Genomic DNA, 57,671 nt, shown 5'->3' on the forward strand with positions numbered 1-57,671 from the left:
CGAGGCCCGGATGCCTGCGTCCCACACGGCTGGTCGCCTGGATGTACTCGGCACTGGACTGCGGCTGTCCCATCACAGCCATCAGCCCTAGACGATCGATATCGACTCCGACCGAGATCATATTGGTGGCCAGGACGACGTCATCGGCCGAGCCATCGGCATACCTGCGTTCGAGTTGCTTGAGTCGGTCGGGGATGTCGGCGGACGGGACACGACTGGTCAGCTCGTTGAGCGAGCCCAGCTTCCGGGCGGCCGTACCCTTGCGGTTCGCGACCAGCGACAGCCGTTCTCGGACGTCGCCTTCGACTTGGAGATTGGCGCTGCCGAGCACCCGGAGGCTGTTGAAATAGCCCAAGAGCGTCCAGTAGGGATCGCGGGTGGCATCGTCACCCGCGATGTCGGCGGCGGCTTGAAGGACAGCCGTGTACGCGCGGACCAGCAGCGTCGCATGACTGGTTCCCGGCGCCATGATCCCGACGTAGGCGCGAGTGCCGAGTGCTTCGCGTGGTGCCGGCTCGGCGAAGAAGGACTGATCGGGATCGATCCCCGGCGGCGGGAATTGTGCGGCACTGCGAGCGAAGACCGCTTCGATCTGCTTTTCCGCCCGTCGGATGGTCGCCGTTGAGGCGATCACCTTGGGTCGACCATACGACGAGCCGTCATCCAAGGACTTGACCGAGCAGGCTGCGTCGATGGCCGTCTCGTACAGACCCACCATCGAGCCCAGAGGGCCCGAGATCAGGTGCAATTCGTCCTGGATGATGAGATCCGGGGGCAGCCCGACGCCGTCGCGCGCGAACAGCCTGCCCACATCCGATTTCCAGGCCATTTGCGCGAATTTGTCCACCGTGCCGAGGACCAGTTCGGGTCTGGTGTTGTAGATGTCCTCGTCGACGACATGAACCGGCAGTCCTTCGGCGAAATCGCATCCGGATCGTCCGCAGGCGATCCGCAGGTGCCGCTCCGGCCGCAGTACGACTTCGTAGAGATTGGCATCGAGCGCGGCCCCGCACCACGGACACTGGGTGAGTTGAACCGGATTTTGCTCACCGATCTCACGTCCCGAGCGCAATTGGCGGATGGCCCTCTTCGCCTCATCGAGGGTGTTCGGCGTGCCACCCGACCCCACCCACAGTCCGATCGAGAACGGTCGTCGACCAAGGTTCTCGATATCGCTCCGCCGGACGGTCTCGAGTGAGCACATCAGCATCGACGCGCGCTCGAACTGCTGAATCGTCAACAGCCGCAGGGTGTATCGCATGATGACCGCGACACCCACGGCCTCGGGGTCGTGCAGTCGGCGATGAATGATGCAGTACGCCACCAGACCGAGGTATGCCTCCGTCTTGCCGCCGCCGGTCGGGAACCACAGCAGATCCGCCAGCTCACGGTCGGGATGCTTGCGATCGCTCAGCGCTGGAAGGTTGAGCAGGATGTAGGCGATCTGGAACGGATACCACCGTTCGTTCTCGCCGGTACCGACCTGTCCGGCAGCACCACTGCGAATCCACTCTTGGCGGGCACGCTGCAACTGCATGGCGCGATTGGCCAAGCGGAAAGCTTGCATCGCGTTCGCGTTGTCGAGATGGCGGATCCCGGCGTCGATCCGGTCCGCTGCTTTGCGTGCGTCTCGGATATGGCGTTCCGCCACGGACCGAAGATCGGCCAGTACGCCGGCGGCACCGTTCTCGACGGTGGCCGCAAGGTCGTCGATCCATGCGCGATATCGACGAGTGAGTTCGCGCAGATTCGAGATCACCTCGGCTGCACCGGCTTCCGCGAGGAATGACATCCGTAGATCCACGGACTCGTCGAGTTGCCCCGGCCGGGCGCGACTCACTTCATAGGTCGGCAAAAAGGTGGTCTCCACTTCGGTGACCATGGCGTTGACTGCGGATGAGAGATCCCATGTTGCCGCGCAGCCGTGGCCGACCGCGAAGGTGTACATATTGCGGTAGAGCAGCGCCGCGCTGTCGAGATCCTCATCGTGACCGGTATTGCGATGAAAGGTGCGATTGACGATTGCCGGGCGATCGGTGCCGACCCGGAGTCCGACCTGGAACCAGGCTTTCGAGTCGCGCAGTGTCCCCCGAGGGGTGGTTTGAACATTGCGCAGCGTGATCGAAACCGTCACGATGCCGTCCCGCTCGGGGCGAACGTAGCGGTGCACCTGCAGACCCGGGACGACTTCGTCGGCGTGGATACCGGGTTTCGTGAGATCCTGTTCCAGCGTTGACAATTCGAGTGGGATCCGCTGCCACTGCCCGTCTCCTACTGCCGAACCCGCCTCGGCTACTTCGACATAGTGAGCACCGGCCGGCGTGATCGATATCGTGCGTGATTGCGAAAGGCGAACCGACAGAGTCAAACCCATCGTCGACGGGTACCGCATTCGCGACTGCGCGACGGGGGTGTCCTCGAAGGTGTCGCCGTCATACGATTCGGCTTCATCGGGCTCGGGCGGCTCCTGCAGCGGTTCACCGGACGGCCACAGCACACCGACGACGTAGCGGCTCAACGGCGGCTCGTCGAGTACCTCGGATTCCGTGGCATCGGGTCCGAACACATCCCGCGTGAGCTCTTCGATCATCTCGGCGCGGAATCGATACTTCTCACCAAGTTCTGGCCTCATTGCCTCATTCACTCTCCGACTCCCTGCTGTTCCAGTCCGGCAGCACCAACCCTGCGATACGGGGAACGAGCCACATCCCCGAACCGCCCAGGCCGGTCTGCTCTGTCATTCGTGGTTCGGCGGCCACGGTTTCGACCGAGACCACCGATAGTCCTGTCAGCTTCTTGGGCAGTGGTCGTCCACCGAGTCCGAACGCCTTCAGGAACGCGGTACCGAACGATTCACTGGACCTGCCGATCGCGGTTCCGTCGGCTGCGGCCACGAAAATGAAGGAGGGAATGACGCCCGCCGTGCGCTCTGGATCGAGATGTGCCTCGACATCCATTCCGTCGAACAGGGCCTCGCTCAGCCGACCCTGGAGGATGCCCGCGTCGGCCCGCGTTCCGAATGGCACATCGACCGCGACGTCGGCGTAGCAGAACTCCATTGTCTTGGTGCGCTTCGAGGTGCCGTTCCGGACTCGTTCCAGGATTCGACCGGGGAGCCAATACTCTTCGGTCCAGTAGGCATGGTTCTTGGCAAGGTTGCAGCTGAACACCTGGTCACGTGCCCTGCTCAAAGCGACATACCGCGCCCGAACCGCTGCCCAGAGATCGTCGCTCTTGCTCGGATAGCTCGGGTCGACCAGGAACACCCGGTCGAATTCGAGGCCCTTGGAGCGGTGGATGGTCGAGAGTATTACCTCGGCGTTGTCCTGTTCGGTCAACGCCAATGGGGTGGCGCCCGATCGGATGACAGTTCGTAGTCGAGACAGGTTCAGCGAGTTGTGATTTCGACCCGATTCCGCGGCCTTGAGCAGATACCAGGCGTCGCTGGGTGCCACACCGTGCGGCAGCTTGGACAGCGCCTCGTCGACGTCGTCCTTGGTGACGTCCATTCGACTGAATCCGTTCAGCGCCGGACCGATCCATCGTGCCGCACCGAACTCCTGTGCCGACCGGCGCACGACATGCCGGACTCCAAGCTTGTGCAGCTCGCGGGAAGCGCGAAGCACCTCTGCATTCGACACACAGAGAACCGCGGTGCGTGTGGCTCGCCCGGCCAGCAGCTCGGCCCAGTCTGCGGGATCACCCAGCGGGAGCAATGTCGAATCGAATTCTCGAATCAACTCCCACGCCTGTTCGGCGTCCTCGAGGTCGCGGATCCGGTTGCCCAGACCGATGATCTTCTTGGGATCGCTGCCCCGCGCGCGGTAATTCGTGTACAACGCCACCTGATGTGCACCGAGCTCGCTCCGGAGTGCGGTGAACACATCAGCTGACGTCGATCGGCTCTTGCTCTTCGCCAACTGGAAGTCGTAGATGGCTTGCAGCGGATCTCCCAATGCGGTGATCCCCACCTGCGTGTCCAGGGTGCGCAGTACGGCGAGGACGAAGTCTGCGCGGTCGCCGACCAGATCCTGGATCTCGTCCACCACCACATGGCGTAGGTCGTCGAGTTCGTACGGTCGTTCGGTCGTCTCGTTCAGATACTTCGTGGCCTGTCGAATGCGAGCATCGAAGTCACCTTTGGGCTCGATGTCGGCGTCCACCAGCAGTCGGTTCGCGAAGGAATCGAAAGTGCGCACGTTGGCCTGCGCCACCGCACGGGCATCCAGGCGCTTGCGGACCGCATCCACGGCAGCCCGCGAAAAGCTCAGCACCAGTATCTCCGCCGAGGCCGAAAGATCCTCGGCTGCGACAAGCTGCCCGATGCGCGCGGCCACGACCTCGGTCTTGCCCTGGCCCGCACCGGCCACCACCAGCAAGCGCGCTTCGATCGGCGATTCCACGATCGCGCGCTGAACATCGTCCAGTTCGACGATGGGAGCCTGAGGAGTCACTGGTCCTGCCATAGGGGATCGAAATGATGAAATGCGAGTTTGGTCCCGAACGCGTCGATGTTGTCCTTGACGTTGACGATGAGGACCTCCTCGGACCCGCCGTTGTGGGGCCCTCGTAACCCCCGTCCGATCATCTGTTGATATCGGTTGGGGCTGAACGTCGGCCGAGCCACGTACACCGCACCGACCTTCGGGGCATCGAAACCTTGCGACAGCACGTTGTAATTGGTCAGCACCCGGATTTCACCGGCCTTGAAACGATCGATCACCCGGCGGCGTTCGCTCGGCTGGGTGTAGCCGGCGATGGATGCCGATCGAATTCCCATGTCGCTCAGTACCGCCGCCAGCGTTTCGGCGTGCTGCACCGATGCTGTGAAGACGAGGGCCGTCATATCCGAGGGAAGGCCCTCGATCGAACTCAGAATCCGGCGGTTGCGTTGGTCGTTGGCTGCAACCGCCTCGAGGTCGATGCGGAAGTCCTCGAGATGGGTGGGCTCGGTCTCCTCCCGTCGGCGGGTCTTGCTGGGTGTCAACGTCATGCCATCCAGCTCGAGATGTCGCACCCGAGCGAGGATTCCGCGCCGCTGCAACTCGGCATGGGGGTCACTGCCCAGCACTCCGGCGGTCAGCAAGTTCGAGTCGTAGCGGTTGATGAGGCTGCGCGTCTGTTCCTCGTTGTGTCCTCGATACGGGCTGGCCGACAGCCCGATCAAGACCCGATCACGTTCTCTGGCACCGCGCTTGAGCCAGTTGAACAGTTCGGTGTAGGTCTTGGAGATCGACGTGTGCGCTTCGTCCACGAGCACGATGTCGGCATCGGCCAACCAGTCGTGCTCCCGCTTCCGGCTCAGGGACAGCAATTTCGCGTCGGTCGTGACGACAAGATGAGTGCCGTCCTCGGCCGGTGTGGTGTCGTTAGCGCCCCACAGTCTGCTGATGGTCAGCTTCGCACCCGGTCGCGCGGCCGACGACCAGGTGTAGGACCAGGTGTCGACGGCTTGCTCACAGAGTTCATCGGTCTGCGCGATCCAGAGAATGACCGGTTCGGAATCCGTCTGGGTCACGTGCTTGATGATGGCCTCAACGGCCACCCGCGTCTTACCGGATCCCGTCGGAAGGGACACGATTCCACGGTTCTTTCCGCCAGGTCGCAGCACCGCGAGCATGTTCTCGACCACCGCTTCCTGATAGTCGTGCAGCGGAGGGAGCCCGACCGGGCCGATCACCTCGAATCGCGGTGGCGGCGCAACGGTCCGGCTGCCCGCGAATTCGGGAGCCAGGCCGAGATCCTGAATCGCGGCTCGGGCTTGATACGAACCGGTCAGCTGCGGAAGGACGATCCCCTTCTCCTCGATTGCGGGCAACAGGCGTTTCAAAAGACCCGCACCCTTCGAAGCGCGAGCCATGGCCGCGATCTCCTCGTCGCGGAGCCGGCGTCCCCTGCGGGATTCAGCCAGTTTCACGGCGCCCTTGGGCAATTCGTTGCGAATCGCCTCGACGCCGGCGAGCATGACGAGCTTGCGATCCTCGTCCTTCTCCTTGCGGACTCGTTCGCGCAGTTGACTCTTGGCGCTGCGTTCGCCGATCTCCAACGTCTTCTTGAACAGCGCGGATGTGAGTTCCAGTCGCAGCGTTGCGTTCAGGCACGACAACAATGCGTCGTCGGTCAAGCTGTCAAGGAAGTAGACCGTGCGTTCGCCATCGCGCAGGATCGTGTGTCCCGCTTGCACCTCGGCGGGTGCGTTGCGCATCGTCACCTCGACCGCGATGTCGGAACAAGGGACGAGTTCGATATCGGGATCGCTACCGAGCACCGCACGCAGCCCCGGAAAACGGTCGATCAGCGGGGTGGTCTCACCGGATATGGTCGGCAGCACCGCCCGATTGACCAGACCGTGCGAATCCTGCAGTCCCCAACGGTTCAGCAGAGCGGTCATCTGCTCGCGTGTCGCCACCACGACGGCGGGATAGCCTGCGCTCTCCATCAGCCTGTAATCCGACTCGCGGAGAGTTACGTAGGTCTCGTCGGGTGCGGCCAGGGTCTGCTTCGACGAGACTTCGACGCCCAGCTCATCAGGTGCAGGTGCGCCGGCCGCAGCCGCGAAACCATACAGCCGGTGCAATTTTGCCTGATCCAAGTACTTCCACGGGTTCACCAGGATCCGGCGCCATTCACGTTCCGTGAGGTGCGACGTGAGACCGAGCGAACGTGCCTGCGATTCGCTCACCCGGGCAACCGGAAGGAGCTCGTCGGGGAAGCCGGGAACCGGAGCGAGTACTTCGCGTACCGGCCTCGGGCCGAAAGCAGTATCGAGGACACCGTGCTGGGTCAACCACCACACCGCCGGATTGGTGAACGGCATTCCGGCGCCGCCTCCGGCGCCGACGCTCCAGGGGGTGGTATGGCCGCGCAGGATCAGGTGGGTGAGGTTCCGACGTCCTTCGGGTGACAAACGGGACAGGGTGTCCAGCCCGCGATAGGTCCTACCCGGCGTGATGCGGACCCGTCCAGGTTGTACCGCCGCTCCTTGGTCCGCGGACCACTTGCAGTATTGCTCGCGAGCCGCCTGGTCCCACTCGACGAACCACTCCTCGCCGTCGGGCTTGCCGAGCTGCGGTTCGCTGTAGGCGCCGAGGGCCCGCAACAGCTGAATGTCCGCTTCGTGGAACGCCGTATCGATGGTCAGCTCCGCGTCACGCGTCCCGTCGGGCGGGACTATGACACCGGGCAGCAGAGCCTCGCGGAGCGGCACGACGCGGCGGGCCATGGATCGGACCGGAGCCGCACCCTCACCGAAGGCGGCCGTCAATGTCTCGACGGCATCGCGAGGCCGTAGTCCTCGGGTGAGCCGCCACAGTCGTTCGACCATATGCCCGGTGGGTGAACCGCTGGTCATCTGGGCGACCTGCGACTTCAAACGGCCAAGCTGGTCCATCGGGCCGATACGTAGCTCGCGGAGTGCCTCGACGACCGCCGCATCCTCGGTCACCGCGGGATGGACGAACTGCGGTCCAGGCTCACTGTCGAAGTCGGAGACGAAGATTCGACCGGCATGCGGTTGTTGCAACGAGTTGTCCGCCGCGAGCACGAAGGCGCCTAGGCGCATTTCTCTCGCATGGTCACTGGCGTGCGCGTCGACCAGGGCCGCGAGCTTGATGGCTTCTCGCGATCCGGGAACACCTGCCGCCTGTGCCAGCGCTCGCAGCCACTCGCCGACGCTGCGCCGCTTGGTTCGGCTGAGCGCAATGAGCCGCTCTACCTTCGCATTACGCTCACGAGTGCTCTCACCCGAACCGTGCAGCCAGTTGCTCGGTCGTCCTTCCACCGTTGCCCAACGTGGTTTCCACGAGTTGAAGTCCGAGAGGAACTCCGGTGCGAGGTTGATACCCGTCGGCCGCAGGAGCTTCCCGTTCATATCGGGCAGGCACGGAACCTGCGCCACTGCGATCATGATCGGGTCGTTGATCTCATCGTCCGCCCACGAGCGCGCCTCACGCCCGCGCGCAGGCAGAATGTCGAGGACGGAGCCCGGGTCCTTCTCGTTCACCAACTCCGCGAGATTCGAGCTGACGAGATCCGGCAGCGTCGAGAGCAGGATCTCCCGGTTGTATTCGCCTTCCAGGATGTCGTGCCTGTCTTCGTTGGTTTTGAAGGGCGCGTTGATGATTCCCGCCAGCGTGGTCTGCGAGTTCGTCGGGAAATAGGACCAGAACGAGCCGATCCGTGTCCTGTCCTTGTCCGGCACCGCCCAGGTCACCTCGATGGATTCGCGGCCCGTGATGCCCCCCGCCTCCGCGCGAGCGGCCTCGGAGGGTTCGTGTGCTGCACGAAATACTTGCCACCCGTTCGCCGTTTCACCGGAGCTGAGGGTTACTCGATGGCCGATACGAGTGGCGGACCAAACGTGCCGGATATTCGAGATATCGTTGCGCAGTTCTATTTCGCGGACATGCGGTGTGAAGAGAAGGAATTCGGGAGGGAAGTCCAACAGGGCGGCACCCAGCCAATCGATGCCATCCTTCAGCGGCAGCCGTACCACCGTCGATGCCCAGTCCATGAGTTCGGCGAGAATGCGGTCGGCACTAGCGGCCTCATGCGGATCGATCGGCTCTCCGATTCGCAATACGGGTGTATGCGGCACGTGTGGAGAAATCTCACGAACCAACCGCTCGCTCTTCGCTCGATCGAATCGGAATGATCCACTCCGGCTGATGATCTCGGGGCGATCCGTTATTCCAAGCACGGACTTGAACCCTAGGCCGAACCGCCCGATCTCGTTGTCGCGCTTTCTGGAAAGGTGCGATGCCATGATCGTCTCGACACCCACGAGCGTGATGGGTCGGCCATCGTTTGCGCAGTACAGATGGTCTTCCGACAACACCAGAGAAATGCGGCCGCAATCGTCGGTCAACGCGTCTGCCGCGTTCTGGACCAGCTCATGCAGCTGCTTCTTGCCATACCCGCCGGTAATGTTGGAGAGTTCGATTCCTCCATCCTGCTCGATAAGGTTGGGCTTCGCGCGATACGCGGCCAGGCATTGCTCGGTTTGCTGCCGTACAAAGTGCCCTAGTTCGCATTCGACGCCACCCCACCCTGATCTCATCTCGCCACCCCAAGAGTTCAAACCTCAGTGCATCGCACTGCTTCCGATGATCATGCCAGTTGTTGTTGCTCGATGACGAGTGCGCGCTTTCGGCAACTCGACCGATGCGAAGGATCATGGCACAGGCATCCGACAAGTCTTGACCGCCAGTTCGATACAAACACAGTGGATTTCGAACTATTGTTCGAGTTGAGAAGTCGGCTTGGTGACTTCTTAGTCGTGCGTCCATTCAAGATTGCGGGTTGTGTGAACGTCCGTGGATGCGCCGCGAACCTGCCGTGAAGTGCGTGTCTTCGACGGAGTCCCTGCTCACGGAATCGAATGGCCGGTCCCGACACCCTTCCGCCGTTGCCGTTGTCGACTACTTGTGTAGGTGACCGTAGTCGCGGCGCGTGGTCGGCGAATCGGTCGGTCAATCCGTCCCATCACGGTTTGCCCCTGGATATTTGGCACAGAATGTCACACGGCAGCGGCAGCGGTCAGCGACCGCGAAAGGGCGTGGGCATCATGGATCCATGACATCTGGTGTAGTTGTCCGGCCGGTCACGGCGGAAGACGAGAAGTTCCTGTGGGCGATGCTTTTCGAGGCGGCCCATGCGGGGGAGCAGGGGATGGTTTCGCCGGATGAGTTGAAGGGGGTGCCGGAGTTGGCTTGTTATGTCGAGGGGTGGGGACGAGCGGGGGACTTTGGGGTTGTTGGTGGGAGGGATGGGGAGCTGGAAGGGGCCGCTTGGGTGCGGTGGTTCACGCACGATAAGCCGGCTTATGGGTATGTGGATGATGAGACGCCGGAGTTGGCTATTGGGGTGGCGCCGGGGTTGCGTGGGGTTGGGGTGGGGACGGCGTTGCTCGATGAAGTGGTCAAGGAGGCGCGGTTGCATTGCCCGGGGGTGAGTTTGAGTGTGCGGCTGTCGAATCCGGCGTTGCGGCTCTATCGGCGGGCGGGGTTTGTCGAGGTGCCTGGTACGGAGATGATCGATCGGTCCGGTGGGTCCAGTATCACTATGGTGTTGCGGTTCAGTTGATTACGCGGTCGGTGCGGTGGCCTGCGGGTCAGAGCTCGCGGTGGAGGTCGAAGGCTAGGCGGCCGGGGGACAGGTAGTCCTTTGGGTCGAGGAGCATTCGGATTTGGGGGCGGTCGTCGTCGGGGAGGCGGGAGAGTTCTTCGTGCAGGGGGGTGCGGAAGGCTTCGCCTCGGGCGGTGAAGACGGGGAGCCAGTTGTCGTGGTGGTTGGGGATGAAGATTTTGGGGCGGAGGGCTTGGATGTAGGTGCGGGGGTCGCGGAGGCCGTTGGTGAACTGGTTGTAGCCCTGGACTGCGCCGATGTGGACGGTGGATGGGGGGAGGGCTTTTAGGGCATCGATTACTTGGGGAGCCCTGTCTGCCAGGGGGCCTGAGGAGTCGTGCCAGGTGAGGGTGAAGTTCTCGGTGCGGAATTGGTGGAGGAGGACGCCGCCTTCGGGGGCGGAGAGGTTGCGCACCAGGTGGGCTGCGTCGATGAGAGTTGGTGCGTAGGTTCGGATGTCGCCTATGCAGGGGGTGGGGCGTAGGCGGGTGGAGGCGTCTGGGCCTTCGTGGCGGGCGGTGCGGGCGGAGTGCAGGTGGCGGATGGTGGTTACCGAGATGCCTGGGGTCAGGTCGAAGTCGTAGCGGTCGCCGGGGTTCGCGGCGGCCGAACCCAGTTCGACGCAATCGAATTCGGGTCGGGTGACCTGTTTGCGGATGGTGGCGCAGTGTTCGGCGGTGCCGTATACGACGGCGCCGCTGGCTTGCGCGATGGGCCCGGCGTCGGCCGCGTGGTCGAAGTGGGCGTGGCCGATGAAGATGGCGGCGGGGCGCAGGGCCGCGACTTCGGCGGGGGTGGTGGGGACGTAGCCGGAGGTCACGCCGCGCGGCACCCAGGCGTCGAGCAGGAAGACGTGCCCGCCCATGGCGACGGCGAAGCTCGCGCAGCCGAACCAGGCCAGCAGGACCTGGTCGTCGCGGACGGCGCCGGATTGCGGGTTCACGGCGTTCGTGCCGAAGAAGTGCTGACGCGCGGCAATGGTGTCGGCCAGGGTGGGCTCGGGGAGGGGAGGTGCGGTGAACCGGTTGGTCAGGCCGGTGAGGCTGCGGGAGATGTTGGCCATGCGGGTCCCCTTAGGTCGTGGGGTGGGCGCCACCCTGCCCGATCCGCATTCTGCACGGATCGGGCGGGGGTGTCACGTGGTTCGCGTGGAACGGACGCCTATCCAGGTCATCACGCGCTCGAGGGGGCCGCGGCCCAGGACGAGGACCCAGAGAGTCGAGGCGGCGAGGGTGACGGTGACGAAGACTGCCAGTGGGGTGTTGTCGGTGAGTTCCAGGTCGCGCAGGAATCGCAGGGCGATGATGTGGCCGGCGTAGGCCGTGAGGGGGATGGAGCCTACGGCCGCGATGGGGAACAGCAGGGGGCGGATGCGGGGTGCGAGATACAAGAGCAGGCCGAGGACAGTCAGGGCGAAGCCGAGGGAGCCGGCGATCTCGAAGGTGGTGCCGGAATGTGGTTCGGCGGTGCGCAATTGGGCCCAGTCGGAGTCCTCGGGGGAAACCGGGTCGCTCAGCAGCCACGCGGCGCCGTAGCCGAGGATCATGAGGGCGATGCCGGCAGCGATCAGTCGATTGCGGAGTGCGAGGGAGCGCAGGTCGGATCGTCCGATGGCGAGTCCGGTGAGCGCGAAGGTGATCCACACCAGGCCGGGGTAGTCGCCGAGGACTGCGAGATCGGTTATTTGTGCGCCGGAACAGGTTTCGGCCATCGGAGCGCAGGTGTCCGGCAGGAGATGGGACAGCCATACCGTGAGCGGCGGGGCGAGCACGGACCAGGCGGCGGCGAGGATGAGCAGGCGGCGTGGCGTCCAGCGCAGGAAGGGGATGCACAGGGCGAACAGGAGGGCGTAGGTCTGGAGGATTACCGAGATGCCGGTGCCCAGGGCCGTCAGGAGACCGCCTGCGGCGAATAGGACTATGGCGCGCACCAGGATTCGGAGTCGTGCCGATACCAGACGGGTGCCGGTGGGCGGGTTCTCGTGGCCGGTGAGCAGGGCGATGGATACGCCCGCCAGCGTCGCGAACAGGATCGAGGAGCGGCCGTGTGCGATCGACAGCCAGCTGCCGGGGTCGTTCCAGGCCAGGGTTCGGGTGACGCCGATGTGGGCGACGATCATCCCCAGCACCGCCAGGCCGCGCGCGGCGTCGAGGGCCACGATGCGGGAACTGGGTGGTGCTGTGGCCGCCACGGGTGCGGCGGCGACGGTTGCGGTCATACCGGCATGTTCTCGGAACGACCATTAGGAAGTGATGAGGCCGGTAGGGATGCTCCGGGCCTCGACCGGGACGAGGCGACGTGGCCGTCCAGGCCTGACGGGGGTCAGCGCGGGCTCACGACACCGCAATGCGGTAACCGAGACCTTGCCGTTGCTATGGGCTACCGGGTGGTGAATGCCGGGATCACACTGTGACGAACCGGTTGGTAAATGTTCAGCCTGTTGTTAACCGCTTCGCGTTCTATCGATTTCAGAGGTAGCTGAACGAAGGCTACCGGTAGGGCAATTGGGGTTCACCATGTACAACGAGGTACATGCGGCCGCGCTGGAATGCGAAGACCACAAGTACACGATGCGCATCAGCCGGCTGGCGATCGATAAGCTCGGGATCCGGTTGTACGACCGGGTTTCGGCGGTGCTCGCGGAGTTGATCGCCAATTCGTACGATGCCGATGCCACCGAGGTGGCGGTGGAGCTGCCGTGGGGGGTCACCCTGACCGGCAATATCCGGGCCGCGGACGAGCCCGCGTACCGGATCGTGGTGTCCGACAACGGGCATGGGATGACGGCCGAGGAGATCAACGAGCACTATCTGATGGTCGGCTCGGATCGGCGGGTGCGGACCGGGTCGGATCTGTCGCGGGAGCGGCGGCGGCCGGTCATGGGGCGCAAGGGAATCGGGAAACTCGCCGCGTTCGGGATCTGCCGCACCATCGAGGTGATCAGCGCGGGCAGCCATCCCGGGGATTACACCGACCTCGGCTGGCCGGTCTCGCATCTCATCATGGATCTGGACGAGATGCTCACCGACACCGAACGGGACTACTACCCGAAACCCGGTGCGATGGACGGTACTTTCACCGCCCGGCGGGGGACCACCGTTATTCTGAGCAACTTCTTTCGCAAGCGGGTGAACACCGGCACCGAGCTGAATCGCCAGCTGGCCTCCCGCTTCGGCATCGAGCGCGCCGATTGGCGGGTCGAGGTCCGTAACAGCAACGGCCGGGAGAGCTTCACCCTCAGCGATCTGCCGATCGATGTCATGGAGGAGACTCGTATAGACACCGCGCGGGTACCGGTGCGTTTCGGGCATCAGTACCTGCCGGTGTCCGGGTGGATCGCCTACTCGAAACAGCCCTACCGGGACGAGGCCATGGCCGGTGTGCGGATCTACGCGCGCGGCAAGATCGTCGCGCAGACAAGGGATTTCGGAATTCCGGCCGGGTTCACCGGCGAATTCAAACTGCGTTCCTATCTGGTCGGCGCCATCAATGTCGACTGGCTCGACGACGACGAGGATCTGGTGCGCTCCGACCGCCAGGACATCATCTGGAACTCCCCGCGCGGTGAGGCCCTGGCGAATTGGGGCCAGGCGCTCATCAAGGAAATCGGCAGGCTCGGCGAGAAATCCATTCGCCGCCGGGTCTGGGAGGAGTTCGTCGAGCGCTCCCGGCTGCACGAGACCCTGGAGGCGATCGCCCCGGGCGACCGCATGTTCCGGGATTCCGTCGTCGAGGCGGCGCGAATTCTGGTGGCGCACAAGGATCGTGCCTCGCTCGACGATCCCGCGCACATCCAGAACATGCTGCGCCTGGCGCTCTCGCTGGGCCCGCAGCGCAGCCTGCTCGAGACCCTCAAGGAGATCGCCGAGGACGGCGAGGACCCCGAACTCGATGTGGTGGTCGCCCTGTTCGAACGCGCCCGCGTCGCCGAGATCTACTCCCTGGGCCAGATCGCCAGCGAACGCGTCGCCGTCGTGGACCGCCTGCGCGCCCTCATCGACGACCGGCGCTCCCTGGAACGCCCCTTCCAGGAACTCATCGAATCCGCCCCGTGGCTGCTCGCCCCGGAATGGACGCCGCTGGGCATGAACGAATCCCTCAAACGCGTCCGCGCCAGCTTCGAGCGCTGGTACGCGCAGAAATTCGGCGCCAATCTGGTGACCACCGCCATCGGCAGCCACAAGCGCGAACCCGATTTCGTGCTGCTGCACGACTCCGGCGAACTCTGGATCGTGGAGATCAAGCGCATGGATTACCACCTCACCGACGAGGAGTACAACCGCGCGGTCAACTATCTCTACGAACTCGACCGCTTCCTCGAGGAGAATCCCCGCATCGGCGCCCAATTCCCGCGTCGCCGACTGACTTTCATCGTCGACCACATCGACCGCCTGGGCCCGGCCTCGCTCTCCTCGCTCATGAGCGACCGCCGGGTCGACCGCCGCACCTGGCGTGAACTGCTCGACTCCACCCTGCGCGCGCACCGGGACTTCCTGGAGCGCGTCTACGCCATGCGCGACAACGGGGAGGACGAACAGTCCGATGGCGGCATCCGGGCCGGCTGAGACCGTCGCAGCACAGAACACTGGCGATGGTGCGGTGAATCGAGTTGCTGAGCAGCGTGTAATCGCGACGCGACCCAGTGATTTGGTGTGGTCCGGGTAACTCCTGGGGTACGTCTAGAATCGGTTCGGCTCCCGACCGGGGGCACGCGTGCCCGATGGTCAACGGCTCCCAGCCGGGCGCTGAAGATGCGGGGAGGCGGAGGAGCATGGTTCACGGCACGGTGAAGTGGTTCGACAGTGAGAAGGGCTTCGGTTTCATCCGACCCGACAACGGCGGCCCTGACGTGTTCGTGGAGTACACCGAAGTCGAAGGCCACGGTTTCCGGTCCCTGGTGGAAGGTCAGCGCGTCGAATTCGAGGTGCGCCGGACCAAGCCGGGACCGGAAGCCGTCGGCGTCCGAGTGATCACCGAACGCGGCTTCTGAAGAACTCCGCCGCGAGTTCTTTCCCGCGTTCACGCTGCGCGGGCTCGTCCTTGACGAATTCCACTGCCGCCCGCTCGAACTCGGCCGAGATGAATTCCGCGATCGGCGCCGGAACGCTGCCGGATCCCATTTCCCGGGTCCGCGATTTCAACTCCGTCAATTCCGCTACCGACGCCACGAATTCACCCGGCAAATCGCATTCCGCGAGCAGCGTCGGCAAATGCATAGGAGCCACCGCTTTATCGGAATGCTCGTGCAGCCAGCGCAATGCCATGGCCGGTCGCAGCGAATAGAACACCTTCTTCAGCGACCGGTTCGAGTCGAACAGCTGCCACTGCCGTCGCCCCAGATGCAGGTAATGCCGGGCGATCCGGTTGCGGTCCGCGATGTCATCCGCCAGCGCGCGTAATTCGTCCCGGAATTGCGCGTCCCCGCGGTAGACGATCGGCGACATCAGCCACTCGATGAGCACCGCATTCCCGTTCACCAGCAGCCGCAGCGCCTTCACCAGATCCCAGCCGTTGACATCCAGCAGCCCCACCAGCGGCGTCTCGATGACATCCCGGCCGGGCCACGGCGTCAGGTAGTCCGCGGCCGTGCGCGCATAGACGAACCGGCAGTCGTAGTCCGAATCGGGCGAGGGAAAACCCCAGGCCCGGCTGCCGCTCTCGATGGCGAGCAGCACGTCGACCCGGTGCTCGCGCTCGATTCGATCCAGCTCGCCGTCGATCGTCGCGACCACCGCGGAGTCCATGGATGAGGGGATCGAACGCAGTGTCATGCCCGCTGACGCTAGCGCCCGCAGCCGCGCAGGTCCACGCGTTTTCGTACCGGTCATGCCCCTGAAAACAGGGGCGTGATTTGTCCGTTATAGCGGCGTATTTCGATTCGTGATGAACCAGGTCACACGTCCAGGAGCCTATGACCTGAGTCACAGAGCGCTAATGCCGCGTAACGGGTGGTGAAATGCCCTCGATAGGCTGATCGTCAGTAAGTTCAATCCGAGAGGTAATTACATGATCCCCGTTATCATTGACACCGGTTCCGCTGCTCTGAACGGCCTGCTCGACACCGGCTCCGCCGCGCTGCACGGCCTGCTGAACACCCTGTGGACCGGCTCCTTCGGCAAGTGATTAACTGCTGGTAGTCCGCGGACAATACGGGCCACGGACGAGCCGGCATCTTGCTGACGTCGATCTAATTCGACTTCGAAAGCCCGGCCTCGCGCTCCGCAGCGGCGAGGCCGGGCTTTCGGCTATTCATAGCCACTTCCTCTAATCGCGAAAATCCGCCTCGCGAGTACCTGATTCGCTGATTGTTAGCCGAATCCGGCTGCCTCCCTTTCGTTTAGACAGCGCCGATCCGATGGCCTAAGTTTGCCCGTATTCGGACGGTCGTCCAAGGATCTGCCGCACTGCGAGAGGTGCGGTCGCGGCCGTCCAGAGGAAGAGAGTGTTGATGAAGCGGGTACCGCCACGGCGCCCCCGGCCCCGTCGAGTGGGCCGCACATGAACATCGAGGCACTACAAGCCAGCTGGCGCCAGGTCGAGCGGATCGGCGACGAGGCCGTCCAGTACTTCTATTCGCACCTGTTCCTGGCCCATCCCGAGGTGCGGGACATGTTCCCCATCCGGATGACCGGACAGCGCGACAAGTTCTTCGCCGCCCTCGGCCGCATTGTCACCAATGTCGAAACCCTTGCCGCCGACCCGGAATTCGTCGCCCAGCTGGGCCGCGACCATCGCCGCTTCGGCGCGGTGGCCGCGCACTACCCGGCCGCCGGCGCCTCGCTGCTGGCCACGCTCGCGCATTTCCACGGCCGCGCCTGGACCGATGAGCTCGCCCAGACCTGGACCGACGCCTACTACGCGGTCGCCGACATCATGGTCAATGCCGCCGAGGCCGCCTCGGACACCCCGGCCTGGTGGGACGCCGACATCGTGGCCACCGAGAAGCGCAGCGTCGACGTCACCGTGCACACCGTCCGGCCGCACCAGCCGTATCGCTACCAGCCCGGCCAGTCGCTGGCCGTCGAGATCCCGCAGCGCCCGCGGCTGTGGCGCTACTTCTCGCCGGCCAACGCGCCGCGGCCCGACGGCACCTTCGACATTCACGTCCAGGTCGTCGACGGCGGCGAGGTCAGCGCGACCTTCGCCCGCAATGCCCGGCCCGGCGATCGGATCCGGCTGGGCGCACCGGTCGGCAATGCCTTCGTGATCCCGCCGGGCGCGGTCGACAACCTGCTGCTCATCGCCGGCGGCTCCGGGCTGGCCCCGTTGCGCGCGGTGGTCGACGGCATCGAACAGCAGTCCCGGCAGGGCTCGGTACCGCGCGTGCAGCTGCTGCACGGCGTGCGCACCTCGTGGAATCTCTACGACCACGAGGCCCTGCAGGCGCTCACCGAGCATCCGTGGTTCAGCTACACCCCCGTCGTATCCGAGGATCCGGGATTCCACGGCGTGCAGGGCACCGTCGGCGCCGTCGCCGCGCGCGGGCGCGACCTGACCGGCACCACCGCACTCGTATGCGGTTCCCCGGCCATGGTCACCGCGACCGTCGCCGCGCTGACCGCCGCCGGAATGCCGCGCCACGCCATCAGATTCGAGACGTTCGGCCAAGCGCCGGTCGCCGACCAGGCCGGACGCAGTGTGGACAAGGTTGCCCAATGGATGTGAAACCCGAGGATATTCGGAACAACAAGTTCGACGACATCCGCAACACCAAGTTCAAGGGAGCGCGCCTGGGGCGCAAGGGATATGACGCCGAAGAGGTGGACCGCTTCCTGGAACAGCTGCACGCCCGCATGGCCCGGCTGGCCCGGGAGAACCGGAATCTGACCCTTACCAGCAACTCCCAGGAACTGGCCCGGTTGCAGCGCGAGAACATGCAGCTCGCGTCCAAGAGCGAAGCCCTGCAGATGCAGATGCAGACCATGGCCTCCGCCGGCGATGTCGCCGAACTGCAGCAGCAGCTGGCCAACTCGCATTGGGAAATCGCCCGGCTGCAAGGCGAATTGGAGAAGGACGAGCTCGGCATCAGCACGCGCGCGGTCAATGTGCTCAATCGCGCGCAGCTGTCCGCGGATGCCATTATCGAACAGGCCGAGCAGCACGCCCGCGACCTGATGGCCGTGGCGCGCTCTCAGCAGCGTGAAATGCTGCAGCAGACAAGGGAATCCGCCGGATCCACCCGATTCGCCGGATACCTCGACCAGGATCTCGAGGACCAGCGCTACGAGCAGCTGCGCGCCTACTCCGATCTGCTGCGCACCCAGTTGCAGACCATGATCGCGACCCTCTCGGTCGAGGTCGACAAGCTGGCGCTGCTCCCGCTGCCGGGCAACCAGGCCACCGCCGTGGCGTTCCCCGGCGATCCCTTCCCGCCGCGCGGTCTACCGGCCGACGGCTCGGAGCCCGCACCACACCACTGATTCACCGTCCAGCCCACGGAGAAACACATGAATATCGAAGCCTTGCAAGCCAGTTGGAAGCAGGTCGAAGCGGTCGGCCCGGAAGCGGTCGAGTACTTCTACAACCACCTGTTCGACAGCCACCCCGAGGTGCGCGGCATGTTCGCCGAGGACATGTCCGAACAGCGCGCCCGCTTCCTGTCCGGACTCGGTCGCATCCTCACCAATGTCGAAACCCTCGCCGCCGACCCGTCGTTCGTGCAGCAGCTGGGCCGCCATCACGCCGGTCTCGGTGTGGTGGCCGCGCACTATCCGGTCGCCGGCGCCTCGCTGCTGGCCACCCTCGAGCACTTCCACGGCGATGCGTGGACCCCGGAGCTCGCCGAGACCTGGGCCGCCGCCTACGGCGCCGTCGCGGACATCATGATCTCCGCGAACTAGCGCCGCATCGACCGCGTGCTTGCGCGACTCCGCGAGCCGGTCCCGGATTCCACCGGGACCGGCTTTCGAAATTTGCTGAACGATTGCCATTTTCGAATCCGGTCCGAACCGTGCGACCGGGACTGTGCGGCCTGCACCACCGGCACGTGGCCGAACCGGACAATCGACCAAAAGGCGTCCCATCGAGTGGGGAAACCCCCACGTCACCTGTGTGATGGCAGCCGCCTACCGGGCGGTAAGGCCACCCGAAATCGAGCACACTAAGCTGACGCCCGTAAATCCCGGATCCCTTCCTCAGGAGTACCCCACAGTGAGCCAAGCAGGACGTCCTGTTGTTCTGATCGCCGACAAGCTCGCCCAGTCGACCGTCGACGCGCTCGGCGACGGCGTCGAGGTTCGCTGGGTCGACGGCCCCAACCGACCCGAGCTGCTCGCGGCCGTCCCGGAAGCCGATGCGCTACTGGTGCGCTCGGCGACCACCGTCGACGCCGAGGTGCTCGAGGCCGGCAAGAACCTGAAGATCGTCGCCCGCGCCGGCGTCGGCCTGGACAATGTCGACGTGCCCGCCGCCACCGAGCGCGGCGTCATGGTCGTCAACGCGCCGACCTCGAATATCCACACCGCCGCGGAGCACGCCGTCACCCTGCTGCTCGCCGCCGCCCGCCAGATCCCGGCCGCCGACGCCACGCTGCGTGAGCACACCTGGCAGCGCAGCAAGTTCAATGGCGTCGAGATCCTGGGCAAGACCGTCGGCGTCATCGGCCTGGGCCGCATCGGCCAGCTGTTCGCCCAGCGCCTCGCCGCCTTCGAGACCAAGATCGTCGCGTACGACCCCTACACCTCCCCGGCCCGCGCCGCCCAGCTCGGCATCGAACTGCTGAGTCTGGAAGAGGTGCTCGAGCGCGCCGACTTCATCTCCATTCACCTGCCCAAGACCCCCGAGACCAAGGGCATGCTGAACAAGGAGACCCTGGCCAAGACCAAGAAGGGCGTCATCATCGTCAATGCCGCCCGCGGCGGCCTGATCGACGAGCAGGCGCTGGCCGATGCCATCACCTCCGGCCACGTGCGCGCCGCCGGCCTCGACGTGTTCGAGACCGAGCCCTGCACCGACAGCCCGCTGTTCGATCTGCCGCAGGTCGTGGTGACCCCGCACCTGGGCGCCTCCACCGCCGAGGCCCAGGATCGCGCCGGCACCGATGTCGCCAAGTCCGTGAAGCTCGCCCTCGCCGGTGAGTTCGTGCCCGGCGCGGTGAACGTCGCCGGCGGCGCGGTCAGCGACGAGGTCGCCCCGTGGCTGGAGCTGGTGCGCAAGCAGGGCGCACTGGTGGGCGCGCTGGCCAGCGAGCTGCCGGTCAGCCTGGAGGTCCAGGTGCGCGGCGAGCTGTCCGCCGAAGACGTTGCCATTCTGGAGCTTTCGGCGCTGCGCGGGGTCTTCTCCGCCCTCATCGAGGACTCGGTCACCTTCGTCAACGCCCCGTCGCTGGCCAAGGATCGCGGCATCGAGGCCACCGTCACCACCCACACCGAGAGCCCGACCCACCGCAGCCTGGTCGACCTGCGCGCCGTGTTCGGCGACGGCCGCACCCTGAACGTGGCCGGCACCCTGACCGAGCCGCAGCAGGTCGAGAAGATCGTCAATATCAACGGCCGCAACTACGACATGCGCGCCGAGGGCCTGAACCTGGCCGTCCTCAACTACGAGGACAAGCCGGGCCAGCTGGGCCGCCTGGCCACCAAGCTCGGCGACGCCGGCATCGACATCCTGGCCGCCCAGCTGTCCCAGGACCTGGACAAGACCGGCGCCACCGTCGTCCTGCGCGTCAACAAGGAGGTCCCGGCCGAGGTCCAGACCGCCATCGCCGAGGCCGTCGGCGCGGCCAAGGTCGCCCAGGTCGACCTGAGCTAGCCCGCCTCCCCGGGACTTTGGCGCCCTGCCGAGAGCCGTTGGCGGTCGTGCACGCGTGCCGCCGGTTGGGTACCGAAACGATTTTGGGCGTACCCGGGGAGTTACCCGGACCGCGCGAAATCAGTTGTCGCCTTTACAAACGAGCCCCCTCCACTGACGTGGAGGGGGCTCGTTGTGTCTGTCGGCGGCTTGGAGAGGGTCCGCGGGTCAGCGCACGCGCCGCTCGCGCGACTCGACGGCGTCCTTCGCCTCCACCAGGCTCGCCCCCGGGTTGAGGTCGCGATAGACCTTGATGGCGTGAATCTTCTTGCCGCGCTGGATGAGTTCGTCGATCTCGCTGTAGTCGAGCGACAGGCTCGGATCCGAGATGCCGAGATGTTTGATGATAAGATCCAGTTTGCGTTCGAGGCGATCGATCTTGCGCTCGAGTCGGGAGTTGTCGAACATGCCTCGAACCTACCGAGGCCGCTGCGCATTCCAGGCGGCGGTGGCGTCCGGCTCGATGCCGCCGCACAGGGCGGAGCCGGGCTCCGTGCGTCATCGGTCTCACAGAGTGGGAGGAATCCCGTTCGACCTGCTGCTGCCTGATCTCACTAATTGGGACTGGCTTGCCCTGGTGGGGGCGGCGGAATATCCACCCGCTATCGTGACGGTCGGACTCTCTTCCCAGCTGAACGGAGCATTGTTGTCATGAAACTCGCTGTCATCCCGGGCGACGGTATCGGTCCCGAGGTCATCGCCGAGGCGCTCAAGGTGCTCGATGTGGTGGTGCCCGGCGTGGAGAAGACCGAATACGACCTGGGGGCCAAGCGGTTCCATGCGACCGGGGAGATCCTGCCCGACACCGTGCTGCCGGAGCTGAAGCAGCACGACGCGATCCTGCTGGGCGCGATCGGCGATCCGTCGGTGCCGAGCGGCGTGCTCGAGCGCGGGCTGCTGCTGCGCACCCGGTTCGAGCTCGATCATCACGTGAACCTGCGGCCGTCCAAGCTGTACCCGGGCGTCACCTCCCCGCTGGCCGCCAACCCGGAGATCGACTTCGTCGTCGTGCGCGAGGGCACCGAGGGCCCGTACACCGGCACCGGCGGCGCGATTCGCGTGAACACCCCGCACGAGGTGGCCACCGAGGTGTCGACCAATACCCGCTTCGGCATCGAGCGCGTGGTGCGCTACGCCTTCGAGAAGGCCAAGCAGCGCCGCGGGCATCTGACGCTGGTGCACAAGAACAATGTGCTCACCTTCGCCGGCTCGCTGTGGCAGCGCACCGTGAACGAGGTCGCCATGGAATACCCGGATATCGAACTGGCGTACCAGCACATCGATGCGGCGACCATCCACATGGTCACCGATCCGGGTCGCTTCGACGTGATCGTCACCGACAACCTGTTCGGCGACATCATCACCGACCTCGCCGCCGCCGTCTCCGGTGGCATCGGCCTGGCCGCCTCCGGCAATATCGACGCCTCGGGAACCAATCCGTCGATGTTCGAGCCGGTGCACGGCTCCGCGCCCGATATCGCCGGCCAGTCCAAGGCCGATCCGACCGCCGCGATTCTCTCGGTTGCGCTGCTGCTCAACCATCTCGGCAATGCAGAAGCGGCCGCACGGATCGAATCGGCCATTGCCAAGGACCTCGCCGCACGGACCGCTCCGGCCTCGACCGTGGAGATCGGCGACCGCATCGCCGCCTCCGTCTGAGCCCCGCGAACCGAACGGCCCCGCACCCTTTCGAGGGTGCGGGGCCGTTCCGCTGCGCGTGGTGGCGATTTATGCTGTGACACAGCGTGATACGCCGATGTCGCAAATGTGATGAAATCGACGCACTGTCAAGGGGATGCGAAAACGTAACGGGCGCATCCCTTCCGGATTTGCGGGCCGGCGGCCGATCTAGTGGGAACCCCTGGGGACCAACGGGACTGCCGCCAGCGCGATCAGCGCCGTCAGCGCGTAGGTGACGGGGAACCCGCCGATGGTGATGAGCGCGCCGAACGCGGGCGCCAGCGCCGCCATGGCCAGATTCTGCCCGGTGTTCTGGATGCCCAGTCCGCGCCCCGACCAGTAGGGACCCGCGATCTCCGCGACCGCGGTGAAGGCCAGCCCGTTATCGGTGACGGTGATGACCGACGCCGCGATCAGAATCGGAATCGCCGCCCACCACCACTGCGTCCACGCGGCGAAGGCCAAGCCCGCCATGGAGATTGCGGCCGCGATGGCCACGGTCCGCAGCGGACCCAACCGGCTCCCCACGCGGTCGGACCACACGCCCGCGCCGATGCGCCCGCCCGCGCCCAGAATCTGGGTGACGGTGACCAGCGCCCCGGCCGCGGCCAGCGACCAGCCCACATCGCGATGCAGCCACAGCAGCGCGAAGGTCCACAGCGTGCCCTGTGGAACGCACAGCAGCACCGACACCAGGTGGATCCGCCACAGCGTTGAATCACCACGGTAGGGATTCGCGGGTCGGCCTGCGTCGCTGGGGGATTCGGGCCGCGGCGGATCGATGATGCCGAACAGGCAGCCGATCGCCGCCAGGCCCGCCATTGCGGCCGGGACCAGGATGGCGGTCGAGAACCCGTGCGCCGCAGCGACAGCCGGAATGCTCAGCGCGCCGATGCCCACGCCCAGCGGTTGGGCGGTCTGCCGGATTCCCATGGCCAGGCCGCGCTGATCCTTGGGAAACCAGCCGACGATGACCCGCCCGCTCGCGCCATTGGTGCTCGCCGCGCCCATCCCGCCCAGGAACAGGAACACGCCCAGGACGGCATAGCTGGAAACGGACGCGGCGGCCAGCCCGGCCGCCAGCATGAGCACGGGCCCGGCCACCAGCACCTTGTGCTCGCCGATGCGGTCCACGATGTAGCCCCACGCGATGAGCGTGCACACCAGCCCGACCGTCGGCATGGAGACCAGCAGACCGGCCGTGGCCAGCGGCATTCCGCGATCGGTCAGGGCCGGCAGCAGGAACGGGGTGCCGTGCACGAAGACCGCGCTGGCGGCCTGGGCGAAGACGCCGAGCGCGAGCATGCTCCACCGTTTCGCCGTGCCGATCTGTGTCACGGTGGCCATGGCTTCACCTCGCATCTCACAATGTGGAATTGATGTCTTACTGTGTGAACATCGTCCGTTACGTTACACCTGATGCGCGTGGCTATTCGAGGGGCAAGCTGTCTATTTGCTCACAGCGATCACGTCCCCTCGCCGGCGCCCGACCGGACCGCCAGTTGTCTTGCGCACAAGCCCTTTCCACATCCGGCGCGCCCCGATGCTCGCGGGCACGCCGCGCCCGCGCCCGGGCCGTCCGCCTTCGGGATACCGGTACTCCGGCGGTGTGCCCGCCCGCCGCCCGCGTCCCCACCGTGCCCCGCGGTCGGGCGCGTTCGGGCAGGTGGCGGCCGGTCGATAGGATGCGAACCATGCGCCTAGGTCGAGTTGCCAGCCCAGATGGAGTCGCTTTCGTCAGTGTCGAAGGGGACGGCGGTGACGCCACCGTTCGCGAGATCGCCGAACACCCGTTCGGCACGCCGACGTTCACCGGTCGCAGCTGGCAGCTCGCGGATGTGCGCCTGCTGGCGCCGATTCTGGCCAGCAAGGTGATCTGCATCGGCAAGAACTACGCCGCGCATGCCGAGGAGATGGGCGGCCCGGCCCCGGTCGATCCGGTCATCTTCATGAAGCCGAACACCGCCATCGTCGGCCCCAACGCGCCGATCATCTTGCCGCCCAGTTCGTCTCAGGTCGAATACGAGGGCGAATTGGCCGTGGTCATCGGCCGTCCCTGCAAGGACGTGCCCGCCGCCCGCGCCAAGGACGTCATCCTCGGCTACACCGTCGCCAATGACGTCACCGCCCGCGACCAGCAGAAGCAGGACGGCCAGTGGACCCGCGCCAAGGGCTACGACACCTTCTGCCCGCTGGGCCCGTGGATCGAGACCGCGCTGGACCCTTCGGATCTGGAGATCGTCACCGAGCTCGACGGCCAGGTGAAACAGCGCAGCCGCACTTCGCAACTGCTGCACGATATTCCGAAGTTGATCGAATGGGTGACCACCGTGATGACGCTGCTGCCCGGCGACGTCATCCTCACCGGCACCCCCGAGGGCGTCGGTCCGGTGCAGGCCGGCCAGCACGTGTCCGTGACCGTCGAAGGCATCGGCACCCTCACCAATCCCGTTGCCGCCAAACGCTGATCGAGAGAGAGACATGTCCGACGTTCGCGTCCGATTCTGCCCGTCACCCACCGGCACACCGCATGTCGGCCTGGTCCGTACCGCCCTGTTCAACTGGGCCTACGCGCGCCACCACGGCGGCAAGTTCGTCTTCCGCATCGAAGACACCGACGCCGCACGCGATTCCGAGGAGAGCTACCAGGCCATTCTCGACGCGCTGCGCTGGCTCGGCCTGACCTGGGACGAGGGCCCCGAGGTCGGCGGCCCCTACGGCCCGTACCGGCAGTCGCAGCGCAAGGACCTGCACCTGGATGTGGTGCGCCGGCTGCTGGAGGCGGGGGAGGCCTACGAATCCTTCTCCACCCCTGAGGAAGTCGAGGCCCGGCACAAGGCCGCCGGCCGCGATCCCAAACTGGGCTACGACAACTTCGACCGCGACCTGACCCCCGAGCAGATCGCCGCCTACAAGGCCGAGGGCCGCCCGGCGGTGATCCGCCTGCGCATGCCCGACCGCGACCTGTCCTGGCATGATCTGGTGCGCGGCGAGACCACCTTCAAGGCCGGCGTGGTCCCGGACTTCGCGCTCACCCGCGGTAATGGCGATCCGCTCTATACGCTGGTGAATCCCGTCGACGACGCGATGATGAAGATCACCCATGTTTTGCGCGGTGAAGATCTGTTGTCTTCCACACCGCGGCAGCTGGCTTTGTATGAGGCTTTGCAGCGGATCGGCGTCGCCGAACGCACTCCCGAGTTCGGTCATCTGCCGTTCGTGATGGGTCAGGGCAACAAGAAGTTGTCCAAGCGCGACCCGGAGTCGAATCTCTTCCACCATCGCGACCGAGGGTTCATTCCGGAAGGTTTGCTGAATTATCTGGCACTGCTCGGCTGGAGCATCGCCGATGATCATGACCTCTTCTCCATGGCGGAGATGGTCGAGGCGTTCGATATTTCGAAAGTTAATTCGAATCCGGCTCGTTTCGATCAGAAGAAGGCCGACGCTCTGAACGCCGAACATATTCGCTTGCTGGAACCGGGTGATTTCGCTCACCGGCTGCGCGAGTATCTGACCGAGCACGGACATATCGGCGCCGAGATCGACGAGAAGCTGTTCGCCGTCGCGGCCGATCTGGTGCAGACGCGAATCGTGGTGCTCGGCGATGCGTGGGGTCTGCTGAAGTTCCTGTTCGTGCCCGCCGATGAGTTCGCCATCGACGAGGCCGCGAAGGAAAAGAACCTCACCGCCGACGCCGCTCCGGTATTGCAGGCGTCCGTGACGGCGCTGGACGGCGTTTCGGCCTGGAACGCGGGGGAGATCGAGGGCGCGCTGAAAACGGCGCTCATCGACGAGCTGGGTCTGAAGCCGCGTAAGGCCTTCGGTCCCGTGCGCGTGGCGGTCACCGGATCGCACATCAGTCCGCCGCTGTACGAGTCGATGGAACTGCTGGGCCGCGAGGTCTCGATGGACCGTTTGCGCGCGGCGCTCGCGGGTATCGCGTAAGCCGTAGTCCGAGGTTGGGTCGGAGCGTCGGTGACGACAGCTGAACAGCTGCCCAAACCGGCCTCTGACCAGCCGATTTGTGTATTACCGGCCTAGTCCTGCTAATCTCTTTCTCGGCCGGAACGCGGTCGGAAAGCCCCAGGCGGGGCGGACCGAAAGCCCAGGTCAATGGGGTATGGTGTAATTGGCAACACAGCTGATTCTGGTTCAGCCATTCTAGGTTCGAGTCCTGGTACCCCAGCTTCGAGAGTCGCGAGACTCTCGTTTTGTTCGAGATGACGCGGTCGCTCCGCCTGATTCTCGGCATCCTGGTCCCGTCGTCTAGCGGCCTAGGACGCCGCCCTCTCAAGGCGGTAGCGCGGGTTCAAATCCCGTCGGGACTACAAAGGTGCAGGCCCCCAGCCGATCGGCTGGGGGCCTTCGCTTTTCCTGATTGCTTTCAATCCCGCGGCACGGCGGTGCTGCCGCCCAACGGCATTGCGGGCATCCCGAGTTTGCGGTGATCCCAGCTGCGCACGCGCTCGGGCACCACGCGAATCGCCACCCGCTTGTTCAGCATGGCCTCCACGAACGGCTTGGCCTCTTCGCTGTAGGGCCCGGTGTAGCGCTCCCACACGCTGATTCCCACCTGGAACAGCGCCTCCGGATCGTCGACGATCTCCGCGCGGCCTTCGATGGATACGCCGCGCAACTGGTCGTAGGTATCGCCGGCCTCGACCATGACGGTGATGCGCGGATCGCGGCGCAGGTTCACCGCCTTCTGCGATTTGGCCTTGGTCTCGAACCAGATCTCGCCGTTGATCAGGCCGTACCACATGGCGATCAGATGCGGCCTGCCCGAAGCGCCCACGGTGGCCATGGTCGCGATGCGGCTGCGCTCCAGAAATTCGGTGATCTCCTGGTCGGACATCACAATCTGCGCGCGTTGATTAACTCCCATGGGCCGACTGTAATTTACGCCGTATGGCGGGGGTCACACGACCGTGCCGGGCCGCTGGACGGCCGCAGAAACGCCAACGCCCCCGCCGGGTAGGGCGAGGGCGTCGCTGGGGCTGCTGAGGCGTCAGAGGCGCTTGTGGAGGGCGTCGGCGGCGGCCACCAGATCGGCGGCCCACCGCGCACCGGGGCGGCGGCCCATGCGGTCGATGGGTCCAGATACCGAAACGGCCGCGATCACGGCGCCGGTGGCATCGCGCACGGGCGCGGAGACGCTGGCCACTCCGGCCGCGCGTTCGGCGGCGGACTGGGCCCAGCCGCGGCGGCGCACCTCCGCCAGGGCGCGCTCGCCGAACACCGCCTCCGGGAGCACGGTGCGCTGCAAATCGGCATCGGCCCAGGCCAGCAGGACTTTCGCGGCCGAGCCGGCGGTCATGGGCATGCGCGCGCCCACCGGAACGGTGTCGCGCAGGCCCGCCGCGGGTTCCATGGCGGCCACGCAGACGCGGGCATTGCCGTCGCGGCGGTAGAGCTGCACGCTCTCGCCGGTGATCTCGCGCAGCCGCGGAAGAATCGTGGCGGCGGCGTCCAGGAGCGGGTCGCTGGCGGTTGTCGCCAGCTCCGATAGCGCCGGGCCGGGACGCCACAGTCCCTGGCTGTCGCGGGCCAGCATGCGATGCGTCTCCAGGCCCACGGCCAGGCGATGCGCGGTGGCGCGGGGCAGGCCGGTGCGGGCGCACAGCTCATTGAGGCCGCAGGGTTGCTCGGCTACGGCGTGCAGGACCGCCATGGCTTTGTCCAGAACCCCGATACCGCTATGCTGTCTCATAGAACGATATTAGCGTCTCGCATATTGGGAATTGCAAATCCCGATGCCGGAACTCTCCGGATTGCGCGGGCCGCGCTCCCCGCGTCACCAGCCCGGGCGCGGGAATGTCTATCGAGAGGTGATGGAGATATGGCCGACCGGCCACGCACTCTGGCGGAGAAGGTCTGGGACCAGCACGTCGTCGTCCGCGGCGCGGGCGAGGGCGCGAACCGCGAACCCGACCTCATCTACATCGACCTGCACCTGGTGCACGAGGTGACCAGCCCGCAGGCATTCGACGGCCTGCGTGCGGCCGGACGCCCCGTGCGCCGGCCGGATCTCACCATCGCCACCGAGGACCACAACGTCCCGACCATCGACATCGACAAGCCGATCGCCGATCCCGTGTCCCGCACGCAGGTGGAGACGCTGCGCCGCAACTGCGCGGAATTCGGCATCCGCCTGCACCCGATGGGCGATCTGGATCAGGGCATCGTGCACGTGGTGGGCCCGCAGCTGGGCCTGACCCAGCCGGGAACCACGGTGGTGTGCGGTGATTCCCACACCTCCACCCACGGCGCGTTCGGCGCACTGGCCATGGGCATCGGCACCTCCGAGGTCGAGCACGTGCTGGCCACGCAGACCCTGTCGCTGAAGCCGTTCCGGACGATGGCCATCAATATCGACGGGCGGCTGCCCGAGGGCGTCACCTCCAAGGACGTGATTCTCGCCGTCATCGCGCAGATCGGCACCGGCGGCGGCCAGGGATACGTCCTGGAATACCGCGGCGAGGCCGTGCGCGCCATGTCCATGGAGGCGCGGATGACCATGTGCAACATGTCGATCGAGGCCGGCGCCCGCGCGGGCATGGTGGCCCCCGACGAGGTCACCTACGAATTCCTGAAGGGCCGCCCGCACGCCCCGGAAGGCGCGGATTGGGATGCGGCCGTGGCGGCCTGGGACGCCTTGAAGACCGACGAGGGCGCGGTTTTCGACGCCGAGGTGCACATCGACGCCGCGGCGCTGACACCCTTCGTGACCTGGGGCACCAACCCGGGACAGGGTGCGCCCCTGGGCGACACGGTGCCCGATCCGGAGCAGATCTTCGACGAGAACGAGCGCGCCGCCGCCGAGAAAGCGCTGCAATATATGGACCTGAAACCGGGTACTCCGCTGCGAGATGTCGCCGTGGACACGGTTTTCGTGGGCTCCTGCACCAATGGCCGGATCGAGGATTTGCGCGCGGTGGCGAACGTGCTGAAGAACCGCAAAGTGGCCGACGGCGTGCGGATGCTGATTGTGCCGGGCTCCATGCGGGTGCGGCTGCAGGCGGAAAAGGAGGGGCTGGGCGAGATTTTCACCGCCGCCGGCGCGGAATGGCGTCAGGCCGGGTGCTCGATGTGCCTGGGAATGAACCCGGATCAGCTTTCGCCCGGTCAGCGCTGTGCTTCGACCTCGAACCGGAACTTCGAAGGGCGCCAGGGCAAGGGCGGCCGCACGCATCTGGTGTCGCCGCTGGTCGCGGCCGCCACCGCGGTGCGCGGAACCCTGTCCTCACCTGCGGATCTCAACTGATCCCAGCCCTTTTCGGCCCTCAGACTCAGGAGAAACGATGGAAGCCTTCAAGGTCCACACCGGGATCGGCGTCCCGCTGCGCAGGTCCAATGTCGACACCGATCAGATCATCCCGGCGGTCTATCTGAAGCGCGTCACCCGAACGGGATTCGAGGACGGGCTGTTCGCGGCCTGGCGTTCGGATCCGAACTTCATTCTGAACACCGCGCCCTACAACCGGGGTTCTGTCCTGGTCGCCGGTCCGGATTTCGGTACCGGTTCCTCACGCGAGCACGCCGTTTGGGCGCTCAAGGACTTCGGGTTCCGGGTGGTGATCTCCTCCCGGTTCGCCGACATCTTCCGCGGCAACGCGGGCAAGGACGGGCTCCTGACGGCCCGGATGCCGCAGAGCGATGTGGAATTGCTCTGGAAGTTGCTCGAGGAACAGCCCGGTTTGGAATTGACGGTGGACCTCGAGGCCCGCACCGTGGCGGCTGGAACCGTCGTGTTGCCGTTCGATATTGACGACTACACCAGGTGGCGTCTGCTCGAAGGTCTGGACGACATCGGGCTGACACTCCGGCGCGTCGACCAGATCAGCGAGTTCGAAAACGCAAGGCCGACTTGGAAACCCACCACCATTCCGGCCCGTATTTCGCAAGCGTAATCATTGGTGCGGGTTAGCTGAACACGCTTGAACCCGGTTGCTGGGCGTGTGCCATGTCTCATCAAAATAGGCGTGGCACATAGACTCTTGCCCAAAGAAGGTTTACCGTGGTACCTAGTCGGTCCGACGACGGGCCATTAGTCTGCGGAGGATTCAATGAACAAGGCGGAACTGATCGATGTTCTGACCGAGAAGTTGGGTACTGACAGGCGTACGGCTACTGCGGCAGTCGAGCAGATTGTCGACACGATCGTGCGCGCGGTGAACAAAGGTCAGAGCGTCACCATCACCGGATTCGGTGTCTTCGAACAGCGGAAGCGGGCCGCTCGCGTGGCTCGTAACCCGCGCACCGGTGAAACCGTGAAGGTGAAGCCCACTTCCGTGCCGGCCTTCCGTCCGGGCGCCCAGTTCAAGGCGATCATCGCCGGTAAGCAGAAGATCGCGTCGAGCGGCCCGGCCGTGAAACGCGGTGTGGCTGCCCCGGTGTCGGGCAAGGCGGGCGCCAAGAAGACCACGGCGAAGAAGACCGCGAAGAAGGCCACCAAGGCTCCGGCCAAGACCACGGCCAAGAAGGCCGCGTCGAAGGCTCCGGCCAAGAAGGCCACCGCCAAGAAGACGGCGGCGAAGAAGACGGCGGCCAAGAAGACCACGGCCAAGAAGACCACGGTCAAGGCCACCGCCAAGAAGGCTCCGGCCAAGAAGACTGCGGTCAAGAAGGTTACGGCCGCCAAGAAGACCGCGAAGAAGGCTCCGGCCAAGAAGACCGCGGCGAAGCGCACCGCCCGTCGCTGACGGTTTTTCGCGCAAGACGACATGTGAGACGGCCCGGCCCAGCCGGGCCGTTTCGCATGTCCGGGGGCAGCGTCCCGCACGCCCGCACGGCCCTCCAGCGGGCCGCGAGCGCCGCGAAACCTCCTACGCGCGGGTAGAACCCGCCCGGCGGGCTCTCGCGGGCCCAGAATCGTCTCTGATCATGAAACCGGGCCCGACCGGCCGGATACGGTGCGGCGCGGCTGAATCCGGGCTCCGACCGGCGGTTTGTCCGCCCGGAGGCGGGCGGAAGCCCTACCGCCGAGCGGGATCCGGCCCACGACCGGCCGAATGCCGTGCGGCGGGGGCAAATCCGATCTTCGGACCGGTGGCCGGAAATCGTCGCTCCGGCGCCGAAAATCGGCTTGTGACCGGCCGGATGCCGATCTGGAAGTGCTCCGGCGACAGCCGAATCCGATCTTCGGGCCGGGTTCGGAAATGGTCGATTACGGCCCGGAAACCGGCCCTCGAGCGGCCGGAAGCCGTGTGGCCGGGCATGAATTCGATCTTCAACCGGGAAGTAGCCATACACGGACGGGCGTTCGCCAGATGGCGGAATACACGTCGCGACCGGGCGAATGCCGCCCCGCAGACCGGAACTCGCACGGCCGGCCGGAAACGGCTCGCGGCGCCCGGAAGCCGTTCTCGAACCGTGGAACCGGCCCGCGACCGGCCGAATGTTGTGCGGCGGCAGCGGATCCGCACTCCGGATCCGGGTGGCGGGGGTTGCCCGGCCGATCCGGAAATCCGGTCGCCGACCGGCCGGAAGTCCTGTGCGCGCGGTGGAATTCGATCTTAGTGACCGCGCGGAAACTCCGCCGAATGGTCGGGCGGCCGGTCCGAGCGCCGATGAGTTTCTCAAATCATCGGATGTATACCGAAATCCCCGCGCTGACGGGCCGGATGCCATCCGAATGTGGCCGGAAGTCGCAGGGCGAGGGAGGATCTGGGGCGCGACCGGCCGGAGTTGGTTCCCGCCGCTGCCCCCCGAGAGTCGAGAATGGCCGCGCGACCGGCCGGACGGTCATCTGTAAGTCGCGCTGGGACAGCCGAATCCGATCTTGACCGCCGTTGGGCGCTCAGCCCTGTCGGCAGGCCGGAATCCGGACTCTGACCGGCCGAATGTGGTGCCGCGGCGGTGGTTCCGGCGTTCCGGGGCCGATGTGCGGTCGTCCGGGGAGACGGAAATCGGCCGTGGGGGAGGGGAATCCGGGGTGTGACCGGCCGGATGTCGTGCGCGGGAGGGAAATATGAATTACACGCGTGAGATCTCGGGGGAGATGAGGATGCGGTCGAGGTGGTCGGCGGCGACCAAGCGGCCGTGATGCAGGGAGAGCACCCAGACGCTGCCCTTGCGGTTGCGGGCCGGAGGCAGGCTCAGCCCGTCCCGAGCCGCCCAGGTCTCCATGAGGCCGGGAATCACCTTGCCCTGGCTCGAGATCACCTGGACGGCGGGGTCCGAGCCCAATTCCCGGGCGCGCGCCAGGGCGGCGTCGGGGGCTGCGGCATAACCGGATTCGGAGAACAGCGGATCGAGTTTGACGTCCACGCCCAGTGCTTCGGCCAGCGGGGTCACGGTTTGGACACAGCGCAGCGGTGGGGCGGAGTAGATTTCGGTGGCGCCGAAGGCGAGCAGATTCGGCACCAGATTGCCTGCCTGCGCGCGACCGGCCTTTTCGAGCGGGCGTTCCTCGTCGGGGCCGCTGAAGCGTTCGCGCCGACCGGCCTTGGCGTGGCGCACCAGCAGCAGGGTGTCGGTATCGGCGGGCAGGCGCAGGAAATTGCGGACGATGGAGCGGTCCATGGGGTAGGACAGCGCGTCCATGAGCCCGTCCAGGCCGCACCAGACGATTTCGTCGACCTCGGAATTGGACTCGAAGGCGCCGTCGAGCACATGGGCGGCCCAGTAGTCGACGCGCTTGAGCTTGCGGTGCCCGGTGACCGGATAGGTGACATGGCCGAGATAGCGGCCCAGCCGCGATCGCAGACCGGTTTCCTCCGCGACCTCGCGCACGGCCGCCACCACCGGGGTCTCACCGGGATCCAATTTGCCCTTGGGCAGCGACCAGTCGTCGTATTTGGGGCGGTGCACCATGGCGATCTCGATGCCGCCGTCCGCGGCCTCGCGCCACAGCACCGCACCGGCGGCGAGGATATTGGCGCTGACTCGCGGGTCGTACAGCGCCCCGGCCGGATCGGAACTCGACTTGCTCACCGGCGGTCCGGACGTCGCAGTCGCATGAGGTACTCCTGATGGTCCCGGATCTGCTCACCGGGGACATCCGGATCGGGCTGCGCCGCCCAGCTGCCGTCGGGCTGCAGCACCCAGCAGCGGGTGGTCTCGTAGAGCGCGGAGTCGAAGACTGCGCCGAGCTGGTCGGCCAGGCGCGGATCCTTCACCTGCGCCAGCACTTCCACGCGCCGGTCCAGATTGCGGTGCATCATGTCGGCGCTGCCGATCCAGTACTCGTTCTGCGCCTCGAAGTGCAGGATCCGCGAATGTTCCAGGTACCGGCCGAGAATCGAGCGGACCTCGATGTTCTCGCTCATGCCGGGCACGCCGGGGCGCAGGCCGCAGATGCCGCGCACCACGATCTGCACCGGCACGCCGGCCTGCGAGGCCCGGTACAGCGCGTCGATGATCTGCTCGTCGACGATGGCGTTGGCCTTCAGCCGGATTCGCGCCTTCTCGCCCTGGGCCGCGAGTTCGACCTCACGTTCGATGCGCTCGATGATGCCGGCGCGCACACCGCTGGGGGCGACCAGCAGATTGCGGTAGTTGGCCTTTCGCGAGTACCCGGTCAGGGAGTTGAACAGGTCGGTGAGGTCGGCGCCGATCTCCGGTGCGGCGGTGAGCAATCCGACGTCCTCGTAGAGCCGCGCGGTCTTGGGGTTGTAATTGCCGGTGCCGATGTGGCAGTAGCGACGGATGGTGGCGCCCTCGCGGCGCACCACCAGGCAGGTCTTGCAGTGCGTCTTGAGCCCGACCAGGCCGTAGACCACGTGCACGCCCGCCTGTTCCAGCGCCCGCGCCCATTTGATGTTGGCCTGCTCGTCGAAGCGGGCCTTCACCTCCACCAGCGCCACCACCTGCTTACCGGCCTCGGCGGCGTCGATGAGCGCGTTGACGATGGGGGAGTCGCCGGAGGTGCGATACAGGGTCTGCTTGATGGCCAGCACCTGCGGATCGGCGGCGGCCTGTTCGATGAACCGCTGCACGCTGGTGGAGAACGAGTCGTAGGGGTGGTGCACCAGCACATCGCCCTCGCGCAGGGCGGCGAAAACGTTTCGGGGCGTTTCGCGTTCGCCGAACGCCGGCGGGGTGGCCGGGACGTACGGCGCGTCCTTGAGATTGGGCCGGTCCACGCCGTAGACCTGCCACAGGCAGGACAGGTCGAGCAGGCCGGGCACCTGGATCACGTCGGCCGGATCCACATCGAGCTCGCGCAGCAGCAGATCGAGCATGTGCTCGGTCATATCGTCGGAGACTTCCAGCCGCACCGGCGATCCGAAGCGGCGGCGGGCGAGTTCGCGCTCCAGGGCCTGCAGCAGGTCCTCGTCGCGATCCTCCTCGACCTCGAGGTCGGCATTGCGGGTAATCCGGAACGAATGGTGTTCCACCACTTCCATTCCCGGGAACAGCTGATCGAGGTGAGCGGCGATCAGCTCTTCCATGGGCAGGAAGGCGGCCATGCTGGAGGCCTGTGCGGCAGCGGAATCGCGGACCGGGGAATTGCCGTCCCGGCCGGCCGCGGCGAAGGTGCGGCGCACGCGCACGAAGCGATCGACATTGTCGGGCACCTTGACTCGCGCGAAGTGCTCACCGCCGGTGACCGAATCCTTCACGGTCACGGCGAGATTGAGGCTCAGGCCGCTGATGTAGGGGAATGGGTGCGCGGGATCGACCGCGAGCGGGGTGAGCACCGGGAAGACCTGGTCCTGGAAGTATCCGGACAGGCGCTGCTTCTCGGCGTCGTCGAGCCCGGCCCAGCGGATGACCTCGATGCCCTCGGTGGTGAGCGCGGGCAGCACCTGATCGAGGAAGACGCGCGCGTGCCGGCCCGCCAGATCCTGGGTGCGGGCGGCGATCATCTCCAGCTGTTCGGTGGGCGAGAGCCCGTCGGCCGAGCGGACCGAGAGCCCGGTTTCGGCGCGCCGCTTCAAACCGGCAACCCGGACCATGTAGAACTCGTCGAGGTTCGAGGCGAAGATCGCCAGGAATTTGGCGCGCTCGAGCAGCGGCTGCGAGGTGTCCTCCGCCAGCGCCAGCACCCGCGCATTGAAGTCGAGCCAGCTCAGTTCCCGGTTCACGTACCGGTCCTGCGGCAACCGCGTCTGGGTGGTGGTGGGCGGTGGGGTCGCCGCGGGTGGCGCCGCGGGTAGTAGCGGCGTTTGTTTCACGGTTTCCGTATCGCTCACTCTCACGATCATTCCTTATGTCCCGTATGACGCGCCGACGTGACACTGTCCATTGCAGCGCACATCACGCCGGGTCAGCACATCGACGACCCGGCCCGGCGGACTTGTTTCGCTCCTTGACACGCCCGCGACACGCTTATTTCACGCAATAACGTCTCGGTGGCCGCGCCGACCCCGAGCGCGGCGGCGCGCTCCAGGTCCGCCGCGGTGTCCACGTCCTGGCGCAGGCCCGGCCAGGCGCCGAGCAACTCCACAGCACCCGCCGCGATATGCCGGCGGGCCGAATCCGGGCCGAAGAGCGGGTCGAGCGGCGCGGAGCCGTCGCGGACGAGCAGCGCCACGGTGCCGCTGCCCTCGTGATCGGCCACCACCGAACGGCGCGGCCCGGCGGCGCTCAGCATGTCGGACAGTTCGTGCGGGCGCAGGGCGGGCAGATCGGCTTGCAGGGCAAGCAGATCGACCGCGCCGTGCCGGCGGCGCACCGCGGCGGCGGCCGCGGACAGGGCCGCGTTCAGGCCGCCGGTCGGATGGTCGTGCGGTTCCGGGTGCACGTGCGCGCCCAGGCCGCTCACCACATCGGTCACGGCGGGATCGGGGGTCACCACGGTCACCGTGGCGATGCCCTCGGCCGTGACCGCGGCCGTGACCGTATCGGCCAGCATGGCCAGCACCAATCGCGATCGATCGTGCGGACGCAGGCGATCCGCCAGGCGGCTCTTGGCTGATCCGAGACTTTTCACCGCGATCACGGCGTGCACGGACGGGCGTGCGGCGGCGCCATTCGGGTGTGCGGAGCCGGTGGCGGACATGTCGGAATCCTCCCACTCCGAGGTGACCGGCGGGTGAGCGGGCGTGGGACTCGCGCCTCGAATCACCTGTTTGCCGTGCTCGGCATGCCGTCCCGCGCACCCCGCTTATATTGGGCTGATGGCTAGGGCAGCAGTGATGGGATCGGGTTCCTGGGGGACCGCGCTCGCGAAGGTGTTGGCGGAGGCCGGAACCGAGGTCACCATGTGGGCTCGGCGGCCGGAGATCGCGAAGGCGATCACGACCGGGCGCCGGAATCCCTCGTATCTGGTGGACGTGGAACTGCCGCCGATCGCCGCCACCGACGATCCCGCGGTGGCCCTGGCCGGGGCGGACATCGTGGTGCTGGCGGTGCCGTCGCAGACCCTGCGCACCAATCTCGCCGCGTGGCGGGACATCATTCCCGCCGACGCCACCCTGCTGAGCGTGGCCAAGGGCATCGAAACCGGCACGCTGCTGCGGATGAGCCAGGTCATCGCCGAGGTGAGCGGCGCCGACCCGAGCCGGATCGCGGTGCTGTCCGGGCCGAACCTGGCCGATGAGATCGCGGCCCGGCAACCGGCCGCCACCGTGATCGCCTGTACCGATACCGCGCGGGCCGAGGCCGTGCAGCACGCCATCGCCACCGGGTACTTCCGGCCGTACACCAATTCCGATGTGATCGGCTGCGAGATCGGCGGGGCCTGCAAGAACGTCATCGCGCTGGCCTGCGGCGCCGCCTCCGGAATGGGATTGGGCGACAACTCCATTGCCACGCTCATCACGCGCGGGCTGGCCGAGATCATCCGGCTCGGCGTGGCCGTCGGCGCGGAGCCGGTGACCTTCGCGGGCCTGGCCGGAATCGGTGATCTGGTCGCCACCTGCACCTCGCCGCTGTCGCGCAACCGGTCCTTCGGGCACGTGCTGGGTGAGGGCGGCAGCATGGAGACCGCGCAGCAGGCCACCCATGGGCAGGTCGCGGAGGGTGTGAAGTCCTGCACATCGGTGCGGGCGCTGGCCGTCGCGCACGGGGTGGAGATGCCGATCACGAATGCGGTGCACCAGGTCTGCCACGAAGGGCTTTCCGCCGAGGAAGCGGTGGGTCAGCTGCTGGGCCGCAGGCTCAAATCCGAGTGAACGGCGCGGCAGCGGGGAACCGGTGCGCCGCCAGGGGTTCGGTGGTGGTGCTGTCGCTCGGCTCGGCGGCCGCGCCGCCGGGGGTTCGGTAGTTGTGCTGCCACGGGTCTCGGCCTGCCGGACGCCCGTGCTGATCAGCCGTCGACCGGTACGTCGGATGCTCTCGCCCCACGTCGGCCGATCGACGCGGTCCGGGGCGGTAGGCGGGAGGTGGGGTGTGGTCGGCTCGGATCGGCGTAACACCGGGCATTCCCGGCACGACTGTGTCAGCGGGAGCTCGGCGGCCGCGGTCGCCGGGCCCTGAGCCGACCGTGTAACACCGCCGCCATCCGCGACCGGGTACGGTTCCGGGCATGACCAACAGGATCAGGGTGGCGGTGGTGTTCGGCGGCCGGAGCAATGAGCACGGGGTTTCGTGCGTTTCGGCCCGGACCGTGCTGGGCAGCCTCGATCCCGAACGGTACGAGGCGGTTCCGATCGGGATCACGCGCGAGGGCACCTGGGTGCTCGCCAGTGGCGATCCGCGCGAACTGACTCCGACCGAGCGCGCGCTACCGTCGGTGAACCAGGCCGGCACCGAGTTGACCCTGAGCGCGGACCCGTCCCGGTCGGGCAGTCTGGTTCCCCTCGACGGGGCCGAGACCGTGCTGGGCGGCGTGGACGTGGTGTTCCCGGTGCTGCACGGCGCTTTCGGTGAGGACGGGACCATCCAAGGACTGCTGGAGTTGGCCGGGATTCCGTATGTCGGGCCGGGCGTGCTGGCCAGCGCGGCGGGCATGGACAAGGAATTCACCAAGAAACTGCTTGCGGCCGAAGGGCTTCCGATCGGCGTGCAGGTGGTGCTGCGGCCCGGCGTGGCGACGCTGTCGGAGGCGGACAAGGCTCGCCTGGGGCTGCCGGTGTTCGTGAAGCCCGCACGCGGCGGCTCCTCGATCGGCATTACCAAGGTCGACGGCTGGGATGAGCTGGACGCCGCCATTGCCGTTGCGCGCCAGGTCGATCCGAAGGTGATCGTCGAGGCCGGGATCGTCGGGCGCGAGGTCGAATGCGGTGTGCTCGAGTTCCCTGACGGGCGCGTGGAAGCCAGTGTGGTGGCCGAGATCCGGATGCCGGAGGCTGCCGCGGACGGGCCGGAGTTCTACGACTTCGATACGAAGTACCTCGATGATGTTTGCGAGTTCGACGTTCCGGCCAAGCTGGACGACGATGTGGCGCAACAGGTTCGGGAGATCGCCGTGAAGGCGTTCCGGGCGCTGGACTGCCAGGGGCTGGCCCGCGTCGACTTCTTCGTCACCGAGCAGGGGCCGGTCATCAACGAGATCAACACTATGCCCGGCTTCACGGCCATTTCCATGTATCCGCGCATGTGGGATGCCACCGGCATCGATAACAAGACGCTCGTCAGCACTCTTATCGAGACGGCGCTGGCGCGCGGAACAGGTTTGCGCTGATAAAGGGGGCGGGCTCTATTTTTCCCAGGGGCTCTGCCCCCGGACCCCCGGTGGTCGGGGGCCAGCCCCCAAAGCCCCCGTCGGGGGCTGCGCCCCCGAACCCCCAACTACGTTGAGGGGTGGCCGCTCCCGGGTCTTCGGGAGGTCCGCCCTCCAGCCTTCACCGGGTGGAAGCTCGTCAGCGGTCGGCCGGAACCGCCAGGTCGATGGTGTCGGCGGTGGTTTGCGCCCATTCGGAGACTGCTGCGATGTATTCGTCGGCGGGGCGGGTCACGATATCGGCGGCGGTCATCGGCCAGCGGGTGGGCCAGCGCGGGTCGACCGCGGAACGGTCGCCCGGGTTGGGGTTGTTCACCTTCACGTCGTGGAAGGCGCGGCGGACATCGATTCGCAGGCTGGCGATAGGGATGGGGTCGCGCACCATGCGGGTCAGCTGTATGCGGAGCCCCGCGGTGGCTTCCGGGGTCATTCGCGACGGGTGTTGCACTTGGAACGACGCGATGGCGAAGAAGTGGGCGCGCAGGCTGTCCTCGCTGCCGTCGAGCACCCGCCACTCGATTTCGAGCAGTTCCGGAATGCGGTCACCGCAGTCGCCGGACTCGGGTAGTGCGGCACCGCATTCCCGGCAGTGCCCAGCAGTTGCGGTCATACCGCCGAGCATGGCACTTCCGGGTGGTGCCGCGCAGCTGGCTTTCGGCGCGTCTCCGCGTACTCTCGGTGAGGTGATCGTGGCCATGACGATTCCCGGGCTGGCGCTGCTGATTATCGCGGTGGCTTTCGCCGAGGTCGCCTATCGCAAGCTGACCGGTCGGACCGTTCTGCCGTGGATGCGCCATGTGGAAGGTCCGCGCAGTGCCGCGGGCATCGGCTTCGAACAGTTCGACGCCATTTTCAGCTCCGGCAAACAGGCCGAATTCGAACAACGCCAGTCGGTCCTCATGCACCGCGAGAACCCCGGCGACGGCACCGACGGCATCGACGTGGACCTCACCTCCGGCAAGGTCACCCTCCGCACGAACTGAAACATCATCGACCGGGAACTGGTGGCGGGGGCTACTCGGCCGATGCCGCCACCAGTTCCCGGTGATCGCTCGTCCAGCTAGTTGGGGAGGGGATTCGGGTCCAGGTCCTGCTGGGGGATGGTTTTGGCGATGGCGTCCGAAACCTCTTGCAGGGGAGTGGGTCCGGCGTCATTGGCCATGGTCAGCGCGATGTAGGTGCCACGGTCCACGGCGAACCAGGTGCCGGAGGTGGCCCCACTCGTCGGATCCTTGACCTCGAACCAGCTGACGCCGTTCACGACCTGCAGCGGGGAGGCCCGGTGGAATTCCAGCGGGCGGCCCAAACCGCAGCGCAGCACGATCGGTTCGCCCCCCTCGGGCAACTGCCACGCCTTGGTGGCGGCCGGGGCGGGCTGACGCAGCTCGGCGGCCGTGTAATCGCCGATCTTCTCCGGGAGCTCGGGCAGCAGCGCCGAACATGCCGGACCGGTGGCGCCGGGCGCGTCCACCGCGCCGAGGGCCAGCGGCTCGCGCACCGGATTGCGATTGGCGAGCACGCCCGCGACCAGAACACCGACCACCAGCGCGACCGGGAGCGCGGCCGCGGTCGCGATGAGCGCGGGCGAGCGCCGGGGGGAGTAGTCCTCGTCGGACGGTTCAGTGCTCACCGACTCGCCGTCCGCGTCGGCCTCGGACTTGCTGTCCGCGTTGGTGCCGGACTTGCTCGCGTCGGCGCCAGACTCGCTCTCGGCGTCGGGACCGGGCGTGCTGTCCATCTCGGCTTCGGACTTTCCGAGGTGAACCGCATTGTCGGCGGCTTTCGTCTCGGCTCCGGTGGCATCGGGTCGGCCGGAACTTCCCGCGGGGGCGGCGCTCTCGCCGGGGTTCGCGCCGGTCGCGGCGGCCGGTGCGGCGGCGGAGGTGCCCGCCGGGTCACCGGTCGTGTCCGGCTTGGTGGATTCCGGTTCGCTGCCGCGGGTGTCGTTGCTCATCCGGTCGTCGGTCCCCGATCGTGCCGCGCCGGGCACAGCGGGGCCCGGCTGGTGGTCGTCGATTGCGGGTTCGAGGGTACCGTTCATACGTTTGCCAGCCGCATCACACTCAGTACCGAGGAGACCGTCATCACCGCCAGCAGCGGGCAGGGCCCGGCCGAGCCGACACCGGCTGCCGCCGGGCAGCCGACACCGCTTCCCACCGTGCGCGACCTCGGGGAGTTCGCGCTCATCGACCGCATCAATGCCGGACGCACCCAGGCGCCGGGCGTGCTGATGGGGCCTGGCGACGACGCCGCCCTGGTCGCCGCACCGGCCGGTCGCTTCGTGGTGACGACCGACATGCTGCTGGAGCACCGCCACTTCCGTCTGGACTGGTCCAGCCCCCAGGACATCGGCCGCAAGGCGATCGCCCAGAACGCCGCCGACGTCGTCTCGATGGGCGCCCGCCCGAGCGCCTTCGTCGTCGCACTGGGCTGCCCCTCCGATACCCCGGTCGCCTTCGTCGAAGCCCTCGCCGACGGCATGTGGGTCGAGGCGGAACGCGCCGGTGCCTCGATCGCCGGCGGCGACATGGTACGCAGCTCCGAGATCATCATCTCGGTGACCGCATTCGGCGATCCCCTTGGCGCCGAGGTGATTACGCGCTCGGGCGCGCGTCCCGGCGACGTGGTCGCGGTCGCCGGCCGGCTGGGCCGGTCGGCCGCGGGCCTGGCCGTCCTATCGGCCGACGCAGATCTTGATCGCTTCGCCGATGTGGTTGCCGCACATCGTGTTCCGCAGCCCCGCTACGAGGCGGTGCTGAGCCTGCCCGCCGCCGCGCTCCCGCGAGGTGCGGCCGAGCCCCCGGTCGAAGCAGCCCCCCATCATGCGGCGCATCCCGGGGACGTCGCGGTGATCACGGCGCTCACGGATGTGTCGGATGGGCTGCTGGCCGATCTCGGGCATATCGCCCAAAGTTCCGGTGTGGCTATCGATCTCGACGGTTCGGCGCTGCGGGATGGGCGGTTGGAATCTATTGCCGCCGAGATCGGGGCGGATGCGTTGGAGTGGGTGCTCGCGGGTGGGGAGGATCATGCGTTCGCGGCGACGTTCTCGGATTCGGGGGATTTACCTGCGGGTTGGGTATCCATCGGGCGGGTTGGTGCGGGGGCGGGGGTGACCGTGGATGGTGTCACGCGGTCCGGACCTACCGGTTGGGAATCCTTCGCATAGGAGGGTGGGGTTTCGCCGTGGAAGTGGGGCGGATAGGTTATCCCGACATGGGTGGAAAACCACTGTCGGAAGTCATCGATTCGGGCTGGGCCGAGGCCCTCGAACCGGTGGCCGACCGCATTGCCGAGATGGGTGAATTCCTTCGCACCGAAAACGCCGCCGGGCGCGGCTATCTCCCCAAGGGGGAGAATGTGCTGCGCGCCTTCCAGCGACCGTTCGACAAGGTGCGCGTACTGATCGTCGGGCAGGATCCGTACCCGACGCCCGGACATGCCATGGGGTTGAGTTTCTCGGTGGCGCCGGATGTTTCGCCGGTGCCGCGCAGCCTGGCCAATATCTTCTCGGAGTACTCCAAGGACCTGGAGTACCCGACGCCGTCCTGCGGTGATCTCTCGCCGTGGTCGGATCAGGGCGTGCTCATGCTGAACCGAGTTCTCACCGTGCGCCCGGGCGAGCCGGCCTCGCATCGCGGCAAGGGCTGGGAAGCGGTGACCGAGCAGGCGATTCGCGCCCTGGTCGCCCGTGACCAGCCGCTCGTCGCCATTCTGTGGGGTCGCGACGCCTCCACCTTGAAGCCGATGCTGGGCGCCACGCCCGCCATCGAATCCGCCCATCCCTCACCGTTGTCGGCTTCGCGAGGATTCTTCGGATCTCGTCCGTTCTCACGTACCAACGAATTGCTGGGTACATTAGGGGCCGCGCCGGTGGACTGGCGTCTGCCCTAGGGCGCGAATCCGTAGATCCGATCAGGAGCATGTGTATGCAGAACAAGACTGCCCGTGGTGTTTTCGTCGCGCTTGCCGCGGGTGCCGCTTTCGCCGTGGCCCCCGCCGCCAATGCCGCGCCGTTGACGCTGGAACCGGCCCCCGCCGAGACGGCTCCGGCCGCGCCCGTCGCGAGCCTGTTCGACACCAACAGCGCGACCACGATGTCGTCGAGCGTGACGTCCCGGGTGGCGTGCATCTTCCAGTCGATCAGTCAGCAGCTGGACTGCTTCACCGGGCACCAGTAACCCGGCGCACCATTCGCACTTCGAGTGCGGGAGTGAAGGCTTCGACTCGGCGTTCGCCGTCGAGTTCGAAGCCGTACTTTTTATAGAAGGCTTGCGCGCGCGGGTTCTCCTCGAAGACCCACAGGCTGGTGTCGGCGTCCTCGGCCAGCACCGCGCGCATCAGATCGTGGGCCACGCCCGTGCCGTACCAGGCGGCGCGCACATACAGCGCGAAGAGCTGGCGGGGCGTGACCACCGAATCGTCCATCGCCGCGCCTTCGCGGGCGAATCCGATGACCTCGTCCTCCACCACCGCGATGGTGTTCAGGCGGGGATGCGCGACGCGCAGGCGCTCGGTCTGCTCCGCCAGCCGATCGATATCGAAGGCGTCGAGCACATGGTCGGGCACCAATCCCCGATACGCCTCACGCCAGCACGCGATATGGCATTCGGCCAGGCTCCGGGTGTACTCGGCCGTCAGCGGCAGGATCCGCCACGTCGCGTCCATTGCTTCCTCCTGGATACGACAAAAACCCCGGCCACCCGATTATGGGCGCCGGGGTTCTCGAAAGCTGGAAATCAGCCGCGCACGACCTTGCCGGCCTTGAGGCAGGAGGTGCACACGTTCATGCGGCGGGTGTTGCCGGGGGCAACCTGCGCACGAACAGTCTGGATGTTCGGGTTCCAGCGACGGTTGGTGCGCCGGTGCGAGTGCGAAACCGACTTACCGAAGCCGGGGCCCTTGGCGCAGACGTCGCAGACGGCAGCCATAGTCGCGAGCTCCTTCATGTCATGTTGGGACCCGCTGCACAGTGCACAGCGTGTCCGAAAACTTAAATGTCGTGGACGTGCCTACCAGCGAATAACTGGCGAACGCGAGCAGATACCTGAGAGGGCAGGACCGGTGCCCGCGTCGGGCAACCCTGCAAGAGTAACCGCCCCCTCTCGCCGATGTCCAATTGGCCCCCCGTTCGCTGACCCGCGACCACCGCACGAACACCAGGTGACGGCGCGGTGTCGGGGGTCGCGACTAGGCTGGCCACCGGGGTTACGACGACACGATGTCGAGCGGAAGGACGGTGACGGTGCCCGGGGTAGCGGACGCACTCGACGGTACTGCGCTGCTGCGCTGGGGCCGCCTCTGCCTAACGGAGCTCGAGCGCCACCGCGCCGAAATCAACGCCCTCAACGTCTTCCCGGTCCCCGACGCGGACACGGGCACCAACCTGCTGAACACCATGCGCGCCGCCGTGCGCGGGGCAGAGGAAGCCACGGCAGGCTCTGGAGCTGGGACGAGTGCGGCCGGAGAGCTCGATCGGCCCGAGGTCGACGCCATGCCGCGCGAGCCGGAGAACACGGCGGCCGGAGCCGGGCGAGGAGCCGGGGCGTTCGGCGCCGATGTGGCGCATGGCAGCGCTCAGAAGTGGCCGGTCGGTGGGTTCGACGTGGGCGATTCGATCGAGTCGCCGGGCGATGCCGGGGTGGGCGGCGATGAGCCGGGGCCTGGAGTGTCGGCATACGCGATCGCGAGCGCCATGGCGCGGGCGGCTACGGCGGGGGCCCGGGGCAATTCAGGGATCATCCTGTCGCAGGTGCTGCGGGGGATGGCCGATGCGGTGTGTGACGGACCGCTCACCGAGACGACATTGCGCTTTGGCTTGCGGCGGGCGGCGGGGCTGGTGCGGGAGGCGCTGAGTTCGCCTGTCGAGGGGACCATGCTGACGGTGCTGGACTGTGCGGCCGAGAGTGCGGGGGAATGTCCGGAGCGGACGTTGTCGGCGGTGGCGTTGGCTGCTGCCGATGGAGCGGCCAAGGCGCTGGAGGAGACGCCTTCTCAGCTTGGAGCACTGCGTGAAGCGGGAGTGGTGGACGCCGGTGCTCGGGGGCTGCTGGTGCTGCTGGACGAGTTGGTCGTCGTGACCGGTGCGCAACCTCCGACGCGGCCGACCTATGTGCGGGGCGAGTCCGGTGTGGTGTCGCATCAGCCTTCGACTGTCCAGTCCGGGGCGGTCTTGCTGGGCGGCGTTGGGGTCACCGCGGGCACAGCTGCGAATTCTGTTGGGGTGGATGTGGATTCGGGAGATCGGGCCTACGGTGGGATGGGGGGTGCCGTGGGTGAGGCGGGTGCTCCTATGTATGAGGTCATGTATCGGCTGAGTGGTTCCGATGACGAGCGGGCAGCGCGATTGCGGGATCGGCTTGCGGAGCTTGGGGATTCGGTCGTTGTGGTCGGGGACGGGGCCGGATCCTGGTCGGCGCATGTGCATTGCGCGGATGCGGGGGCTGCCGTGGAGGCGGGGCTGACGGCCGGGGCTCTCAGCGGGATTCGGATCGAAAGTCTCGCGGTGTCCGAGCATGCGCCGGAGGGGGTGGCGGATCGGGGGATACTGGCCGTCGCTTCGGGGGAGGGGGCGGTGCGGTTGTTCGAGGATTCGGGGGCGGCGGTGTTGGAGGGGGAGGTGACGGCGGAGGCGTTGCTGGCGGGGATTCGGGGGTTGCCGCATCGGGAGGTGCTGGTGTTGCCGAATGGGGCGTTGCCGGCGCACGAATTGGTGGCGGTGAGTGTGGCGGCTCGGGATGGGCAGCGGGAGGTGCTGATGTTGCCGAGTGCGTCGATGGTGCAGGGGCTGGCGGCGCTGTCGATGCACGATGGGGGGCGGATCGCGGTGGACGATGCGTTCGCCATGTCGGAGGCGGCGGCCGGAACACGGTGGGGGGCACTGCGAGTCGCGCCGGAGCGGGCGCTGACGATTGTGGGGACGTGCGATGCGGGGGATGGGCTCGGGCTGGTCGGGCACGATGTGGTGGTGATCGACGCCGATGTGCGGGCCGCGGGGCGCACGCTGCTGGACCGGATGCTCGGGCTCGGCGGGGAATTGGTGACCATGCTCATGGGAGCCGATGCGCCCGAAGGACTTTCGGCAGAGTTGAGTGAACATGTCGCCGCCGCCTTCCCCGGTGTGGAGGTGGTGGTGTACCCGGGCGGGCAGCCCGGGGATCTCGTGCAGATCGGGGTTGAGTAGTGGCGACATTGAGTGACCGGCTGGACCATGTGCTCGGCGTGAAAGCCGCCGAACCGCTGGCCGAGGCCTTCGATATGCACACCGTCGAGGACCTGCTACGGCACTATCCGCTGCGCTATGCCACCCAGGGGCAGCCGCTCACCGAGGAGGCGCCGGAGGAGGGGCAGCACATCACCGTGATGGGCCGGGTCACCAAGACCGAACTGCGGCCCATGAAGAACCGGCGCGGCAGCCTGCTGAAGGTGGCCCTCGACACCGGCGGCCCGCGCCCGGTCGACATCACCTTCTTCAATGGCGACAAGGTGCGCTATCTGGTGAAAGACGGTGTGCGGGCAATGATGTCGGGCACCGTGCACTGGTGGCGGCCGGACCGCTGGAACCTCTCGCACCCGGATTATCTGATCCTGCCGGACAAGGAGGACGGTTCGGTCGAGAACCTCACCTCGGTCCGCGGCGGCGGCGCCCTGCGCGGTCTGGCACAGAGCGCGAAAGGCGCGGGCGGCGTGGATGTCTCGTTCTTCGAACGGGAGTTCATCCCCGTGTACCCCGCCACCGCCAAGGTGCAGAGCTGGGATCTGCTGCGCTGTGTCCGCCAGATTCTCGATCAGCTCGACCCGATCGACGACCCGCTGCCGGAGGACCTGCGTGCCGAGCATTCCCTGCTCCCCGTCTCCGACGCCCTGCGCCTGATCCACCTACCCGAGCGCAAATCCGATATCGACGAGGCCCGCAACCGTCTGCGCTTCGACGAGGCCCTGGCGCTGCAACTGGTCCTGGCCGAACGCCGCCATCAGACCGAGGGCCGCGCCGCCAAGCCCTGCCCGCCCCGCACCGACGGCATTGCCGCCGCCTTCGACAAGCGCCTCCCCTTCGAGCTCACCGAGGGCCAGCGCACCGTCATCGACGAGATCTCCGCGGATCTGTCCCGCAGCCACCCCATGCACCGCCTGCTGCAGGGCGAGGTCGGCTCTGGCAAGACCATCGTCGCCCTGCACGCCATGCTGCAGGTGGTCGACAACGGCCAGCAGACCGCCCTGCTCGCTCCGACGGAAGTCCTTGCCGCCCAGCACTATCGGTCGCTGAAGAATATGCTCGGCGATCTCGGTGAGGCCGGTGAACTGGGCGCGGCCGACACCGCCACCAAGGTTGTGCTGGTGACCGGCTCCATGTCCGCGGGCCAGAAGAAGGCCGCGCTGCTGGACGCCGTCACCGGTGAGGCGGGCCTGGTCATCGGCACCCACGCCCTCATCCAGGAGGCCGTCGAGTTCTTCGACCTCGGCATGGTCGTCGTCGACGAACAGCACCGATTCGGCGTGGAACAGCGAGATGCCTTGCGCGCCAAGGCGAAGAACGGCATCAGCCCGCACCTGCTGGTCATGACCGCCACCCCCATCCCGCGCACCATCGCCATGACCACCCTCGGCGATCTGGAGACTTCCACCCTCACCCAGCTCCCGCGCGGCCGCTCGCCGATCACCTCGAAAGTGGTGCCCGCCAAGGTGAAACCCTCCTGGGTGGACCGCGCCTGGGAACGCATCCACGAGGAAGTCCAGGCCGGTCGCCAGGCCTACGTGGTCTGCTCCCGCATCGGCGACGAGGACGAGAACGGCAATGGTAAAGCCAAGGGCCGCAAGAAATCCGACGAGGAGAAGGAAGGCCCCACCACCCACGCGGCCGTCGACGTCTACGAAATGCTGCGCAGCGGCCCCCTGCAGGACCTACGCGTGGGCCTGCTCCACGGCCGCCTGCCCTCCGACGAGAAAGACCGCGTCATGCGCTCTTTCAACGACGGCGATATCGACGTCCTGGTCTGCACCACCGTCGTCGAAGTCGGCGTCGACGTCCCCAACGCCACCGTCATGGTCATCGTCGACGCCGACCGCTTCGGCGTCAGCCAGCTCCACCAGCTGCGCGGCCGCGTAGGCCGAGGCAAACACGCCGGCCTCTGCCTGCTGATCACCGAATCCAACCCGGTCGGCACCGCCATGGCCCGCCTCGAAGCCGTGGCAGGCACCACCGACGGCTTCGAACTCGCCGTCCTGGACCTCCGCCAGCGCCGCGAGGGCGACGTCCTGGGCTCCGCCCAGTCCGGCACCGCCCGCAGCCTCCGCCTGCTGTCCCTACTGGACGACCTCGAAGTAATCACCGCCGCACAGCAATTGGCCCGAGAGGTAGTCGAGTCCGACCCCGGCCTGACCCAGCACCCCGGCCTCGCCGGCATGATGCACGCCGCAGTGGACGGCGAGCGCCTGGAGTACCTGGCGAAGTCGTAACCCGACTCCCTGGTGCCGGACCCGCACTCCGTCATTCCGGCGCGCTTTTGGCCGGAATCTACTGTAGTGACGGAGACCCCGGCCAAAAGCACGCCGGGGTGACGGGTGGGGCTGCTGCCGGGGTTGTAGGGCCGCCGGGCTATTGCGGATGGCGGGCTGCTGCCAAGTGCGTTGCTGGTTGCGAGCCTGTTCAGCGGGGGATACGCGGGTAAGGCAGGTCTGTACTGGTGTTCTCGGCGATCGCCAGCGGCCGGCCGATCTGCGGGAAGGCGCGTTGCGGGCAGTTGGGGCGCTCGCAGACCTTGCAGCCCGCGCCGATGGGGATGGCGGCGGCGGGGTCGTCGAGTTGCAGGCCCTTGGAGTAGACGAGGCGGTCGGCGTATTCGATATCGCAGCCCAGGCCGATGGCGAATTCCTTGCCGGCGGTGCCGAATCCGGTGGGGGTGGGCGTGGTGGTGCGGGCGATCCAGAGGTAGCGGCGGCCGTCGGGCATGGACGCTATCTGGGTGAGCATGCGGCCCGGATGGGCGAAGGCCTCGTGGACGACCCACAGCGGGCAGCTGCCGCCGACGCGGGAGAAGTGGAAGGCGGTGGCGGACTGGCGTTTCGAGATATTGCCGGCGCGATCGGTGCGTATGAGGAAGAAGGGAACGCCGCGCTGGCCTTGGCGTTGCAGGGTGGAGAGCCGGTGGCAGACGGTTTCGAAACCCACTTCGAAACGTAGGGATAGCAGGTCGATGTCGTAGCGTAGCTCTTCGGCCGACCGCAGGAATTTGCCGTAGGGGAGGATGAGCGCCCCCGCGAAGTAGTTGGCCAGGCCGATCCGCGCCAGCGTGCGGGATTCGCCGCTCAGGGAGGGGGTTTCGTCGAGGACCTCGTCGAGCAGGTTGCCGTGCAGCAGGAAGGCGAGGGTGGTGGCGATCTGGAAGGCGCGCTGGCCCGGGCGCAGGCGACGGGCCAGGGTGAGGGTGCGGGTTTCCGGTTCGTAGTGGCGCTTGGGCACATTCGGGTCGGCGCCGTCGCCACGGACCAGCACGGTCACCCCGGCGCGTTCCTCGGCCACGCGGGCGAGCTGGCGGTCGAGCGAGCCGATGGCGAGTCCGCAGTCATCGAAGAGCCGCTCCGCCGCGAGGTCCAGCTGGGCGATGTGGTTGTGATGGTCGTAGAAGAAGTCGCGGACGTCCTCGTAGGGCATAGGCACGCCGGGTGCGCCGGTGGGGGTGGCGACCTTCGAGGACAAAAGATCCAACTGGTCGGTCGCCGCACGTAGTCGGCGGTGCATGGCCACAACGATTTTCGCGACCTCGGGCATGCGCGTCGCCAGATCCTCGACCTCGGCGACGGGTGCGGCATTGCCGCCCGCGGCTTCGACCAGGATCTCGTGCAGATCCGACACCAGCCGGGCGTCGGAGTCGGCGGCGAAGAACTGCACGTCGAGATCGAAGGTGGAGTTCAATTTCAACAGCACCGGGATCGTCAGCGGCCGCTGATCACGCTCGAGCTGGTTGAGATAGCTGGGGGACAGGTCCAGGGATTTGGCCAAGGCCGCCTGGGTCATCCGGCGTTCCTCGCGCAACCGTCGTAGTCGGGCCCCCGCATACATCTTGCGCACAGTGCGAGATGGTACCCATACTGCTTCGCAAACATCGCATTATGACGGGACTCGCCCGTATTCCGGTGATTCTGCGAGCGTTTTCGCGGTCGAGGCGCGTCTGCGTAGCATGCGAATTCGAGACGTGGGGCGGGTCCTTTTGCGGGTCCCCATCGTACGCGGCCCCGACGAGCGGCGGGCTCGAACCGCAACGGGAACATACCCAGGAACCGGGCGTCTCAACCCAGAAGCAGATGAACTTGGAGTTCGCCGACCGGAAATGGCCGACCATGTCCGGTTCCTGAATCTCAGCCCGGCTGCTCGCCGAGTTCGATCCAATAGCGCCGCACCACACCGTATTCGGAGTCCAGAATGCTTTCCAGGCTGCCGCCGTGGCGCTCGATCGTCCGCGCCGAGGCGACGTTCTCGTCCGCGCAGACGATCAGCACCTCGGCCATGCCGAGCGCCCGGGCCTCGCCGAGCATCCGCCCCAGCGCCCAGGTGGCCAGCCCGCGCCGGCGCGCGGACGGCCGGATGCCGTATCCGATATGCCCGGCGTGCCGCACGAAATCGCCGAAGCCGTGCCGCAGCGCGATGCCGCCGAGCACCTGCTCGCCGTCGGCAATCCAGCGGTAGGTGCACACCGCCGACCGCGCGTCCTCGGTCAGCCGGTTTATCCACGCGGTGAACCCGGCAAATGAGTCGACCTCGTCGGCGGGTCGCAGCCCGAACCCGTCCTCGTGCAGGCCGGGACCCCATTCCCGATGCGCCGCCAGCCACGCGGCATGCAGGTCTGCGGTGGGCGCGATCAATTCGGGCATAGCGCGACACTACCGATCCGGTGTCCAGGCCCCTGCCGGGTTTCCCGGCCGCCGCGGTTGTTCGCGACTTCGCAGTTGCCACGGGATTCGCTCGCCGAAATTCGCTGATGCGAGGCGTTTTCCCAGGTCGGTGGCCTGCGTAGCGTCGGAAATATGAAGACCTATCCAGTGCGCGCCCGCTCCGCAGCGGAACAGTTCCCGAGGGAGGAACACCTCGCCGCCCGCATCGCCCAGGTGGCCGTGGATCCGGTGGCCGTGCCCGCCGACGTCGAGGAGATGATCGTCAACCGGATCATCGACAATGCCGCCGTGGCGGCTGCATCGGTGCTGCGGCGGCCGGTGACCACCGCGCGGCGGCAGGCGCGGGCGCACCCGTACACGCCCGGCGCCACGGTGTTCGGATTGCCCGGGGCGCAGCGGTTCTCACCGGAATGGGCGGCCTGGGCCAATGGCGTGGCCGTGCGCGAACTCGATTTCCACGACACCTTCCTGGCGGCGGAGTACTCGCATCCCGGCGACAATATCCCGCCCATCCTGGCCGTCGCACAGCACACCGGCCGCAGCGGCGCGGAGCTGATTCGCGGGCTGGCCACCGGCTACGAGATCCAGATCGACCTGGTGCGCGCGATCTGCCTGCACGAGCACAAGATCGACCACGTCGCCCACCTCGGACCGTCGGCCGCCGCGGGCATCGGCACGCTGCTCGGGCTCGATGCGGACACGATCTACCAGGCTGTCGGGCAGGCGTTGCACACCACGACCGCGACCCGGCAGTCCCGCAAGGGTGAGATCTCCAGCTGGAAGGCGTTCGCGCCCGCCTTCGCCGGGAAGATGGCGGTCGAGGCGGTGGATCGCGCCATGCGCGGCGAGGGTGCGCCCGCGCCCATCTGGGAGGGCGCGGACGGCGTGATCGCCTGGCTGCTGGGCGGATTCGACGCCGAGTACCAGGTGCCGCTGCCCGGTCCGGGCGAGGCCAAGCGGGGGATTCTGGACAGCTACACCAAGGAGCATTCGGCCGAATACCAGAGTCAGGCCCCGATCGACCTGGCGCGGCGCATGCGCGACCGGATCGGTGATCTCGGACAAATCGCCTCGATCGTCCTGCACACCAGCCATCACACCCATGTGGTGATCGGCAGCGGCTCGGGCGATCCGCAGAAATACGACCCGCACGCCAGCCGCGAAACCCTCGACCATTCGGTGCCCTACATCTTCGCGGTCGCGCTGCAGGACGGCGCCTGGCATCACGAGCGGTCCTATGCGCCCGAGCGCGCGCAGCGACCGGACACCGTCGAACTGTGGCGCAAGATCAGCACCGTCGAGGATCCGGAGTGGACGCGCCGCTACCACTCCGCCGATCCGGCCGAGAAGGCCTTCGGCTGCCGCGCCGTGGTCACCCTGGCCAGTGGGGAGACCATTGTCGACGAGCTGGCGGTGGCCGACGCGCATCCGCTGGGCGCCCGGCCGTTCGGTCGCGCGCAGTACCTCGAGAAGTTCCGCGTCCTCGCCGAGGGCGTGCTGGAACCGGCCGAGCAGGATCGCTTCCTCGACGTGGCCCAGCGCACGCCCGAGCTGAAAGCCGGTGAGCTGGAACAGCTCACGTTCACCGTGTCCGACGCGGTGCTGGCCGCCGCGCCCGTGACTCCCGAAGGGATTTTCCGATGACTACCTCAGTGTTCCGGTGTATCGAGGATCAACGCCTGCGCGGCGATCACGGTCGTCCCGTTGTAGGTCATGGCCGGCGACCCGTACAGCCGATAGCCCTCGTCGAGCAGTTTGCTGATGCGTTCACAGAACCTCGCATCGTCCGGTCCGGTAATGAGGCGGTAGCGCAGCGGTTGATCGGTCATACCGCAAGCCTAGGACGGTGGTCGCGGTGACCGGGCTCATGGCCGCCACGACCACGGCGGCGGACAAGCGCGCGGCCTTCCGCGCGGGATTGACCAGCGGGCGCATTCAGCGGTTCCCCGGCGCTTTCAATCCATTGGTGGCCAAGCTGATTCAGGAGATCGGCTTCGAGGGCGTCTACGTCTCCGGCGCGGTCGTCTCGGCCGAGCTGGCGCTGCCGGATATCGGGCTGACCACGCTCACCGAGGTGGTCGAGCGCGGCCGTCGGATCGCCAGAGTCACCGACCTGCCGGTGCTCATCGACGCCGATACCGGATTCGGCGAGCCCATGAATGCCGCCCGCACCGTGACCATGCTCGAGGACGCCGGGCTGGCGGGCTGCCACATCGAGGATCAGGTCAATCCGAAGCGCTGCGGGCACCTGGACGGCAAAGCCGTTGTCCCCGTGGCGGATATGGTGCGGCGCTTGCGCGCGGCGGTGTCCGCGCGGCGCGATCCGGGCTTCGTCGTCTGCGCCCGCACCGATGCCCGCGGCGCCGAGGGGCTCGACGCCGCCATCGACCGGGCCAAGGCGTATGCCGACGCGGGCGCGGACCTCATCTTCACCGAGGCCCTGGCCGATGCCGGTGAGTTCGCGAAGTTCCGTGCGGCCGTGGATATCCCGCTGCTCGCGAATATGACCGAGTTCGGCAAGTCCGAGCTGCTCTCGGCGACCGAGCTGGAGAGCCTCGGCGTCAATGCGGTCATCTACCCGGTGACCACGCTGCGCCTGGCCATGTTCGCCGTCGAGTCCGGCCTGCGTGAGATCGCCGCCACCGGAACCCAATCCGCGCTCGTGGACCGCATGCAGCACCGCGCCCGCCTCTACGAGCTGCTCGAGTACTCCCGCTACAACGAATTCGATTCCGACATTTTCAATTTCACCGTGAGCGAGTGAGCTGATGACCGAGATCAAGAAGGGCCTCGCCGGGGTGGTGGTCGACACCACCGCCATCTCGAAGGTGGTGCCCGAGACCAGCACCCTGACCTACCGCGGCTATGCCGTGCAGGATCTGGCCCGGCACTGCCGTTTCGAGGAGGTCGCCCACCTGCTGTGGCACGGCGAACTGCCCGATGCGGCCGAACTGCGCGCCCTGACCGAACGCGAACGCGCCCTGCGCCGCGCCGATCGCTCCCTGCTGGCCCTCATCGACCGCCTGCCCGAGACCTGCCATCCCATGGACGTCGTCCGCACCGTGGTCAGCTACCTGGGCGCCGAGGACCCTCTCGAGGACCGCGGGCGCAGCCGGGATGAACTGCTGGCCAAGGCATTGCGCATGACCGCGGTCCTGCCCACGGTCATCGCCGCCGATATGCGCCGCCGCCGCGGCCTGGATCCCCTCCTCCCCGATCCGAATCGCGGTTTTGCCGAGAACTTCCTCTACATGTGCTTCGGTGAGGCCGGTCCCGGCACCCACCACTTGGATCCGCGCCTGGTGCGAGCCTTCGAAACCTCGCTGATCCTGTACGCCGAGCACAGCTTCAATGCCTCCACCTTCGCCGCCCGCGTCGTCACCTCCACCGAATCCGATATGTACAGCGCGGTCACGGCGGCCATCGGCGCTCTCAAGGGCCCGCTGCACGGCGGCGCCAACGAGGCCGTCATGCACATGATGCTGGAGATCGGCAAGCCCGAACGGGCACGGGAATGGTTGCAAGACAGGCTGTCCCGCAAACAGAAGGTGATGGGCTTCGGCCACCGCGTCTACAAGGACGGCGACTCCCGCGTCCCCACCATGAAAGCCGCCCTCGACGATATCGCCGAACTGACCGGCGGCGCCGAATGGCTGCGCATGTACGACGAACTCGAAGCCACCATGGCCCAGGCCAACGGCATCAAGCCGAATCTGGACTTCCCGGCAGGCCCCGCCTACTACCTCATGGGCTTCGACATCGACATGTTCACACCGATTTTCGTCATGAGCCGCATTACCGGCTGGACCGCCCACATCATCGAGCAATCCCAATCCAACGCCCTCATTCGCCCGCTGTCGGAATACACCGGCGTCCCACCGCGGTCGCTGCGCGGCGTCGCCTGATGTCTTCGACTCCGCCATGGAGCGCGCCGGAACCGAAATCCTCCGCCGCATGAGCGAGAGCTGACCGACTCTTCCACCATGCCAGTGAGGCTCGTCGCATACCCGCAGGTAGCATCGAGGTTCGGGGGTTTCGCCGCTAGCGTCGGGATATGAGGGCGATCTCGGGCTTCGCACTCGGAGAGCGGGTGGGGGGAGAGGATGACCGGCGGCTGCCGCGGAGTCGGCTGTATTGGCGATTGCAGGACACCGGCATCTGGGTCCCGGGCCATCTGATCGAGGCCCAGTATTGTTGCGACGCAGGCTTTCTCCTTGTCACCTCGGATGATTGTCCCTTCGAGGAATCGAGCCACCTGCTCTTGTTGAGCCCGCGGTTCCGCAGGCGGGCCCGGCGTGAACTTCGTCTGCCGTACGAGTCCTTTCTTCTCCATGAAACCCTGCCGCTGGACAACGACCGACTGCGCGTGGAGTACTACGGCGGCCCGCTTCTGATCCTGGTCCCGCGCCGGCACTGGTACGGCTACAGCCTCGGGGTGCGTCTCGCTCCGGTAGGCGGTGCCGGACGTTACCCGAGGACCGCCTGGGCGGCAGGGGCCCTGCTGCGGTTGTGGACTGTGCCGTGGATCCAATATCTCGTGGTGGGAATCGTCGTGTCCTGCCCCTGCGGTCCGCTGCTGATTTGCGAGCTGTGCCGCTGGCTGTACGACCTGTGCGGGGCGATGCTCGGAGTGTGCGGGTGGTGAACGGAATGCGGCGACCCCGCGGCCGATTGGCTGCGGGGTCACCGGTTCAGAGTACGGTGCTCGTTCAGCGCACCGCGTGTGCGGCCGTCACCATGTTCCGCAAGGATTCTTCCACCTCGGCCGGTCCGCGGGTCTTCAAACCGCAGTCCGGATTGACCCAGAGACGTTCGGCCGGAACCGCTTTCAGGGCCTCACGCAGGGATGTGGCGATCTCCTCGACGGCCGGAACCCGCGGGGAGTGGATGTCGTAGACACCCGGGCCCACGCCGAGCGCGAAGCCCGCCGCATTGAGGTCGTCGAGCACCTCCATGTGCGAGCGGGCCGCCTCGATGGAGGTGACGTCCGCATCCAGCTCGGCGATGGCGCCGATCACCTCGCCGAACTCCGAATAGCAGAGGTGGGTGTGGATCTGGGTGGCATCCGATACGCCCGCCGTGGACAAACGGAAGGCCGCGACCGCCCAATCCAGGTAGTGCTGTTCGGCTTCCGCGCGCAGCGGCAGCAGCTCGCGCAGGGCCGGTTCGTCCACCTGGATGATGCGGATACCCGCCGCCTGCAGGTCCACCGTCTCGTCGCGGATGGCCAGCGCCACCTGCCGGGCGGTGTCCTCGATCGGCTGGTCGTCGCGCACGAACGACCAGGCCAGGATGGTGACCGGGCCGGTGAGCATGCCCTTGACCGGCTTGTCGGTGAGGGATTGGGCGTATTCGATCCACTCGACCGTCATCGGCTGCTGCCGCGTCACATCGCCGAACAGGATCGGCGGGCGGACGCAGCGGGTGCCGTAGGACTGCACCCAGCCATTGGCGGTGGCGCAGAAGCCGTCCAATTGTTCGGCGAAGTACTGCACCATGTCATTGCGTTCCGGTTCGCCGTGCACCAGCACGTCGATGCCCAGCTTCTCCTGCAGCGCAATGACTTCGGCGATCTCGGCGCGCATGCGGTCGCGGTATTGCGCGGCGGTGATCTCACCCTTGACCAGGGCCGCGCGGTCCTTGCGGATGGCGGGGGTCTGCGGGTAGGAGCCGATGGTGGTGGTCGGCAGCAGCGGCAGCGGCAGGCGTTCCTGTTGCAGCACACGGCGTTCCGCGGCGGGGGAGCGGCGGGTGGCCTCCGGGCCGAGCGCCGACAGGCGCGCCCGCACCGTGTCGTCGCGCAGCCGCGGGTCAGCGGCCCGGGACGCGAACGCCGCACGGGCGGTAGCCAATTCGGCGGTGATGGCGTCGGTGCCCTCGTGCAGCGCGGTGGCCAGCAGCCGCACCTCGGCCACCTTCTCCGCGCCGAAGGCCAGCCAGGAGCGCAGCACCGGTTCGATACCGGATTCGGCGTCGAGCGAATACGGCACGTGCAGCAGCGAACTGGAGGTCGAGACCACCAGCGCCCCGGTGCTGCCGAGCAGGGTGCCCAGCGTGCTCAGCGCCCGATCCAGATCGGTGCGCCACACATTGCGGCCGTCCACGACACCCGCCACCACCAGCTTCCCGGCCAGCGCCGGCACCCCGGCCACCTCGCCGACCGTCGTCCCGGCGGTGAAGTCCAGCGCCACGCCCTCGATGGCGGTGCCCGCCAGCACCGGCAGCGCCGCACCCGGCCGCCCGAAATAGGTGGCGACCAGAATCGCGGGCCGATCCGCCGAGGCCGACAGCTCGTCGTACACCCGCCCGGCCACCGCGAGCTCGGCCTCGGTGAGATCGGTCACCAGCACCGGCTCGTCGATCTGCACCCACTGAGCGCCCGCCGCGGCCAGCTGCCGCAGCAATTCCCGGTACAGCGGCAGCAGCGCGTCGATCCGCCGCAGCGGATCACCCTCGGCGTCCTTGGCCAGCTTCAGGAAGGTCAGCGGGCCGATCACCACCGGCCGCGCGGGCACGCCGAGCGCCAGCGCCTCCCGCAGCTCGTCGAGGAGCTTGTCCGGATGCAGCGTGAACTCGGTATCCGCACCGAATTCCGGCACCAGGTAGTGGTAGTTGGTGTCGAACCACTTGGTCA

The 57,671-nt window shown here is 66.9% G+C and carries 46 protein-coding genes and 2 tRNA genes (2 of these 48 running past the window's edge); 27 read left to right on the top strand and 21 right to left on the bottom strand.

All coding sequences use genetic code 11. From position 1 onward, the window contains the following. The 3 genes in view from ACFVIV_RS25540 to ACFVIV_RS25550 are tightly spaced (each overlapping or abutting the next) and all read right to left on the bottom strand, a layout consistent with a single transcriptional unit that may run on beyond the window. On the bottom strand, window positions 1–2,644 hold the 5' portion of the coding sequence (locus ACFVIV_RS25540) for a helicase-related protein (protein WP_379200421.1). 539 nt of this gene lie to the left of the window's left edge; only the first 2,644 of its 3,183 coding nucleotides appear in the window; the start codon lies at window positions 2,642–2,644; its stop codon lies off the left edge, out of view. Beyond that, window positions 2,637–4,454: a UvrD-helicase domain-containing protein gene (locus tag ACFVIV_RS25545; protein WP_379200422.1), complete on the bottom strand. Its 1,818-nt coding sequence runs from the start codon at window positions 4,452–4,454 to the stop codon at window positions 2,637–2,639. The genes ACFVIV_RS25540 and ACFVIV_RS25545 overlap by 8 nt, the downstream gene beginning before the upstream one ends. Further along, a complete protein-coding gene (locus tag ACFVIV_RS25550) occupies window positions 4,451–9,058 on the bottom strand; it encodes a DEAD/DEAH box helicase (protein WP_379200424.1) in 4,608 nt (1,535 codons plus the stop codon). Before ACFVIV_RS25550 ends, ACFVIV_RS25545 begins: the two co-directional genes overlap by 4 nt. 515 nt (window positions 9,059–9,573) lie before the next feature. Here ACFVIV_RS25550 and ACFVIV_RS25555 point away from each other — a divergent pair. Beyond that, entirely contained in the window at window positions 9,574–10,083 is a 510-nt protein-coding gene (locus tag ACFVIV_RS25555; RefSeq protein WP_379200426.1) for a GNAT family N-acetyltransferase, read from the top strand. Window positions 10,084–10,111: 28 nt separating this feature from the next. Here ACFVIV_RS25555 and ACFVIV_RS25560 read toward each other — a convergent pair whose 3' ends face one another. Both ACFVIV_RS25560 and ACFVIV_RS25565 read right to left on the bottom strand, forming a co-directional pair. Then, on the bottom strand, window positions 10,112–11,188 hold the full coding sequence (locus tag ACFVIV_RS25560) for an MBL fold metallo-hydrolase (protein ID WP_379200428.1): 1,077 nt from the start codon (window positions 11,186–11,188) through the stop codon (window positions 10,112–10,114). A 72-nt stretch (window positions 11,189–11,260) separates the two neighbouring features. Beyond that, window positions 11,261–12,343: a heparan-alpha-glucosaminide N-acetyltransferase domain-containing protein gene (locus ACFVIV_RS25565; RefSeq protein WP_379200430.1), complete on the bottom strand. Its 1,083-nt coding sequence runs from the start codon at window positions 12,341–12,343 to the stop codon at window positions 11,261–11,263. A gap of 298 nt (window positions 12,344–12,641) precedes the next feature. Here ACFVIV_RS25565 and ACFVIV_RS25570 point away from each other — a divergent pair, with 298 nt between their 5' ends. Both ACFVIV_RS25570 and ACFVIV_RS25575 read left to right on the top strand, forming a co-directional pair. After that, window positions 12,642–14,690, top strand: coding sequence for an ATP-binding protein (locus tag ACFVIV_RS25570; protein ID WP_379200432.1), 2,049 nt, complete (start codon window positions 12,642–12,644; stop codon window positions 14,688–14,690). Between the two features lie 206 nt (window positions 14,691–14,896). Further along, window positions 14,897–15,115, top strand: a complete 219-nt coding sequence (locus ACFVIV_RS25575) for a cold-shock protein (protein WP_379200434.1) — start codon at window positions 14,897–14,899, stop codon at window positions 15,113–15,115. Here ACFVIV_RS25575 and ACFVIV_RS25580 read toward each other — a convergent pair. Further along, window positions 15,096–15,896 (bottom strand): DNA polymerase beta superfamily protein, encoded by an 801-nt coding sequence (locus ACFVIV_RS25580; protein WP_379200436.1) that lies wholly within the window; start codon window positions 15,894–15,896, stop codon window positions 15,096–15,098. The genes ACFVIV_RS25575 and ACFVIV_RS25580 overlap by 20 nt on opposite strands. A 727-nt stretch (window positions 15,897–16,623) precedes the next feature. Between ACFVIV_RS25580 and ACFVIV_RS25585 the strand changes: the two genes are divergently transcribed. The 4 genes from ACFVIV_RS25585 (at window position 16,624) to serA (ending at window position 20,874) form a co-directional block, all read left to right on the top strand. Next, window positions 16,624–17,790, top strand: a complete 1,167-nt coding sequence (locus tag ACFVIV_RS25585) for a globin domain-containing protein (protein ID WP_379200438.1) — start codon at window positions 16,624–16,626, stop codon at window positions 17,788–17,790. Further along, the gene (locus ACFVIV_RS25590; protein WP_379200440.1) at window positions 17,781–18,545 is read left to right on the top strand and encodes a DivIVA domain-containing protein; all 765 of its coding nucleotides are present in this window, start codon (window positions 17,781–17,783) and stop codon (window positions 18,543–18,545) included. The genes ACFVIV_RS25585 and ACFVIV_RS25590 overlap by 10 nt, the downstream gene beginning before the upstream one ends. 27 nt (window positions 18,546–18,572) lie before the next feature. Then, window positions 18,573–18,965, top strand: a complete 393-nt coding sequence (locus tag ACFVIV_RS25595) for a globin domain-containing protein (RefSeq protein WP_379200442.1) — start codon at window positions 18,573–18,575, stop codon at window positions 18,963–18,965. Window positions 18,966–19,275: 310 nt separating this feature from the next. Beyond that, entirely contained in the window at window positions 19,276–20,874 is a 1,599-nt protein-coding gene (gene serA / locus ACFVIV_RS25600; protein WP_379200444.1) for a phosphoglycerate dehydrogenase, read from the top strand. A gap of 207 nt (window positions 20,875–21,081) precedes the next feature. Here the strand turns inward: serA and ACFVIV_RS25605 are convergent, their stop codons facing one another. After that, on the bottom strand, window positions 21,082–21,321 hold the full coding sequence (locus ACFVIV_RS25605) for a hypothetical protein (RefSeq protein ID WP_379200446.1): 240 nt from the start codon (window positions 21,319–21,321) through the stop codon (window positions 21,082–21,084). Window positions 21,322–21,564: 243 nt separating this feature from the next. On the opposite strand from ACFVIV_RS25605, the gene ACFVIV_RS25610 reads away from it, so the two are divergent. Beyond that, window positions 21,565–22,572, top strand: a complete 1,008-nt coding sequence (locus tag ACFVIV_RS25610) for a 3-isopropylmalate dehydrogenase (RefSeq protein ID WP_379200448.1) — start codon at window positions 21,565–21,567, stop codon at window positions 22,570–22,572. A 189-nt stretch (window positions 22,573–22,761) separates the two neighbouring features. On the opposite strand, the gene ACFVIV_RS25615 is transcribed toward ACFVIV_RS25610, so the two are convergent. Beyond that, on the bottom strand, window positions 22,762–23,940 hold the full coding sequence (locus ACFVIV_RS25615; RefSeq protein ID WP_379200450.1) for an MFS transporter: 1,179 nt from the start codon (window positions 23,938–23,940) through the stop codon (window positions 22,762–22,764). Window positions 23,941–24,287: 347 nt separating this feature from the next. Here ACFVIV_RS25615 and ACFVIV_RS25620 point away from each other — a divergent pair, with 347 nt between their 5' ends. The 4 genes from ACFVIV_RS25620 (at window position 24,288) to ACFVIV_RS25635 (ending at window position 26,924) form a co-directional block, all read left to right on the top strand. Continuing rightward, window positions 24,288–25,061: a fumarylacetoacetate hydrolase family protein gene (locus ACFVIV_RS25620; protein WP_379200452.1), complete on the top strand. Its 774-nt coding sequence runs from the start codon at window positions 24,288–24,290 to the stop codon at window positions 25,059–25,061. A gap of 13 nt (window positions 25,062–25,074) precedes the next feature. Continuing rightward, window positions 25,075–26,541, top strand: a complete 1,467-nt coding sequence (gltX, locus tag ACFVIV_RS25625; protein WP_379200454.1) for a glutamate--tRNA ligase — start codon at window positions 25,075–25,077, stop codon at window positions 26,539–26,541. Between the two features lie 169 nt (window positions 26,542–26,710). After that, window positions 26,711–26,782: transfer RNA gene (locus ACFVIV_RS25630), tRNA-Gln, on the top strand. Between the two features lie 69 nt (window positions 26,783–26,851). Next, a tRNA-Glu gene (locus ACFVIV_RS25635) sits at window positions 26,852–26,924 on the top strand. A gap of 56 nt (window positions 26,925–26,980) precedes the next feature. On the opposite strand, the gene ACFVIV_RS25640 is transcribed toward ACFVIV_RS25635, so the two are convergent. After that, the gene (locus ACFVIV_RS25640) at window positions 26,981–27,481 is read right to left on the bottom strand and encodes a pyridoxamine 5'-phosphate oxidase family protein (protein WP_379200456.1); all 501 of its coding nucleotides are present in this window, start codon (window positions 27,479–27,481) and stop codon (window positions 26,981–26,983) included. A gap of 123 nt (window positions 27,482–27,604) precedes the next feature. After that, window positions 27,605–28,306, bottom strand: coding sequence for an IclR family transcriptional regulator (locus ACFVIV_RS25645; RefSeq protein WP_379200458.1), 702 nt, complete (start codon window positions 28,304–28,306; stop codon window positions 27,605–27,607). A 129-nt stretch (window positions 28,307–28,435) separates the two neighbouring features. Here ACFVIV_RS25645 and leuC point away from each other — a divergent pair, with 129 nt between their 5' ends. The 3 genes from leuC (at window position 28,436) to ACFVIV_RS25660 (ending at window position 31,298) form a co-directional block, all read left to right on the top strand. Beyond that, window positions 28,436–29,860 (top strand): 3-isopropylmalate dehydratase large subunit, encoded by a 1,425-nt coding sequence (leuC, locus tag ACFVIV_RS25650; protein WP_379200460.1) that lies wholly within the window; start codon window positions 28,436–28,438, stop codon window positions 29,858–29,860. Between the two features lie 37 nt (window positions 29,861–29,897). Then, window positions 29,898–30,506 (top strand): 3-isopropylmalate dehydratase small subunit, encoded by a 609-nt coding sequence (leuD, locus tag ACFVIV_RS25655; protein ID WP_379200462.1) that lies wholly within the window; start codon window positions 29,898–29,900, stop codon window positions 30,504–30,506. A 156-nt stretch (window positions 30,507–30,662) separates the two neighbouring features. Next, entirely contained in the window at window positions 30,663–31,298 is a 636-nt protein-coding gene (locus ACFVIV_RS25660; protein WP_379200464.1) for an HU family DNA-binding protein, read from the top strand. 1,273 nt (window positions 31,299–32,571) lie between these two features. Here the strand turns inward: ACFVIV_RS25660 and ACFVIV_RS25665 are convergent. From ACFVIV_RS25665 to cofC, 3 genes are all read right to left on the bottom strand, one after another. Next, on the bottom strand, window positions 32,572–33,531 hold the full coding sequence (locus ACFVIV_RS25665) for an NUDIX domain-containing protein (protein WP_379200466.1): 960 nt from the start codon (window positions 33,529–33,531) through the stop codon (window positions 32,572–32,574). Next, window positions 33,528–35,747, bottom strand: a complete 2,220-nt coding sequence (locus ACFVIV_RS25670; RefSeq protein WP_379200468.1) for an RNA degradosome polyphosphate kinase — start codon at window positions 35,745–35,747, stop codon at window positions 33,528–33,530. The genes ACFVIV_RS25665 and ACFVIV_RS25670 overlap by 4 nt, the downstream gene beginning before the upstream one ends. A 62-nt stretch (window positions 35,748–35,809) precedes the next feature. Next, the gene (gene cofC, locus ACFVIV_RS25675) at window positions 35,810–36,544 is read right to left on the bottom strand and encodes a 2-phospho-L-lactate guanylyltransferase (RefSeq protein WP_379200470.1); all 735 of its coding nucleotides are present in this window, start codon (window positions 36,542–36,544) and stop codon (window positions 35,810–35,812) included. Between the two features lie 118 nt (window positions 36,545–36,662). On the opposite strand from cofC, the gene ACFVIV_RS25680 reads away from it, so the two are divergent. Both ACFVIV_RS25680 and ACFVIV_RS25685 read left to right on the top strand, forming a co-directional pair. Further along, entirely contained in the window at window positions 36,663–37,658 is a 996-nt protein-coding gene (locus ACFVIV_RS25680; RefSeq protein ID WP_379200472.1) for an NAD(P)H-dependent glycerol-3-phosphate dehydrogenase, read from the top strand. A gap of 353 nt (window positions 37,659–38,011) precedes the next feature. Beyond that, the gene (locus ACFVIV_RS25685) at window positions 38,012–39,109 is read left to right on the top strand and encodes a D-alanine--D-alanine ligase family protein (RefSeq protein ID WP_379200474.1); all 1,098 of its coding nucleotides are present in this window, start codon (window positions 38,012–38,014) and stop codon (window positions 39,107–39,109) included. A 178-nt stretch (window positions 39,110–39,287) separates the two neighbouring features. Here the strand turns inward: ACFVIV_RS25685 and ACFVIV_RS25690 are convergent, their stop codons facing one another. Next, on the bottom strand, window positions 39,288–39,758 hold the full coding sequence (locus ACFVIV_RS25690; protein ID WP_379200476.1) for a DUF5946 family protein: 471 nt from the start codon (window positions 39,756–39,758) through the stop codon (window positions 39,288–39,290). A gap of 10 nt (window positions 39,759–39,768) precedes the next feature. Here ACFVIV_RS25690 and ACFVIV_RS25695 point away from each other — a divergent pair, with 10 nt between their 5' ends. Continuing rightward, complete coding sequence (locus ACFVIV_RS25695; protein WP_379200477.1) at window positions 39,769–40,131, top strand: DUF6191 domain-containing protein; 363 nt, start codon at window positions 39,769–39,771, stop codon at window positions 40,129–40,131. Between the two features lie 77 nt (window positions 40,132–40,208). Here ACFVIV_RS25695 and ACFVIV_RS25700 read toward each other — a convergent pair whose 3' ends face one another. After that, window positions 40,209–41,102, bottom strand: coding sequence for a DUF3515 domain-containing protein (locus tag ACFVIV_RS25700; protein WP_379200479.1), 894 nt, complete (start codon window positions 41,100–41,102; stop codon window positions 40,209–40,211). 204 nt (window positions 41,103–41,306) lie between these two features. On the opposite strand from ACFVIV_RS25700, the gene thiL reads away from it, so the two are divergent. Genes thiL through ACFVIV_RS25715 form a run of 3 tightly spaced genes read left to right on the top strand, consistent with a single transcriptional unit; the run spans window position 41,307 to window position 43,329 of the window. Beyond that, window positions 41,307–42,317, top strand: a complete 1,011-nt coding sequence (gene thiL / locus ACFVIV_RS25705; protein WP_379200573.1) for a thiamine-phosphate kinase — start codon at window positions 41,307–41,309, stop codon at window positions 42,315–42,317. Between the two features lie 47 nt (window positions 42,318–42,364). Next, entirely contained in the window at window positions 42,365–43,042 is a 678-nt protein-coding gene (locus ACFVIV_RS25710) for a uracil-DNA glycosylase (protein ID WP_379200481.1), read from the top strand. Window positions 43,043–43,077: 35 nt separating this feature from the next. After that, entirely contained in the window at window positions 43,078–43,329 is a 252-nt protein-coding gene (locus tag ACFVIV_RS25715; RefSeq protein ID WP_379200483.1) for a hypothetical protein, read from the top strand. Here ACFVIV_RS25715 and ACFVIV_RS25720 read toward each other — a convergent pair. Further along, window positions 43,313–43,816 carry a GNAT family N-acetyltransferase gene (locus tag ACFVIV_RS25720; RefSeq protein ID WP_379200484.1) on the bottom strand — a complete coding sequence of 168 codons (504 nt, stop codon included), beginning with the start codon at window positions 43,814–43,816 and terminating at the stop codon, window positions 43,313–43,315. The two genes, ACFVIV_RS25715 and ACFVIV_RS25720, sit on opposite strands and share 17 nt — an antisense overlap. Before the next feature lie 71 nt (window positions 43,817–43,887). Beyond that, window positions 43,888–44,079, bottom strand: coding sequence for a 50S ribosomal protein L28 (gene rpmB, locus ACFVIV_RS25725; RefSeq protein ID WP_011210730.1), 192 nt, complete (start codon window positions 44,077–44,079; stop codon window positions 43,888–43,890). A gap of 290 nt (window positions 44,080–44,369) precedes the next feature. Here rpmB and ACFVIV_RS25730 point away from each other — a divergent pair, with 290 nt between their 5' ends. Both ACFVIV_RS25730 and recG read left to right on the top strand, forming a co-directional pair. Continuing rightward, complete coding sequence (locus ACFVIV_RS25730; RefSeq protein ID WP_379200486.1) at window positions 44,370–46,331, top strand: DAK2 domain-containing protein; 1,962 nt, start codon at window positions 44,370–44,372, stop codon at window positions 46,329–46,331. After that, window positions 46,331–48,604, top strand: a complete 2,274-nt coding sequence (gene recG, locus ACFVIV_RS25735) for an ATP-dependent DNA helicase RecG (RefSeq protein ID WP_379200488.1) — start codon at window positions 46,331–46,333, stop codon at window positions 48,602–48,604. Before ACFVIV_RS25730 ends, recG begins: the two co-directional genes overlap by 1 nt. 190 nt (window positions 48,605–48,794) lie before the next feature. Here recG and ACFVIV_RS25740 read toward each other — a convergent pair whose 3' ends face one another. Both ACFVIV_RS25740 and ACFVIV_RS25745 read right to left on the bottom strand, forming a co-directional pair. Continuing rightward, a complete protein-coding gene (locus ACFVIV_RS25740) occupies window positions 48,795–50,216 on the bottom strand; it encodes a short-chain fatty acyl-CoA regulator family protein (protein ID WP_379200490.1) in 1,422 nt (473 codons plus the stop codon). A 287-nt stretch (window positions 50,217–50,503) separates the two neighbouring features. Next, window positions 50,504–51,016, bottom strand: coding sequence for a GNAT family N-acetyltransferase (locus ACFVIV_RS25745; RefSeq protein ID WP_379200491.1), 513 nt, complete (start codon window positions 51,014–51,016; stop codon window positions 50,504–50,506). Window positions 51,017–51,169: 153 nt separating this feature from the next. Here ACFVIV_RS25745 and prpD point away from each other — a divergent pair, with 153 nt between their 5' ends. Beyond that, complete coding sequence (gene prpD / locus ACFVIV_RS25750; RefSeq protein ID WP_379200493.1) at window positions 51,170–52,681, top strand: 2-methylcitrate dehydratase PrpD; 1,512 nt, start codon at window positions 51,170–51,172, stop codon at window positions 52,679–52,681. A gap of 5 nt (window positions 52,682–52,686) precedes the next feature. Here the strand turns inward: prpD and ACFVIV_RS25755 are convergent, their stop codons facing one another. Then, window positions 52,687–52,866 carry a DUF1737 domain-containing protein gene (locus tag ACFVIV_RS25755; RefSeq protein ID WP_379200495.1) on the bottom strand — a complete coding sequence of 60 codons (180 nt, stop codon included), beginning with the start codon at window positions 52,864–52,866 and terminating at the stop codon, window positions 52,687–52,689. A 38-nt stretch (window positions 52,867–52,904) separates the two neighbouring features. On the opposite strand from ACFVIV_RS25755, the gene prpB reads away from it, so the two are divergent. The 3 genes from prpB (at window position 52,905) to ACFVIV_RS25770 (ending at window position 55,682) form a co-directional block, all read left to right on the top strand. Next, window positions 52,905–53,801: a methylisocitrate lyase gene (gene prpB / locus ACFVIV_RS25760; protein ID WP_379200575.1), complete on the top strand. Its 897-nt coding sequence runs from the start codon at window positions 52,905–52,907 to the stop codon at window positions 53,799–53,801. Window positions 53,802–53,805: 4 nt separating this feature from the next. Continuing rightward, a complete protein-coding gene (locus ACFVIV_RS25765) occupies window positions 53,806–54,942 on the top strand; it encodes a bifunctional 2-methylcitrate synthase/citrate synthase (protein ID WP_379200497.1) in 1,137 nt (378 codons plus the stop codon). A gap of 149 nt (window positions 54,943–55,091) precedes the next feature. Continuing rightward, window positions 55,092–55,682, top strand: coding sequence for a hypothetical protein (locus ACFVIV_RS25770; RefSeq protein ID WP_379200499.1), 591 nt, complete (start codon window positions 55,092–55,094; stop codon window positions 55,680–55,682). 64 nt (window positions 55,683–55,746) lie between these two features. Here ACFVIV_RS25770 and metE read toward each other — a convergent pair whose 3' ends face one another. After that, window positions 55,747–57,671 carry the 3' portion of a 5-methyltetrahydropteroyltriglutamate--homocysteine S-methyltransferase gene (metE, locus tag ACFVIV_RS25775; RefSeq protein ID WP_379200501.1) on the bottom strand. Its footprint extends 385 nt past the window's final position, so 1,925 of the gene's 2,310 nt are visible here — the last part of the coding sequence; its start codon lies beyond the right edge, outside the window; the stop codon is at window positions 55,747–55,749.

Source organism: Nocardia sp. NPDC127526, assembly GCF_042672265.1.
GTDB lineage: Bacteria > Actinomycetota > Actinomycetes > Mycobacteriales > Mycobacteriaceae > Nocardia.

Coding starts and splice junctions, on each gene's coding strand:
- ACFVIV_RS25770 (WP_379200499.1), top strand. CDS start 55,092: ATGAGGGCGATCTCGGGCTTCGCACTCGGAGAGCGGGTGGGGGGAGAG.
- ACFVIV_RS25755 (WP_379200495.1), bottom strand. CDS start 52,866: ATGACCGATCAACCGCTGCGCTACCGCCTCATTACCGGACCGGACGAT.
- leuC (WP_379200460.1), top strand. CDS start 28,436: ATGGCCGACCGGCCACGCACTCTGGCGGAGAAGGTCTGGGACCAGCAC.
- ACFVIV_RS25555 (WP_379200426.1), top strand. CDS start 9,574: ATGACATCTGGTGTAGTTGTCCGGCCGGTCACGGCGGAAGACGAGAAG.
- leuD (WP_379200462.1), top strand. CDS start 29,898: ATGGAAGCCTTCAAGGTCCACACCGGGATCGGCGTCCCGCTGCGCAGG.
- ACFVIV_RS25575 (WP_379200434.1), top strand. CDS start 14,897: ATGGTTCACGGCACGGTGAAGTGGTTCGACAGTGAGAAGGGCTTCGGT.
- ACFVIV_RS25550 (WP_379200424.1), bottom strand. CDS start 9,058: ATGAGATCAGGGTGGGGTGGCGTCGAATGCGAACTAGGGCACTTTGTA.
- gltX (WP_379200454.1), top strand. CDS start 25,075: ATGTCCGACGTTCGCGTCCGATTCTGCCCGTCACCCACCGGCACACCG.
- ACFVIV_RS25710 (WP_379200481.1), top strand. CDS start 42,365: ATGGGTGGAAAACCACTGTCGGAAGTCATCGATTCGGGCTGGGCCGAG.
- cofC (WP_379200470.1), bottom strand. CDS start 36,544: ATGTCCGCCACCGGCTCCGCACACCCGAATGGCGCCGCCGCACGCCCG.
- ACFVIV_RS25680 (WP_379200472.1), top strand. CDS start 36,663: ATGGCTAGGGCAGCAGTGATGGGATCGGGTTCCTGGGGGACCGCGCTC.
- ACFVIV_RS25730 (WP_379200486.1), top strand. CDS start 44,370: ATGTCGAGCGGAAGGACGGTGACGGTGCCCGGGGTAGCGGACGCACTC.
- ACFVIV_RS25610 (WP_379200448.1), top strand. CDS start 21,565: ATGAAACTCGCTGTCATCCCGGGCGACGGTATCGGTCCCGAGGTCATC.
- ACFVIV_RS25715 (WP_379200483.1), top strand. CDS start 43,078: ATGCAGAACAAGACTGCCCGTGGTGTTTTCGTCGCGCTTGCCGCGGGT.
- ACFVIV_RS25690 (WP_379200476.1), bottom strand. CDS start 39,758: ATGACCGCAACTGCTGGGCACTGCCGGGAATGCGGTGCCGCACTACCC.
- ACFVIV_RS25695 (WP_379200477.1), top strand. CDS start 39,769: ATGGCACTTCCGGGTGGTGCCGCGCAGCTGGCTTTCGGCGCGTCTCCG.
- ACFVIV_RS25605 (WP_379200446.1), bottom strand. CDS start 21,321: ATGTTCGACAACTCCCGACTCGAGCGCAAGATCGATCGCCTCGAACGC.
- ACFVIV_RS25585 (WP_379200438.1), top strand. CDS start 16,624: ATGAACATCGAGGCACTACAAGCCAGCTGGCGCCAGGTCGAGCGGATC.
- ACFVIV_RS25615 (WP_379200450.1), bottom strand. CDS start 23,940: ATGGCCACCGTGACACAGATCGGCACGGCGAAACGGTGGAGCATGCTC.
- ACFVIV_RS25645 (WP_379200458.1), bottom strand. CDS start 28,306: ATGAGACAGCATAGCGGTATCGGGGTTCTGGACAAAGCCATGGCGGTC.
- ACFVIV_RS25565 (WP_379200430.1), bottom strand. CDS start 12,343: ATGACCGCAACCGTCGCCGCCGCACCCGTGGCGGCCACAGCACCACCC.
- ACFVIV_RS25595 (WP_379200442.1), top strand. CDS start 18,573: ATGAATATCGAAGCCTTGCAAGCCAGTTGGAAGCAGGTCGAAGCGGTC.
- ACFVIV_RS25570 (WP_379200432.1), top strand. CDS start 12,642: ATGTACAACGAGGTACATGCGGCCGCGCTGGAATGCGAAGACCACAAG.
- ACFVIV_RS25765 (WP_379200497.1), top strand. CDS start 53,806: ATGACCGAGATCAAGAAGGGCCTCGCCGGGGTGGTGGTCGACACCACC.
- ACFVIV_RS25580 (WP_379200436.1), bottom strand. CDS start 15,896: ATGACACTGCGTTCGATCCCCTCATCCATGGACTCCGCGGTGGTCGCG.
- ACFVIV_RS25745 (WP_379200491.1), bottom strand. CDS start 51,016: ATGCCCGAATTGATCGCGCCCACCGCAGACCTGCATGCCGCGTGGCTG.
- prpB (WP_379200575.1), top strand. CDS start 52,905: ATGGCCGCCACGACCACGGCGGCGGACAAGCGCGCGGCCTTCCGCGCG.
- ACFVIV_RS25590 (WP_379200440.1), top strand. CDS start 17,781: ATGGATGTGAAACCCGAGGATATTCGGAACAACAAGTTCGACGACATC.
- prpD (WP_379200493.1), top strand. CDS start 51,170: ATGAAGACCTATCCAGTGCGCGCCCGCTCCGCAGCGGAACAGTTCCCG.
- ACFVIV_RS25700 (WP_379200479.1), bottom strand. CDS start 41,102: ATGAGCAACGACACCCGCGGCAGCGAACCGGAATCCACCAAGCCGGAC.
- ACFVIV_RS25560 (WP_379200428.1), bottom strand. CDS start 11,188: ATGGCCAACATCTCCCGCAGCCTCACCGGCCTGACCAACCGGTTCACC.
- ACFVIV_RS25685 (WP_379200474.1), top strand. CDS start 38,012: ATGACCAACAGGATCAGGGTGGCGGTGGTGTTCGGCGGCCGGAGCAAT.
- ACFVIV_RS25640 (WP_379200456.1), bottom strand. CDS start 27,481: ATGGGAGTTAATCAACGCGCGCAGATTGTGATGTCCGACCAGGAGATC.
- ACFVIV_RS25720 (WP_379200484.1), bottom strand. CDS start 43,816: ATGGACGCGACGTGGCGGATCCTGCCGCTGACGGCCGAGTACACCCGG.
- rpmB (WP_011210730.1), bottom strand. CDS start 44,079: ATGGCTGCCGTCTGCGACGTCTGCGCCAAGGGCCCCGGCTTCGGTAAG.
- ACFVIV_RS25660 (WP_379200464.1), top strand. CDS start 30,663: ATGAACAAGGCGGAACTGATCGATGTTCTGACCGAGAAGTTGGGTACT.
- ACFVIV_RS25620 (WP_379200452.1), top strand. CDS start 24,288: ATGCGCCTAGGTCGAGTTGCCAGCCCAGATGGAGTCGCTTTCGTCAGT.
- ACFVIV_RS25670 (WP_379200468.1), bottom strand. CDS start 35,747: ATGATCGTGAGAGTGAGCGATACGGAAACCGTGAAACAAACGCCGCTA.